A 42,515-nucleotide genomic window follows, 5' to 3' on the forward strand; every position below is an offset into this window, starting at 1 on the left:
AAACCACCCAGTAGTGGCCGGGGTCCAGGGCGTGGACCGTCTCGCCGACCACGGCGCGCTTGCTCCCCGTGGCCAGTATGACCACCGAAGGTTCGTAGAGCGCCGGGGCCAGGGGATAGTGGCGCAGAGCCCGGGCGTAGCGCACGCCGGGCAGCGCGGAATCGGAAAAGCCGTCGCACTTCGCCTGGGCCGCGAGCAGGGTGGCTAGGCGCTGCCGGGCGCATTCGGTCGGTTGCGTCATTCGTGCCGCTCCTTTCGGTTATCCTGCCGCAAAAGCGCGTCATGCGCAGCCGAAAATCCGGTATTTCGCAGGATCAGGCAAGTCGGCGACAGAAACGGGGCTTGGTGCCGGCCCCGGGACGCGCTAGGACTTTGCGGTGTGGCGCAGGCTGCTGCACCGCCATAACCTTACCAACAAGGAGTCGCGATCATGAGCATGGGCGTCAAGGAAGCCATTGCCGCGCGCCACAGCGTGCGCGCCTTCGCCAAGAAACCGTTGACCCAAGACGAGATTCACGAACTGCTGGAAGCGGCCCGCAACGCGCCGTCGAGCCTCAACACGCAGCCGTGGCGCTTCAAGGTGGTGACGGACGCGGCGGACATCGCCTGGTTCGGCACGAGCGAAGCCTCGCGCAGGCAGGGCTGGCTGGCCGGCGCGGCGGCCGTCTTCATCTGCTGCGCGGACCTCGCCCATTACGTGAAGGATTCCCAGTCCGCGGCTTTTTTTTACCGCGACGGCAAGATCATCACGGGCGAGACCATGGACGGCATCGACGCCTACGTGGCGCGCGAGGCGGCGGCGGCCGAGCAGGCCAGGTTCGGGGCCTGCGCCATGAACACGGCCCTGGCCGAGGCCTTCATGATGCTGCGCGCCGTGGAGATGGGCCTTGGCTCCTGCTGGGTGGGCATGTTCGACGAGGCCAACATCAAGGCCCGCTTCGCCATCCCCGAGGGCATGCGCATCGTCAACATCCTGGCCGTGGGTCGCCCCGACGAGCCGGAAGTTTATCCGCGCAAGCGCAAGGCCTTGGAAGAGATAGTGTTGTGACGGACGAGGCCGGGGCGGGCGGCGTGAGTCCCGTTCCCCCGGCCTCAGTCGATGCTTAAGATGACGTTGAAGGCCTTGAAGAAGAACCAGACCTGATCGTTGACCGTGATATTGAGATTTTCCACCGACTTGGCAGTGATGAGCGCGCACATGGGCGTGCCGCCGGAAAGTTCGCCCAGGATTTCCACGGCCACGCCGTCGCCGCGCACGCCGGTGATCCGGCCGGCGAAGTTGTTGCGGGCGCTCGTGAGGAGCTTGCGGCTGTCCTTGCCGATAAGGATCTCCGGGGGCTTCACCAGCGCCGTCACGGCCAGGCCTTCGGCCAACCCCATCCCTTCGTAGCTTTCGGTGGTGATGACGGACACCAGCTCGAGGCCGTGCTGGGCGGTCATGGACACTTCCGTCAAAAGCGGCCCCTTGCGGACGCTGGCGACCCTGGAGAAAAAGACGTTTCTGGCGCTGGACTGCATGGCGTATCCGTCGCTCCTGGGACTGAAGGTGGGTGGAGGCGGGCGTCGTCGTTCCGCCCGCGAGGGCGGCGAGGTCCTGGCGGACCGCCTGCGCCTTGCTATCAAGCGATTCCGGGCTTGTCATCCCGGACACGGCGCGTCTTCATGGAGCGTGGGCGCGAACGGCGCGTGCGAAGCTGGCCTTGGAGCCGCAGCGTGGCGGCCAGCCGCGACGGGCGCAGCGCGCCGTCCACGGCCAGGGCGCCGTTGTAGTCCAGAACCAGATGCCGGGCCTTGATGGGGGCTGGCCGGGAATGGTGAACAGCGCCATATTCCTTCCCTATCGAACTGCCGCCGGGATGCGGCGGGGTCAGCGGCCCGCCTCGAAGGCCTTGCGGGCGGCCGCGGCCGTGCCGGGAAAATCCGAAAACACGCCGTCCACGCCCAGGGCGAAGAACTGCGCGTATTCCTTGGCCGGATCGCCGGCGTAGTCCGGGGCCAGGAAGCGGGATTCGTTGCGGAAGGTGTAGGGATGGACGAGCAGGCCCACGGCGTGGGCGTCGGCCACCAGGGTCGTGGCCGGGGCAAGGCTCCCGTCCGGGTTCTGGGGTACGATGAGGCGCTTGTCGGGGCCGATGCCCCGGGCGAAGCCGGCGATGGCCGCAAGCGCGGCCGGGGTCGTCAGGTCGCCGTAGGTGCGCGGGTCGCCGGCCAGGACCAGGTCGTAGGGCCGTTTGTCCGGCGACTCGTAGAGCAGGATCAGGGGAGCCCGGGTCATGCCGTGAAGTTCCTGGAGGTTTCCCGGCTCGAAAGACTGGATGAAAACCGGGGCGTCGGGCGCGTCGTAGCCGTTTTCGCGCAGGACGGTCACCAGGCGGGGTTCCAGGGGCAGGCCGATGGAGCGGAAATAGGAAGGGTGCTTGGTCTCGGGATAGAGCCCGACGACCCGGCCCGTCTCCTTTTCCTTGGCCCTGGCCAGGGCGACGATCTCGTCGAAGGTGGGGACGGCGTAGAGCCCGTCGTGGCCGTGGTCCCGGAAGGGCAGTCGCTCCCTGGCCCGCAGGGTCTTGATCTCGGCAAGGCTGAAGTCCTCGGTGAAAAAACCCGTCACGGGAACGCCGTCGATGACCTTGGTCGTCTTGCGCTCGGGAAATTTGTCCGCCACGTCCGTGGTGTCGGAAATCTCGTTTTCGTGGCGTGCGACGAGGATGCCGTCTTGGGTCGCCACGAGGTCGGGCTCGATGAAGTCCGCGCCCATGTCGATGGCAAGCGCGTAGGAGGCGAGCGTGTGTTCGGGCAGGTGGCCGCTGGCGCCGCGATGGCCGATGACGATGGGGCGGGGCGTGGGAGTTTCGGCCATGGCGGGCGCTCCCTGGGCGAGGGCGGCGCAAAGCGCCGCCAAAAGGATGCGGGCGAGGTGGGGAAGCGATGCGCGCGCGGACATGTCGCCTCCTCGGCGCGCCGTGGCAACCCCGCGGGCGAACGGGCGCGCGAAAAGCGGGACGCCGCCCCGGTCGGAGGCGGCGTCCCGCGGATTCCCTATTCGGCCGGGCTCTCGGCCGGGGTCTCGACGATCTCGGCCGCTTCCGGAGTCTCTTCCGGGGTGATGTGGTCGCGCCAGTAGATCAGTCGCTGGCAGTTGGGGCAGCTGAGGATCTGGACGCCCTTTTGCAGCTCGATGAAGGACTGGGGCGGGATGGAGATGTGGCAGCCCGAGCAGACGCCGGCGTCCACGGGCACGATGACCGGATTTTTGAGCCGCGAGCGGATGAATTCGTAGCGCTGGAGGATGGGCTTGGGCACGGCGGTGCCGGCCACGGCGCGACGGGCGTCCAGCTCGGCCAGCCGGGCCTTGGCCTCGGCGATGCGCTCGTCCAGGCTCTGGCGGGCCACGGCCAGCTCGGCGTCGAGCTCCGTGCCCTGTTCGTCGATGGACTTGAGTTCCTGGTTCTGGCGAGTGAGCTCGTCGGCCACGGTGATCTTCTCTTCCTCGCGGCCGCGGTTCTGCTTCTCCAGGTTGTCCATCTCACGCATCATGGCGTGGTATTCCTTGGTGTTGCCGACCTGCATCATCTTGCTTTTGCTTTTTTTCAGCCGCATGGAGTCGGTCTCGATCTCCGTCTCCAGGCGCTTTTGCTGGTCGTTGAGATACTTGAGCTTGTCGCGAATGATCTCGGCGCTCTCTTCGATCTCCTGGCGGCGCTTTTCGAGCTCGGTGATGCGCTGGGGAGCCCGTTTGAGTTCGTCCTGGAGGACGACGATCTCGTCGTCCACCTTCTGCAAGACCACCAGTTGCTCGATTTGTTTCAAATACATGGGGTTCTCCGCGTTGTTATTCGGTTCCACGGGCGGCAGGTCCCTGCGGAACATACGCCGAAAACGGATCGTTTCCGGGGAAAAAGCGCACGGTCGGGCCGTCCTGTCCCAGAGACTCGGCCAGCGATGCGGCGAAACGGCGCATCATGACCTCCTCCAGGCTGAAGTGGCCCACGTCGAGGATGCACCGGCCCGGCGGCACGGCCTGGGCTTGATGGTACTTGAGGTCGCCGGTGAGGAACACGTCCGCGCCGGCGGCGAAGGCGCGCCCGGCCATGTCCGCGCCGGAGCCGGGGCAGTAGGCCAGGCTGGACACGGTCTCGGGCTCCTCGCCGGCCAGGGTGAAGAAGCCGCGCGGCAACAGCGCGGCCAGCCGGCCGAGGAACGCGCCGAAGGGCAGGGGGACGGGCAGACGGCCCACCAGGCCGTAGCCATAGGCGTCGGCGGGCGCGGCCAGCTCGGTCAGGGAAAAAAGAGACGCCTCGGGGCAGGCCGCGGCGGCCAGGACCCGGGATTTGCGGCGCGGCGCGAAGACCGCTTCCACGAGTCCCGACTCCGGCGGGGCCAGGGTCACGCCCGGCAGGGCGGCCAGGGCGTCGCGCAGGGTTTCGGGCGCGGCGGCCGCGAAGCGCGCCGCCAGATGGCGCTCCTCGCCGGCCGGCTCCAGCACGCGCCGCTCGGCAAGGCCGAGCGCCTCGGCCAGCCAGGCCGGCGGCCCGCCCACGGCCGTGTCCAGGGAGGTGTGGGCGGCGTAGAGCCAGGCGCCGCGAGACAGGACCATGGCCAGGATGCGGTGGTGGTCGTCCACCCGGTCGGGTAGGCGCGGAGACAGCGTCAGGGGATGGTGGACGAGCAGGAACTGCGCTCCCCAGGCCAGGGCTTCGGACACGAAGGCAGGGGTGGGGTCAAGGGCCACGGCCAGCTTGTCGCAGGCCTCCCGCGTACCGGCGATCTGCACGCCGCTGCGGTCCCAGGAGGCTGCCCGGCCGGGAACGGCCGTTTCCTCGATTGCGGCGACGAGTTCGGTTACGCGCATGACGCCGCGGGAAAAGCGCTTGAAGCGGCCGCCGGGCCTTGCCGCGTCGCGGTCCGGGCCGCGACGGCCGTGTCTTTTTGGGGGAGGGTCTGGGTGGCCATGTATCCTTCGTGGTGGGCCTACCAGGATTCGAACCTGGGACCTGCCGGTTATGAGCCGGTGGCTCTACCAACTGAGCTATAGGCCCATGCCGTGTTCGCGAACTTGTTTTTATAAGCCGCGCCGGCGAAGGCTGTCAAGGGGACGGCCGCCGCCGGCCGGCTGCCGCGTCAAGCGGCGCGCCGTGCGTTCGAAACCGACGGTCGAATGGGCCATCGCCCCGGCAAAAACGCCGGGGCGCGCTTCACGAACCCTTGACGTGGGCGATGGCCGCCCGGCCGGCCTTGGCCCCTTCGCCCACGGCCACGCTGATCTGCATGAAACGCCCCACGCAGTCCCCGGCCGCGAACACCCCGGGCACGTTGGTCTTCTGCTCGCTGTCCGCCTCGATGAAGGCTCCGCGCGTCGTCACGCCGAGGGTCTTGGCGAAGTCCAGGGCCGAGGCCTGACCCATGGCCACGAAAAGCCCGTCCGCCGCCACCCGCCCGCCGTCCTCCAGCACGGCCTCGGTCATGGCCGGCTCGCCGGCGAGGCTGGCGATCCTGGCGGTCGAGACCGGGATGCCGGCCGCTTCGAGCTTGGCGGCGAACCCGTCGCCCATGGCCGGTTCCTTGCCCTGGGTGTATACGGCGACGTCCTTGGTGAAGTTGGTCAGCTCCAAAGCCTGGTTGGCGGCGTAGTTCCCCTCGCCCACCACCAGCACCTTGCGGCCCCGGAAGAAGAAGCCGTCGCAGCTGACGCAGTAGGAGACGCCCTTGCCCTCGTAGTCGGCGATGTTGCTGATCCCCGGCCGCACCCGGGTCACGCCCGCGGCGATGACCACGGCCTTGGCCTCGTATTCGTCCTGGTCCGTGGCCACGTGGAAGGAGCCGTCGTCGTTTATGTGCACGGCCAGGGCCCGCTGGCAGAAGATGCGCGCGCCGAAGCGCTCGGCCTGGCGCAGGCCGCGGTCGATGAGCTCCCGGCCGGAGACGGTCTCCGGGAAACCGAAGTAGTTGTCGATGTCGTAGTCGCCGGCGATTTTGGGTTCGCAGCCGACGACCACGGTGTCCATGCCTGCCCGGGCCGTGTAGATGGCGGCCGAAAGTCCGGCCGGGCCCGCGCCGATGATCAGGCATTGCGTGTGCTGCATGTGCGTCCTCCAGAGTGAAAACGGGTCGTCGAACGGCCCGGCGAAAGTGTGTTCGAACCGGAACGGCCCTGGGTTGAAGCGCCGTCGCGGAAGCCGGCTGGACGGGCCACGGCGTTGTCATCATGCCGCGGCTGGGCTAGAAGAATAAGACAGTTTCCGCGACGCGGGAAGAGGAGTGCGCGACATGGAGCGTGGAGACGGGCGCGACGGACCCCTGGCCGCCAGTGAGGCGCTTTTCCGTATGGCCTTCGAAGGAGCCAACGAAGGGCTTTGCATCGTGGATGTCGACGGGCGCTTCACGCGGGTCAACGAGGCGCTGTGCCGCTTTTTCGGCCGAACCTCCGAGCGGCTGCTGACCATGGGCATAAACGACCTGGCCCATCCCGAGGACCGGGACGTGACCCCTCGCTACCTGGCCCTGGCCCTGGCCGGCCGGCGCGAGCATTTCCGGTTTGAAAAGCGTTTCCTCCACGCCTCGGGCAAGCCCCTCTGGGGCCGGGTGTCGGCCCGCCTGGTCCGGGACGGCCAGGGCCGGCCCGTCCATTTCATCGCCCATGTCCTGGACGTGACCGGCTCCCGGCGCGCCGCCGAGGAGCGCGCCCTGCACACCCGCACCCTCGAGGCCCTGCTGCGCCTGGGCCGCCGACGCGAGGCCTCCCTGCCCGAACTGGCGGACGAGGTGGTGGCCATGGCCGCCTCCCTGACCGGCAGCCGGGCCGGGTTGTGCGCGGTCTTCAATCCCAACCGCCGGGGCATGGACCTGCTCGCCGCCGATCCCGAAGCCCTGGCCGCCTTCGGCCTTCCCCCGGACGTCGCCTCCTTCCACATGTCTTCCGTCGGCATCGACAGCGACGACTGGCCCTCGCTTCTGGCCGTGGTCGGCAACATCGCCGGTTCCGGGGGCGGGGACGCCCCGGCGGCGACGCTGCGGCGGCATCTCGTCGCGCCGGTGTCCGACGGCGCTTCCACCAGGCTTGTCCTGGTCGTGGTGGACAAGGCCGAGCCCTATGTCGACGCGGACGTGGGCCGGCTTTGCCTGCTTGGCGATGGCGTCATCGCCCACATCAACAACCACCGCCGGGAACGCGACCTGGAGCGGGCCCGCAGCCAGGCCGAGACGGCCAACCGGGCCAAGAGCGGCTTTCTGGCCAACATGAGCCACGAGATCCGCACGCCCCTTTCCGGCATCATCGGGCTCACGCAGATGGCGCTCAGCATGTCACCCCGGCCGGAGCTGCGCGAGAACCTGGAGATGATCCTGGATTCCTCGCGGTCGCTGCTCGGCATCGTCAATGACATCCTGGACTTTTCCAAGATTGAGGCCGGCAAGATGGAGTTTTCGCCGGTGGATTTCGATCTGCGCGAGACGCTCGACCGCACCATGAAGCCGTTCCACTTCTCGGCGCGGCAAAAGGGGCTGAGGCTCGCCACGCGCCTCGACCCGAAACTGCCCGACACGCTGCACGGCGACCCGGACCGCATCATGCAGGTGGTACGCAACCTCGTCGGCAACGCCCTCAAATTCACCGACAAGGGCGAAGTGGCCGTGTCCATCCGCCTGGACCGGCCCGGCGACCCCATGCGCGTGGCCTGCGCCGTGCGCGACACCGGCATCGGCATTCCGGCCGAGCGCATGCCCGACCTCTTTCAGGTTTTTTCCCAGATCGAGCAGTCGCGGTCCAAGCTCTACGGCGGCACGGGCCTGGGACTGGCCATCAGCCGTCGGCTGGTGGAGATGATGGGTGGAACCATCGGCGTCGAGAGCAAGCCGGGCAAGGGCAGCGTCTTTTCCTTCACCGTCTCCCTGCGCCCGGCCCAGGAGGCCCGGCGGGAGCCGGCCGGCCAGGATGCGGCCGCCCCGGCCGGCGGCTTCGCGGGCCTCAAGGTGCTGCTGGCCGAGGACAACCAGGTCAACCGGCTCTTCCTGCGGCATTTTCTGGTGGAAGCCGGCTGCGAGGTGCGCATCGCCGGTTCCGGGGGCGAGGCGCTGGCGCATCTGGGCGAAAGCCCCGCCGACGTGGTGCTCATGGACATCCAGATGCCGGAGATGGACGGGACCGAGGCCACCCGGCGCATCCGGGCCGGCGAGGCCGGGGAGGCGGCCTGCAAGGTGCCCATCGTGGCCTTGACCGCCTACAGCATGAAGGGCGACCGCGAGCGGTTCCTGTCCGTGGGGCTCGACGACTACGTGTCCAAGCCGGTGGACGTGGAGGAACTCTTCGCGGCCATGCGCCGGGTGCTCTCCCGCGCGGCCGAGGGAAGCCCGGCCGTGGGCCACGTCCGACGGGAAGCCATGGACATGGGGTATTACGAACAGCGCGGCAAGCGCGAGTTCGCCCTGGAGATCAGCCGGCTGTTCCTCGAGGAGAGCCCGGCCGTGGCGGCCGCCCTGGCGACGGCCGTGGCCGGGGAGGACTGGCCGGCGGCGGCCGACCAGGCCCACAGCCTGCTCGGCATGGCCGTGCCGCTGCGCGCCCGCGGGCTGGCCGAGGACGCGCGACGGCTCCAGGGTGCCGCCCTGGCCGGCGACGCCGCGGCCGTGCGCGAGATCGCCGCGGCCGTGCTGAGCGACCTGGACGACGTGCAGCGGGCCATTCGCGACATGCTCGACGCGGCGGGGAAAGCGGCCAAGTGATTTGTTTGCGGCAGGAGCGGCCCTAGCCGGTCACGTCCAGGCAGAAAGCCGCACCGCCGTCGCCGCCGCCGATAAGCCGCCGGCCGTCGGCCGACCAGGCCAGGCAGACGACGCGCCGGTTTTCCAGCACGAGCAGGGGCGCGGCCGCCTTGCGCTCGGGCATCCCCAGAAAGACCACGCCGCCGTCGAAGCCCCCGGCCACCAGCGGCAGGGCCGGATGGGCGGCCACAGCCCCGAGCAGGCCGTGCTCGAACGCGCCGAAGACCAGGGCCTCGCGCGCGGCCGGATCGACCGCGGCGTTCACAGGCCAGCCCACGAAGGCCTGTTCGCCTCCTGTCCACAGCGTGTTCCCGTCCTGGGAGAACGACAGGCAGCGCACCTTGGCCGGATATCCCTCCAGCAGATAGCCGGCGGCCTGCTCCAGGTCGTAGACGCGCACGCTCTTGTCCTGGGTGGCGCAGGCCATCTTCCCCCCGTCGGGCGAAAAGGCCAGAGTCAGGTTGGCGCCGGGGCCGTCGAAAGCGTTGCCCGGCGCGCCGGGGCGCGGCGGGGCGTAGACCGTGACCCCGTCGTAGTGGGCGGCGGCCAGGGCGCGTCCGTCGGGGGGCATGGCCAAACCGCCGACCGTGGCCGGCAGTTCGGGCAGCACGGACGGAGTCAGGCTCTCCCCGTCGAAAAGAACCACGGCCTTGCCGCGCGAGACGGCCAGCACCGCGCCGTCGCGGCCGGCCGCAGCGTGCTCGATCCACTGCCCGGGGAAGCTCGCCAGTTCCAGACTCTCGCCGTCGGGGCGGGTGAGGACGGCCTTGCCGTCGTCGCCGCCGGTGAGAAAGCCTTGGGGCGCGGCGGCCAGGCACAGGGCCGCGCCGGCGTGGACAGGGGCGCGGGTTGTTCCGCCCGAGGCGACGTCGAAAAGGGCCAGCGTGCCGTCGCCCAGGGCGAAGGCGGCCGTGCCCCCGTCCGGACTCAGGGCGCAGGCGCTGACGTAGGCGTCGAGGGAGGCGGTGACAAGGCCCGGCAACTGGGGGTCCGGCGAAAAGCTCATGCGTTCCCTTCCTTGGCCGCGCAGGCGGCGAGTCCTTTTTCCAGAGCCTGCCGGTCGAGGCCCCGGCCGATGAACACGGCCCGGCTGGTGCGCGCCTCGTCAGGCTTAAACGGCGCGCCCCAGGCGGTTTCGAGGTACATGTGCACGCCCTGGAAAATGAAGCGCTGCGTGGTTCCGGCCACGGCCATGATGCCCTTGCAGCGGTAGATGTCCTGGCCGCGCTCGCGAAGGAGGCCAGAGAGGAACTCGCCGAGCTTTTCCGGGTCCAGCGGCGCGTCGATAGCCAGGCTCACGCTTGCAATGCCGTGGTCGTGCTCGTGGGCCTGGCCGGCAAGGGCGGGATGGCCGAAGAGCAGCCGGCCGATGTCGAAGGCCTTGCGGTCCAGCAGCTTGTCGATGGGCACATCGCAGCGCACGGCGCGCACGATCTCGGCCGTGTCGTTGAGGCGTCGTATCGTGGCCTCGATCCCGGCCAGTTCGTCGGCGTCCACGAGGTCGGTCTTGTTGAGGACGACCAGGTCGGCGTAGACCGCCTGTTCCAGGGCTTGCCGGTTTTCCGCCACGTGGCGGGGGAAGTGGACCGCGTCCACCACGGTGGTCACCGAATCCAGGGCAAAGGCCTCGCCGGTGTCCTCGTCCATGGCGAAGGTCTGGATGATGGCCGCCGGATCGGCCAGGCCGGTGGTCTCGAGCAGCACGCCGTCGAAGGCCCCAAGGCGCCTGGCCAGGCCGCCGAGCACGCGGATGAGGTCCCCGCGCACCGAGCAGCAAACGCAGCCGTTGTTCATCAGGTGGATCTCCTCGTCCGAGGAGACGATCAGTTCGTTGTCGATGCCGATTTCGCCGAACTCGTTGACGATGACGGCGAATCTGCGGCCGTGGTTCTCGGACAGGACGCGGTTGAGCAGGGTTGTCTTGCCGGCGCCGAGAAAGCCGGTGAGGACGGTGACGGGAATGGACGGCATGGGAAACCCCCGAAGTCGAAGTCGGCCCCGGGGGTACCATCAAACCGGGCAAAGGGCCAGGGGAGGCTATTGCCTGGGGGCGAAGGCCTCCTCGAAATCGATCCACTCCCGGCCGCGTTCCAGGGCGCGCTCCTCGGTGTTGCCGGCCGTGCCCAGATGGGACACGCGCCCTGACGGGTCGCGGATGTCGACGCTGAAGGAGGCGCAGTAGTCGCCCCCGGGGGTGAGTTCGATATGAAAGCCCTTGTAGCTGCTGGTCAGATGTTGCATGGCGTCCTCCTGCGTGTCGTACGCCCAGACTCTCTCTTCTCTTTTGAGAAGGATAATCATTGTCCTGCCATTCGCAACCTGGAAAGCGCCTGAGGCTCCGAGAGCCGTACTCCCAGCCGCATTGTCAAAATTGGAAAAAGAGCGCCGCCCCGTGGAGAGGTGGGGCGGCGCCTGATCCACGTCGGGAGAGGGGTGCCGGCGCGGACCAAATGCGGTCGAGCCGGGGACGCGATCGGCGGTCGGCCTCCGGCTGACGGGCGTGGCTAGTCTTCCACCTTGCCGATGGTAGTCACGCAGCAGATCTTGTCCCAGGCGTAGTAGGTGTTGCGCGTCTCTTCGCCGACCTTGACGGTGACGCGCACGAATTCGTCGCCGAGAAACAAGGTGGCCCCTTCGAAGACGTTCCCGTCGTTGACCTGTATTTTCACGCCCTTGCGCAGTTTGCGCGACAGGGTGCCATGCACCGGGGACGAGGCGTATTCAAAGACTTTTTCCAGGGTCTGCTTTTCCATGCTGGCTCCTCTTTCACAAAATGGGTAAAATTCGACACCGGTACCACTTAACGCTTCTGGGGCAAAAAGCAACGACAAAAATAATGCCTCGAAGAGATGGAATTATTGTAATGTTAAAAATTAATAATTACATGTAGTTGAATCAGTGCTTTTGCCGCATTGAAAACAAGGGCGAAACGTGATTTCGGGGCGGTGCGCATCGGCCGTCGCGGTGGCGAGGCAACGCCAATTGTGTAAGGAGGGTAGAGGCAGCGCAGGCAGACGGGCCGCAGTCAGACCTTGACCGGGGCGTCGTCGGCGCCCAAGGCGGCGGCCAGGGCCCGAAAGAAGGGCTCCCGGGCCTGCCGCTCGCGCCAGGGCGTGTGGCCGCAGCGCGGCAGCACGAGGCAGCGCAGTCCCGGCAGGCCGGACAGGGGCTCGCGCACGCCGGCCACGGGATGGGGATCGTGGTCGCCGTGCAAGACGATGACAGGGCAGCGCAGGGAGCGCGCCCGGCGCAGGAGTTCGCCGCTGCGGCGCAGGGCCGCGGCCTCGGGCCAGACGGCGGCGAAGATCGCGGCCTGGGCGTTTGTGGGCGGCATGGCGTCCGCGTTCTCGTCGCCCGGGGGCAGGGGATCGTAGGCGTCCGCCCGGGCGAAAAGTGCGCCGAGCCTGGCCAGGCCGGCGTCGTCCAGGGCTTCGGCGCGGGCGAGCAGCCCATGGGCTTCCAGGCGCTCCCCGGCAGGAAGGCGGTCCAGGCGGGTTTGCGTCATGCCTGCGGCGTAGCGTTCTTCGAAGGGGCCGCTCCCGACCAGGACCAGCCTGTTCACCAGATCGGGATGGCGCGCCGCAGTAAGCACGGCCAGCCAGGCTCCCCAGGAGTGGCCCACGCAGGCTACCGGCGGGGAGGCGGCCCGGCGCAGGCAGTCGGCCAGCTCCGCGATCTGGCCTTCCACCGAAAGGGCGGTCTGCAGCGGCTCCAGCACGCCGCCGCGCCTCGAGAGGACCCGGGCCACGGGGGCCATTTCGCCGGCGGCTCCGGGACCGCCGTGCACGACCGCGATCCGGTACGGGGCGGCGCCGTGTCGCCTGTGGCTATATCCCATTAAAATAATTATTAAAACATGGTAAAGTCAAAAAAGCATGCACATTTCCGAGGACGCGACTCCGGGTTTCCCGCGAGCCGGTCCGCCATGGCGATGGCCGGCCCCGATCCGGCGGCCGCAGCCGCCGGATCGGCCAGGGGCGGGGCTATTCGTCCTTGCCTTCCGGGCGCATGGACAGCACCGGGGCCTTGGCGGTCTTGATGACCTTCTCGGCCACGGAGCCGAACAGGATCTTGTCGATGCCCTTGCGGCCGTGGGTGCCGAGCACGATGAGGTCCGCCCCCACCTCCTCGGCCACGCTCACGATCTCCTCGGCCGCGTAGCCCGAGACCACCCGGCTTTCCACAGGCACGCCCGGGAAGTATTCCTTGATGAACGATTCCATGGTGTCCGTGGCGCCGCTGACGATGCCGGTCACGAAATCGTCGATGTAGCTGGCCTGGACGTGGAACTCCACATACTGGGTCAGGGACGGGGCCACGTACAGGGCCACGATCCGCGCGCCGCACAGCTCGGCCAGGGTTCTGGCGTAATCGGCCACCTTGGGGCTGACTTCGGAGAAATCCAGGGCGCACACGATGGTCTTGATCTGGACCATGACCTTAGCTCCTCGATGGGGTTGCGGGATGTCGACCCGGACACCCTAGCACGCGCCCGCGGGAAGCGGAAGATGCTTTTTCATGGCGGCCTGTTAGCGGCCGCGCAGCACGCGCTTTTGCCGGTAGCGCTCGATGGGGTCGGCCACCAGCCGGTTGAGCGCCAGGCAAAAGAGGATGGTGGCGGCCAGGGCGACCACGGGCAGGTGCTTTTTGCCCAGGAAGTACTCGGCCACCATGATGACGGTCCAGTGGGAGATGTAGATGGGGTAGGACAGCTCGCCCAGCGCCCGGTCGAAACGCATCTTCTTCGTGAGCAGGAAAAGAAACGGGATGCAGGCCATGGTGGCGGCGTAGAGGTAGAACTCCTTGCCCTTGGCCCCGGGCAGGCACTGGTAGCCGACGATGCCGGCCAGGTAGAGCGCGGCCACGGCCCACTGCGTGCGCCGGGGGACGCGGACGGCCCGCAGCCGGGCGTAGAGCCGGTAGGACAGGATGCCGCACAGGAAAAAGCCGCATTCGACCGGAAAGAAGCGCTGCTTCCAGGGGTCGAAGGGGAAGTCCTCGATGTAGACGAAGGACCGCAGCAGCAGGCTCGCGGCGACGCAGCCGACCAGAAAAGCGTTGGAGCGGCGCACGAGCCACGGCGCGAGCAGGTAGAAGACCAGCTCCAGGGAGATGGTCCAGGCCTGCGGAATGAGCAGGAAGAACCAGGCCGGCGTGGCCCGGTGCAGGGCGTCCCAGGCGAAGGACAGGGTTCCGGTCGCTGGGTCGAGGTGGGTGAAGAAAAGGACGTCCTGGCCGAGGATGGTCAGGTTGGCCCCGGCCAATAGCGCCGCCGTGCCCGGGGAGAGCGCCGGCAGCCAGGTCTGCCAGGGGCCGAGCAAAAGCGCCGTGTGCAGGCCGAACTTGAAGGCCAGGGACACGGCCAGGGAGAGGAAGAGCACCACCCAGTAGACCGGAAAGAGGCGCAGGAAGCGGTTGGTGTAGAAAAGCCGGCACCGTCCCGGTCCGGTGTACTTCTCGGACAGGATGAGGGCCATGTAGAAGCCCGAGATGATGAAGAAGACCTTGATCGCCATGTAGGCGTCGGTGAAGACGAGGCCGAAAAGGGGGCCGGTGTGGTTGATGACCACGGTCACGGCCAGAAGGAAGCGTACAAGACCCATAACGTCATGCCTCGGCCGGGGCCGGACCGCGTCGGGGCGGTCCGGCCCCGCCGCGTCAACCCTTGAGGGCCTTGGTGAGTTTTTCCTTGTCGTCGCTGAACAGCTTGTAGTTGATGGCGTCCTCCATGGCCTGGAAGCTCGCCTCGATGACGTTGTGGGAAACGCCCACCGTCACCCACCGCTTCGCGTTGTCGCCGGACTCCACCAGCACCCGGACGTGGGAGGCCGTGCCGCAGCCGCCCTTGCAGCATTGCTCGTCCTCGGCCGTGCCCGAGAGCACGCGCACCTTGAAGTCGAGCAGGCGCATCTCGGCCAGGCGCGGGTAGAAGCCGCGCAGGGCCTTACGGATGGCCTTGTCCAGGGCGTTTATGGGGCCGCGCCCGGTGGCGGCGGTGTGCTTGACCCGGCCGCCCACCTTGATCATGACCGTGGCCTCGGTCAGGGGCTCCATGCATTCGTAGGCGTTGTCGTCGAGCACCCGGTAACGGGTGACGGTGAAATAGCTGCGCGCCCGGCCGAGGACGCGGTTTAAAAGCAGCTCGTAGGAGGCCTCGGCCGCGGTGTACTCGTAGCCGTGGGCCTCGCGCTCCTTGATGGTGGTCAGAAGCTCCAGCACGAAGGGGTCGTTCTTGTCGAGCTCGAAGCCGAATTCCCGGGCCTTGTAGAGGATGTTGCTCTGGCCCGAGAGGTCCGACAGCAGCACCCGGCGCTCGTTGCCCACGGCCTCGGGCGCGATGTGCTCGTAGGTCAGCGGGTTTTTCACCACGGCCGAGACGTGCACCCCGCCCTTGTGGGCGAAGGCCCCGTCGCCCACGTAGGGCTGGTTGGAGGGCGGCTGCTGGTTGACCATCTCCGAGACGAAATGGGCCGTGGCCGTCAAAAGCGCCAGCTTGCCCTCGGGCAGGCAATCGATGCCCCGCTTGAGGGCGAGGGAGGGGATGATGGAGCACAGGTTGGCGTTGCCGCAGCGTTCGCCGTAGCCGTTTATCGTGCCCTGGACCTGCACGGCCCCGAGTTCCACGCCCTCCAGGGAGTTGGCCACGGCCACGCCCGAGTCGTTGTGGGCGTGGACGCCGAATTTCGCCCCGGGCAGGGCGGCCGTGGCCGCGGCCATGACGGCCCGGAAGTCCGAGGGCAGGGTGCCGCCGTTGGTGTCGCAAAGGACCAGCACGTCGGCCCCGGCCTCGTGGGCGCGCCTGAGCACCGCCAGGGCGTAGTCGGGATTGGCCTTGTAGCCGTCGAAGAAATGCTCGGCGTCGAAGAAGAGCTCCCGGAAGTGCGGGCGCAAAAACGCCAGGGAATCGCCCACCAGGTCGATGTTTCGCGGCAGGGTCGTGCCGAGCGCCTCGGTGACGTGGATGTCCCAGCTCTTGCCGAAAATGGTGGCCACGGGCGCGCCGGACTCCACCAGCGCCTTGAGGTTGGGATCGGCCTCGGCCGTGCCCCGGTGGTTGTGGGTGCTGCCGAAGGCGGCGATGCTGGCGGTCTTCAAATTGTAGTTGCGGATTTCCTCGAAGAACCGCTTGTCCGTGGGGTTCGATCCCGGCCAGCCGCCCTCGATGTAGGCCAGGCCCAGCTCGTCGAGCTTGAGCGCGATGCGCAGCTTGTCCTCGGTGGTGAGGCTGATGTCCTCGGCCTGTGTGCCGTCCCGCAGGGTGGTGTCGTAGCAAAGCACGCGTGGCATGGTGTGTCCTGAAGCGCCGCCGGCCGCCCCGACGGGGGGAAGGCCGGGGCCGGGTTGCCCGCGCCGGGGCCGAATGTTCCGGCACGGCGCGGGCCAAGGTTGTCCGGGAGCTTAAGTCCCGGTTAGGAGCAGGCTTTGGACGGCGCTTCGGACAGGCCGAAGGCGTCGTGGAGCGTGCGCACCGCCAGTTCGAGATACTTCTCCTCGATGAGGCAGGTAATCTTGATCTCGGAGGTGGCGATCATGAGGATGTTGATGTTCTCTTTTTTGAGCAGCGTGAACATGGTCGAGGCCACGCCCGAGTGGCTGCGCATGCCGACGCCGATGACCGAGACCTTGCACACGTGCACGTCGTGCTGGATGTCCTCGGCCCCGATGTCCGGCTGGAGTTTCTCCAGGATGGCCAGGGTCTGGGGCAGGTTGGCCCGGGAGATGGTGAAGGTCATGTCCGTGCGGCCGTCGCGACCGGTGTTCTGGATGATCATGTCCACCAGGATGCCGGCTTCGGCGATGGGCGAGAAGATGGCGGCGGCCACCCCGGGGCGGTCCATGACGTTCCTGACCGTGATGCGGCACTGGTCCTTGTCGTAGGCGATTCCCGAAACCAGGACGTCTTCCATATCCGTATCCTCCGAAGTGACCAGCGTGCCCGGATCGTCGCTGAAGGTCGAGCGGACCCTGACCGGGACGTTGAATTTCTTGGCGAACTCCACCGAACGGATCTGCAGGACCTTGGCTCCCTGGCTGGAGAGTTCGAGCATCTCGTCGTAGGTGATGCGGTCGAGCTTGCGCGCGGTGCGGCACAGGTTGGGGTCGGTGGTGTAGACGCCGTTGACGTCCGTGTAGATCTCGCAGACCTCGGCTTCGAGGGCGGCGGCCAGGGCCACGCCCGTGGTGTCGGAGCCGCCCCGGCCCAGGGTCGTCACGCGGCCGTGGCAGTCCACACCCTGGAAGCCGGCCACCACCAGCAGGTCGAAATCCGCCAGCATGGCCTTGATCCGCGGCGCGTCGATCTCCATGATCCGGGCCCGGGTGAAGTTGGAGTTGGTGGTGATGGGGATCTGGTGGCCGAGAAGCGACCGGGCGCGCAGGCCCGCGTCCTTGGCCAGCATGGTGAAAAGGGCGACCGAAACCTGTTCGCCCGTGGTGACCAGGACGTCGAGCTCGGCCGCATCGGGGTCGGCGGAAAATTCCCTGGCCTGGGCCAGGAGCCGGTTGGTCTCGCCGGACATGGCCGAAAGGGCCACCACCATCTTGTAGCCCAGGGCATGGGACTTCTTGACGCGGTCGAGGACCAGGCGCATGCGCTCGAGGCCCTTGACCGACGTGCCGCCGTATTTCTGCACCATTATTCGCATGGCTTCCTCCAGATAAGGGGGCGGGGTCGCCTGGCCCGGCCCGCCGTCACGATCCGCAATCCGGCATGGCGCGCGTCCGCTGGGCGAGGGCGGCCAGGGCCAGCCGGCCCCGTTCGCCCGCGGCCGTCAGCCGGCAGCGCCGGCCGGCCTCGGCCGGCAGCCAGTCGATCTCCAGGCGGTCGGCGGGCATGGCCAGGAGGGGGAGATATTCGGCCCACTCCACGATCACGAGGGCATCGTCGGCCGCCCCGGACTCCAGCTGCTCCTCGACGCAGGGATCGCCGCCCGGGATCCGGTACAGGTCCACGTGGCGGATCTCCGGCCGGGTGGGGTAGACGTTGACGATGTTGAAGCTGGGGCTGGCGACCTCGGCGTCGTCGCCGCCGGGAAGCGCCCCGGCCAGTCCCCGGACCAGCGTGGTTTTGCCCGAACCGAGGCCGCCGCGCAAGAGCAGCGCTACACGCGTTTGGGGCGCGATCGCGACCGCCGCCAGGGCGCGGCCCAGGGCCAGGGTGGACGCCTCGTCCGGAAGCGTCAGGAAAAGGGGTTGGCTCGGGTCCATCGGGCCGGGCTATTGCTTCTCCACGAGGGTGCCCAGGATGTCCCGCATGCCGATGATGCCGACCACCTTGCCGGCCTCGACCACGGGAACGGTGTGGAAGCCCTTGTCGGTCATGAGCGAGGCCACCTCGTCGATGCCGGTCTCCGGCGAAACCACCGTGGGGTGCCGGGTCATGGCGTGGGCGGCGGTCAGGGCCGACATCTTCTCCACCTCCCGGTCCAGGTCCTTCATGGAACCCAGGGGGATGAAGCCGTCCAGGAGGGAGAAGACCGAGGGCAGGGACAGCTTTTTTTGCTGGGCCACCAGATCGGCCTGGCACAGGATGCCGGTGAGCGCGCCGGAAGCGTCCACCACCGGAACGCCGTTGTAGCCCTGGTCGAAGAGCAGCTTGGCCGCGACGCTTATTTCCGTATCTTCGGTGATGGTGACGACGCCGGTGGTCATCACGTCCTTGGCTTTGAGCATGGTCACTCCGTGATCGCCCGGGGCAGCATGTCGGCGATTTCCGACGCCAGATTGCCCCGTCTGGGGTAGGCGGCGGCAAGTCGTTCGCCGCCGAGCCCATGCCAATACACCGCAAGGCAGGCGGCAAGCAAGGGGGTATGGGGGCCGGCCAAAAGCGCGGCGGCGAGGCCCGAAAGCACGTCGCCGGAGCCTCCCACAGCCAGGTTGGGGGCGATGATCGGCGAAACGGCCGCCGTGCCGTCCGGCGCGGCCACCACCGTGGCCGGGCCCTTGAGCACGGCCACGCAGCCGTATTTCGCGGCCAGCTCCCGGGCGCTGGCCAGCCTGTCGGCCTCGATCCCGGGAACGTCGCGGCCGAGCAGCCGGGACGCCTCGCCTGGATGGGGCGTGATCACCGTTTCGGGCGGCAGCTTGGCGGCCAAGGCCGGCCGTCCGGCCAGGAAATACAGGCCGTCGGCGTCTAGCACCAGCCGGCAGGGCAGGGGGAGCAGGGCATCCAAAAACGCCCCGGTCTCCTCGTGGCGGCCAAGGCCCGGTCCCAGGGCCACGACGTTGGCCCCCCGGCAGAACTCCCGCACGGCCTCGGCCTCGGCCGGTGTGAAATGGCCGCCCGCGCCCATGGGCATGGTCATGACGTCCGGAAAGCCGGCCTTGAGCGCCACTTCGGCCGCGCCGGGACAGGCCACGCTCACCAGCCCCGCGCCGCTTCGAAGCGCCCCCAGCGCGGCCAGAAGCGGCGCGCCGGTCAGCCCCCGGCTGCCGCCGACCACCACCACCCGGCCGGCGCTGCCCTTGTGCAGCACCGGCGACACCGGACCGAGCGCCTCCACGATGCCCGGGGCGATGCGAAACGCCCGGCAGGGATGGCGCTCCTTGACCACGGGCGGGATGCCGATCTCGCGCACCAGCAGCTTGCCCACGTACGGCGCGGCCTCGGCCGTGACGAGCCCGGTCTTGGCCGCCTCGAAGGCGACCGTCGCCCGCGCCCGCACGGCCACGGGCGACGGCCGGCCCGTCTCGCCGGAAAGGCCCGAGGGAATGTCCAGGGCGAAGACGTAGGCCCGGTCGGCCAGGGCGTCGACCGCCTCGACCACCCGGGCGAATTCCGGCCGCAGTTCCCCGGAAAAGCCCGTGCCGAGCAGGCCGTCAACAATGACGTCCGGGACGTCGCGCCAATCCACCTTGGCCAGCGGCAGCATGGGCAGGCCCAGTTTCGCCGCCAGCCTGGCGTTGTAGCCGGCCGCGCCCTTGTACCGCCCGCGCGGCCGCGCCAGCGCGATGCGTACCTTCGCGCCGCGACCGGCCAGATGCCGGGCCAGGGCCACGGCGTCGCCGCCGTTGTTGCCCGGACCGGCCAGCAGCAGCACCGATTTGTCGGAAACGTCGCCGATTTCGCCGAGCAGCGCATGCATGGCCTCGCGGCTGGCGTTCTCCATCAAGGCCAGGAACGACATGCCGCACTCGGCCACGCTGGCCGCGTCCCAGGCGGCTATTTCGGCCGGGGTAGGGAGTGGGTCGAAGTAGAGGGGATGGTGAGGATGGGGAGGGGAGAAAGACATGATAAGATGCCTCCGGCGGCCGGGGGGAATGATTCCCCCCGGACCCCCTCGACGGGGGGCGGATGAGGGTAAGCGGGTGGGGAGGTGTTCCTGTTGGCGGTTGTCCGTCGGTGAGGCCGGAATTTTCCCGGCGATGCCGTCGCTTCGCTCCAGGCTCGCCGTAAAAATTCCGGCCTCACGGGGCCGTCGCCCCTCCGGGGCGAAGTTTAAAGGAATTTTACTTTGAAAACCTCTTCAAGACAAATACTTAAAGAAAGTTATCCAAGTTCTTGAAATGCGGCGCTTCGCCGCTGGCCCCCGACCACATGCCCCGACGCTCCGCACGACGACTGTCAGCCCCGCCCGCTTGCCGTTTCCCCGTCGAGGGGGTCCGGGGGGCATCATGCCCCCTGGCCGCCGGAGGCATCTTCCCTCTCCCTGTTCCTCTCCCTTGCCCCCACGTCCTCCTTCCTCTCCCGCTTCCCCTTCCGCCACTTCCCGCATCCGCTCGCCGCTTCCAGCACCACCACCGCCGCGGCGGTGGCGCGCTCGTGGGTGACGCTGACGTGCCAGGACGTCGCGCCGAGGTTTTGGGCGCGTTCCAGGGCAGGTCCGTGGAGGGTGAGGGTGGGGCGGCCGAGGGGGTCGGGGAGGATTTCGAGGTGCTGGAAGGTGACGCCTTGGGCGAAGCCGGTGCCGAGCGCCTTGGAGGCGGCTTCCTTGGCGGCGAACAGCCCGGCCACGCGGCTTGCCGGGCGCGGCGGCAGGGAGGCGCGTTCGGCCGGGGTGAGGATGCGTTCGAGGAAGCGGTCGCCGAAGCGGTCCAGGGCCGAGGCGATGCGCGGCAGTTCCACGAGGTCGAGGCCGAGGCCGAGAATCACGGCCGGGGTCCTTATTCGGGGAAGGCGGCGATGATGCCGGCCATGGTGGAGACGGCTTCGGTGAGGCCGGTCATGATGGCCCGGGCGATGATGCTGTGGCCGATGGAGTATTCGCTGACGCCGCTGACGTGGGCGAAGGCGTATATGTTGTCGTAGTCCAGGCCGTGGCCGAGGTTGACGCCGAGTCCGGCCTGGCGGGCGGCGGGGATGGCGGCCAGCAGCCGCTTGAGTTCGGCCTGGCGGGCGAAGGGGGTGGCGGCGTCGGCGTAGGCCCCGGTGTGCAGTTCGACGAAGGCCGCCCCGGTGGTCACGGCGGCTTCGATCTGGGCCGGTTCGGGGGCGATGAAAAGCGAGGTGGGGATGCCGGCCGAACGCAGGGCGGCGACGAATTCGCCGAGTTCCTCTTCGCGGCCGGCCACGCCCAGTCCCCCTTCGGTGGTCAGTTCCTGGCGCTTTTCCGGCACGAGGCAGACCATGTGGGGCCTCAGCTCCAGGGCGATGGCGCGCATCTCGTCGGTGGCGGCCATTTCCAGGTGCAGGCGCGTCTTGACGGTCTGACGCAGGAGGCGGACGTCGCGGTCCTGGATGTGGCGGCGGTCCTCGCGCAGGTGGACGATGATCGCGCGCGCGCCGGCCAGTTCGGCCAGGGCGGCCGCGGCCACGGGGTCGGGGCTGGCCGCGAGACGGGCCTGGCGTACGGTGGCCACATGATCGACGTTGACCGCGAGCAGGGGCATGGCGAACTCCTTCGAGAATGTGTCTTTACGGTATTCCTTTTACAAATCGGAGGCAACGGGGACGGGGCGAAATGGGATTGTTGACAAACGTCGGACCAATCCGTAAGTGCGATTCCACCTCATCGATGACGGGGCCAAGCCGCCAGACGGCGTAGCGCGCCCCATCCCCGAGGAAGCCTTCCGCGGCCCGGGGAAAAACCCTAACAACGAGTACACGTTTATGAATCTTTGTATCGTAGGCACCGGTTACGTCGGTCTGGTGAGCGCCGCTTGCTTCGCCGAAATGGGCAACGACGTCTGCTGTGTGGACATCAACCCCACCATCGTCGAGAACCTGCGCCAGGGCAAGATCCACATCTACGAGCCGGGACTCGATGAACTGGTCAAGCGCAACGTGGCCGAGGGCCGGTTGCGTTTCACCACCAAGGTGTCCGAGGGCATGGAGAACGCGCTGTTCGTGTTCATCACCGTCGGCACGCCCCCGCGCGAGGACGGTTCCTGCGACCTGTCCTTCGTCTACCAGGTTGCCCGGGACATCGGCTCCAGCATGACCGACTACAAGATCGTGGTGGACAAATCCACCGTGCCTGTGGGCACCGCCGACGAAGTGCGCAAGCTCATCGGCGAGGAACTCAAAAAGCGCGGCGAGCTCATCGAGTTCGACGTGGTGTCCAACCCCGAGTTCCTCAAGGAAGGCGACGCCATCAACGACTTCTTCAAGCCCGACCGGGTGGTGGTGGGCACGGACAACGTGCGCACGGGCGAGCTTCTCAAGGCCCTGTACGCGCCCTACGCCCGCAACCGCGAGAAGGTCATCGTCATGAGCGTGCGCTCGGCCGAGATGACCAAGTACGCCGCCAACTGCATGCTGGCCACCAAGATCTCGTTCATCAACGAAGTGGCCAACATCTGCGAGCGCGTCGGGGCCGACGTGCGCGAAGTGCGCATGGGCATCGGTTCGGACAGCCGCATCGGCTACCAGTTCATCTACCCGGGCATGGGCTACGGCGGCTCGTGCTTCCCCAAGGACGTCAAGGCGCTCATCGACACCGCCCGCCAGTACAAGTTCGAGCCCGAACTGCTGGCTTCGGTGGACGAGGTCAACAAGCGCCAGAAGCACACCTTGACCAAGAAGATCGAGGCCTACTTCGAGCCCCAGGGCGGGCTCAAGGGCAAGACCCTGGCCCTGTGGGGACTGGCGTTCAAGGCCAACACCGACGACGTGCGCGAGGCCTCGGCCTTCGAGCTCATCAAGGACGTGACGGCCAAGGGCATGAAGGTCGTGGCCTTCGACCCCGTCGCCGGCCCCAACACCCGCGAGTTCTTCAAGGGCAACGAGCTGCTGACCGTGGTGGACGAGCAGTACGCCGCTCTGGAGAAGGCCGACTGCCTGGCCGTGGTCACGGAGTGGAACCAGTTCCGCAACCCGGATTTCGGCCGCATCAAGAAGATGCTCAAGGCTCCGCTGATCTTCGACGGCCGCAACCTGTACTCCCCGCAGCTGCTGGCCGACCTTGGCATGGTCTATTTCTGCATCGGCCGCCCGGCTCCCAAGATCTAGGCGGCTTTCCAGACACGATGCAAAGAGGGCGGGCGACCGCCCTCTTTTTTTGTTCTTTCGGGGAAAGGTGCGGGGCGGGGACGGGAAGGCGGCACGGGACCGCCGGCGCGGCCTGGCGAACACGGACATTGCGCCGAGCGCCGCCGTGTGCGCTGCCGGGCAGCTGGCGGCCAAGCTGGCGCCGGGCCGACGGCGGGGCCGGTTCCCGGTTCCTGGCGACGTCGCGACAAAGCACCCCAGGACTCGAGGGGAGGCAGGAAAAAAGCGGCTGGACCGCGGGCGACGGGAAGGGCGAAGGTTCGCCGGGCCGCTTAGCGGTCGGCGGCCAGGGTGCGACGGCAGGAACGCAGCATGAGCTCCTGCAGGATCACACGTTCGTATTCCACGGAATGGTCTTTCTCGGATTCGTCGTCTTCCACGAGCATGCGCTCGAGGTACTGGGTTTCCTCCCAGAAATCGAGCAACTCGTCGTCACCGAGGTTCTTGATCTGGTCTTCCAAGGGAAACTGGTCGGCTTCGGGAAAAAACTGGCCCATGGGGCGGGACTCCTTGCGCGGGCGCGCTGCGGCGTTTGTGCCCTGTAAACGGCCGGGCCTGTTTTGGCAATCTCTATTTTCCTCGGTCCGTGTCCGTTGCCGCGTCGAGCGCCGCCGGCGGTCTTCCCGAGACGAGGATCGTCCCCTCGGGCTCGCCCATGCGCACCAGGCCGTTGACGACCGCGCCGTCCTCGATGACCACCGCCGGGGCCACAAGGTTGCCGCGCAGGTTGGAGCGCTTGTGCAGGGTCACCCGCTTGCTCGCCTCCACATCGCCGACGATGGTGCCGCTGGCCACGAGTTCGGCCACGCGGATGGTGCCTTCGACATGGCCTTCCTCGCCGAGCACCAGCACGCCGTCGGAAATGATGTCGCCGATGACGCCGCCGTCGATGCGCACGACGCCCTGGAAGTTGAACTGGCCGTGGTACTGGGTGCCCGCGCCGAGAAAGGCGGTGATGGCGTCGTTGCGGGGTTTTTTCTTCGCGTTGCGTCCGAACATGGAGCGTCTTTCCTTGAAGGGGCCGCCATGCGGCCGTGCGTTACGGATTCTTCAGGCGTTCGATCTGGATGTTGAGTTCGATGAGCCGGGAGTTGATCTGCTGGATGCGCGCCAGGTTGTCGCCGTACTGCTCCATGAGGGCGCGTTTTTCTTCTTCCAGTTGATGGCGTTCCACTTCCTGGGCGCTCGCTCCGGGGCCCGGGGCGGGGCTTACGACTTGGGGCATGGCTGGTGGAACGGCCTTTTTCTGGCAGCCCGCGCCAAGGCTCAGGGCGACGGCGACCAGGCAGGCGCAGGCGATGGCGTGGCGTCTCATGGCGTCCTCTCGGGTTTCGATACCAAAGCTCGGGCCGGCTGTCCCGCGAAAAGGGGTTGCCTGTCCGCTGGCCGGCCGCGAGCTTCCCCTCGCGCGCGGCCGGCGGGGCCGGCTAGTCCCCTCCGGCCGCGGCCGCCGCGGCCAGGGCCTCCGGGGTCTGCGCACCGCCGACGATGCGCACCTCGCGCTGGGGGAAGGGAATCTCGATGCCTTCCTCGCGAAAGCGCCGGTTGATGTCGAAGCGGATGTTGGATTCGGTCTCCATGCCGTAGGCCACGTTGTCCACCCAGACCATGAGCAGGAAGTCCAGGGAACTGTCGCCGAAGGCCGAGAACTGCACCACGGGCTGGGGATTCTGCAGGGCGTGGGGCTGGGCCCTGGCCACCTCCAGCAGGATGTCGCGGACCTTGTCCGTGTCCGTGCCGTAGGCCACGCCCACGGTGATGTCGCGGCGCATGGTCGGGTCGCGGTGGGTCCAGTTGATGAGCTTGCCGGAGATGAGGTCGGAGTTGGGCACGAACAGGGTGGCGTTCTGGAAGGTGCGCACCACCGTGTTGCGGATGTTGACCTTGGTTACCTTGCCCCAGGTGGCGTCGATCTGGATGGTGTCGCCGGCCTGGATGGAGCGGCCGAAGAGCAGGATGAGGCCGGCGATGAAGTTGTTGACGATGTTTTGCAGGCCGAAGCCGATGCCGACGGACAGGCCGCCCGCGATCACGGCCAGGCTGGTGAAGGAGAAGCCGAGGAGGAAAAGCGAGACCAGGCTGTAGACGCCCCACAGCAGGTACAGCGAAGTGGTCTCCAGCACGTCGCAAACCCCGGTGTCGATGCCGGGGCTGCGCCGCGGCAGTTCGCGCAGGAAGGAGCGCACGAAAAAAAGCAGGGAGCGGGTGACGAAAAAGCCGGTGAGGATGAGCGCCAGCCGGCCCAGGGTGAGGCTTAAGCTCCCCACCGTGACCGTGAACGACACGGCCTGGACGAACATGTCCGTGCCGCCGAGTTCGGTGGAGAACCAGTAGAGCACCAGGAAGAAGAGCGACAGGGAGATCAGGGGGAAGCCGAGGCTCGTGACCAGGGCCCGGCTGACGGCGGACGCGCCCTTGCCCTCGGCCCGGGCCTGCCAGCGGGCCAGGCGGTCGGCAAGCCCCAGTCCCGTTTGGAGCGCGGCCAGGACCAGAAACCACCCGGCCAGGCACAAAAACGACAGGTGCTGCCAGCCGAGGCAGGCCGCCAGGCAAAGAACCACGACCAACGGCCGGGTCAGGCGGCTGCGGGCGAATTCCACCGGGCCGGTCACGACGTTTTCCCGGCCGCCCGAAGACTGGAAGAAGACGAGCAGGAACACCAGCCAGATGGCGGTCATGGCCGGCTCGGGCGGATCGGCGATCTGCAGCAGCAGGCCCAGGGAGAAAAGGAACCACAGCCCGCGCAGCGGATTGGGCGGCGTCTTGCCGGCCAGCGCCGCCTCGGGCAGGCGCAGCAGCCAGGAGAAGGCGGCCAGGGCGGCGGCGAGGAAGATCTCCGAAAGAGCGTTCAAAAGCTCCTGCATGAGCAGCGGCGCGTCGCCGGAGACCCAGTGCGCGATGAGGGCGAGCCCCGCCAGCAGCCAGACCCGGCGCATCTTGCGCAAAAGCGGCCCGTCGGAAAAGCGCCGGCGCAGGCGCAAGGTGACGACGATGTCGGCAACGACCAGCAGGAGCAGCCCGACGCCGATGCGGATGGTCGAGGACAGGGCGCGGGCGCTGTCCGTGCCCTTGAGCAGGGAGGCGGCCATGGAGCCGTTGGAGCGCAGCCACAAAAGCGCCTGGTCGGGCAGGCCGGACCAGGCCTTGACCGAAAAGATTTCCGGGGCGGGGGAGAAGTAGTACTGCTTCCACGCCTGGGGAATGCGCTTTTTGAGGGCCTCCTCGCTGGCCCCCAGGGACTCCTGGAAGTCCTTGGCCGGCCCGAGTTCCTTGTTTATGGCCGTGCGCACGGAATTGAGGCTCGCGGCCACGCCCTTGATGTAGCGCAGGTAGTAGTTGATGGCCTCGGCGATGGGCGCTTCGGGTTCGTCGTCCAGGCGCTTGGCGAAGTCTTCCTTGAGGGAGTCGAGGCGGGAGGCGATCTTTTCGAGTTCCTCGCGGCTGTCCGTGAACGGGGCCATGAGCGCATCCGCCGAGCGGCGAAGGCGGGCCATGTCGCTTAAGACCGCCCGCATCTCCCAGGGGTTGCCGCCGGAGAGGCTCAGGATCAGGTTCAGCTCGTCGAGCTTGCCCGACAGGGCCGAAAGGTCGGCCCGGAAGCGGCGCACGTTTTTGGGCAGAAGCCCTTCCATGGACTTGAAGCGCGCCGCCTGCTGGACCAGGGACTCCTGGTGGATGGACAAGAGCACCTGCCAGTCCTTGGGCTGTTCGGCTTCGGGCACGGCCGGGTCGGTCTTGGGCTTGTCGGCTTGCGGCTTGGCCGCCGGCTTGTCGGCCGGTTTGTCTGTCGCCTTGTCGGGTTTGGCCGGCGGGGCGGCCTCGGGCGCGGCTTGGGGCTTGTCCGCCTGGGGCGCGTCCGGGGACTGGGCGGGGCAGGGAACGGCCAGAACCAGCCAGAGACACAGCGTCGCGCCCAGGGCGCGCAAAAGGATGCGAAAGGGCATGGGAGAACCGTCGTTACGGGCGCGGGGACCGTCTGTCCATTGGGGTGTAGGGATGGCGCTTGCGACCGGTGTATATCTGGCGCGGCCTGTGGATGCGCTGGTCCGGGGAATGGGTTTCCTCGTTCCAGTGGGCGATCCAGCCGGGCATGTTGCCCATGGCCGTGATGACCGGATACATGTTGGGCGGGAAGTTGAGGGCCCGCAGCAGCAGGCTCGAATAGAAGTTGGTGTTGGGCAAAAGCTGGCGCGAGGCGAAGTAGTCGTCCGCGCCGGCGCGTTCCTCGATCTCCTGGGCGATGTCGTGGAAGGCGTCGCGCTTGGCGTAGCCGGTGGCGACGAGCTTCTGGTAGGTGGCCTTGATGATGCGGGCCCTTGGGTCCTCCACGTGGAAGACCCGCTGGCCGAAGCCCATGAGCCGGCCGGAGCGGGACTTGGCCGCCTCGATGATGCGCGAGACGGTGGTGCGCCCGGCCTCCACGTCCTCGAACATGCGGATGGCGGCCGAGCTGGCCCCGCCGTGGTGGCGGCCCCACAGGGCGCAGATGCCCGAGGAGACCGAGGCGAAGAGGTTGGCCTGGCTGGACCCCACCATGCGCACCGTGGCGCAGGAGGTGTCGAGCGCCTGGTCGGCGTGGCACATCATGAAGATGCTCAGCGCCCGCACGACCGGGTCCGGGGCCTCGTAGGTCCAGAAAGGCACCGAGAACATCATGTGCAGAAAGTTGCGGCAGTAATCCAGGTTCGGATTGGGGTAGTTGAGCGGCATCCCCTGGGACTTGCGGAAGCTGAAGGCGGCGATGGTGCGCACCTTGCTCATGATCTTGGCCGCGGCCAGGCGGAAGTCGTCCTGGGAGCTGATGTCGTAGAGCTCGGGGTAGTAGCTGCCCATGGCGTTGATCATGGCCGAGAGGATGGCCATGGGGTGGCCGTTGGGCGGAAAGCCGTCGAGGTGGCTCAAGAGATCCTCGTGGAGGAGCTCCTGGTCGCGCAGCATGACGCGAAACGCCTCGCGTTCGGCCTTGGTCGGCAGCTCGCCGAACATGACGAGCATGGCCGTTTCCACAAAGGTGGCTTTTTGCGTCAACTCTTCCAGGTCGTAGCCGCGGTAGAGCACCACGCCTTTTTCGCCGTCGATGTGGGTGATGGCGCTTTTGCACACGGCGGTGTTGGCGTAGCCCGGGTCCAGGGTGATCCAGCCGGTCTGGGCGCGCAGCTTGCGCACGTCGACGGCGTTCTCCACGTGGTCGCCGTGGATGACGGGCAACTCGACGCTCTGGCCGTCGTAGGTCAGCGTGGCGGTTTCGGGTGTGCTCATGCGACTTCCTTATTGGTATAAGCTTTCTTTCTACCCCGGCCGTCATCCTCTGTAAAGCCGGGAGGCCTCCCGGGGGTTGACCCCGGCGGGAAGCGGCGTAAGTTCACGCCCCGCCAGCGAAGGAGGTTTTCGGTGGATGCCTTTCTGTTCATTCCCTGCCTGGTGGCCCACGTCATGCCGCAGGTGGGCGAGGCCACGGCCAGGGTCCTGGCCCGGGCCGGCGTGACGCCCCGGCTGCCGGACGGCCAGACCTGCTGCGGCCAGTTCGCCTACAAACGCGGCCTGCCGGAGGCGGTGCGGCCGCTGGCCCGGCGTTTCGTGGAAATTTTCGAGGACGCCCCGGCTGTGGTCGGGCCGTCGGGTTCGTGCGTGGCCATGGTGCGACGCTATCCCGAGCTTTTCGACGCGGACGATCCCTTCCGCCGGCGCGCCGGCCGCGTGGCCGCCAAGACCTACGAACTGGGCGAGTATCTGGTCGACGTCCTCGGCTGCCCCGACCTCGGGGCGCGTCTGCCGCTTCGGGCCACGCTGCACGCCTCCTGCCAGACCACGCGGGTGCTCGGCGTGGGCGGGCACACCGAACGGCTGCTGGCCGGGGTGGCGGACCTGATCCTGACGCCGCTGCCCCATCCCGAGCGCTGCTGCGGCTTCGGCGGCGGGTTCAGCGTGGACTACCCGGAACTGAGCCAGGCCATCCTGGACAAGAAGATCGAGGACATCCTGGCGGCGGACGTCGCGGCCGTCATCGCGGCCGAGCCGAGCTGCCTGCTCAACATCGGCTCGGCCCTGGCCAGGCGCGGGGCGGCGGTGCGGACCCTGCACCTGGCCGAGGTCCTGGCCGGGGAGGCGGCATGAGCGCGGCAAAACACGATTTCGCCAAGGCGGCGGCCAAGGCCCTGGACGACCGGGAGAGCCGGGCCATCCTTGATAGGGCCATCTTCCACATCGACGTGCTGCGGCAGCGTTCGGTCAAGGCCATGCCGGATTTCGCCGAGCGCCGGGCCCGGGCCGTGGCCGTGCGCGAAAAGACGCTGGCACGGCTGCCCGAGCTGCTCGAGACCCTGGAGGCGCGGGTGACCGCCGCCGGCGGCCGGGTGCACTACGCCGAGGACGCGGCCCAGGCCGCCGCGACCGTCACGGACATCCTCACGGCCGCGGGCGCGAAGCTCGTGGTCAAGGGCAAGTCCATGGTGAGCGAGGAGATCGGGCTCAACGACGCGCTGGCCGCGGCCGGCATCGAAGCCGTGGAGACGGATCTCGGCGAATACATCATCCAGCTCGCCGGCCAGCGGCCTTCGCACATCCTGGCCCCGGCCCTGCACGTGTCCAAGGAGCAGGTCTCGGCCCTTTTTCAGGAGAAGCTCGGCCGCACCAGCGCCGACATTCCGGAGATGACCCGCATCGCCCGCGACAGCCTGCGCGAGAAGTTCCTGGCCGCCGACGCCGGCATCACCGGCTGCAACATCGCCGTGGCCAGGACCGGCACGGTCACGGTGCTGGAAAACGAGGGCAACATCCGCTTCTCCGCCTCCTGCCCGCCCGTGCACGTGGCGCTCATGACCCTGGAGAAGGTGGTGGAGACGCTTGCCGACGCGGCCGCCATCCTCGACATCCTGCCGCCTTCGGCCACGGGGCAGACCCTGCCCGTGCACCTGTCCTTTTTCACCGGCGCGCGCCGGGACGGGGAGCGCGACGGCCCGCGCGAGATGCACCTGGTCGTCGTGGACAACGGCCGCTCGGCCGTGTTGGCCGACCCCGTCCTGCGCGACATCCTGCGCTGCATCCGCTGCGGGGCCTGCCTCAACGTCTGCCCGGTCTACCAGGCCGTGGGCGGCCACGCCTACGGCTCGGTCTACCCCGGCCCCATGGGCTCGGTGCTCTCGTCCGTGCTGGCGGGCGGCGAGGGTGATCCGCGCCAGCCCTTCGCCTGCACCCACTGCGCCGCCTGCGCCGGGGCCTGCCCGGCCGGCATCGACCATCCGGCCCTGCTCCAGGAGCTGCGCCGCCGCCTGGCCGCGACCGAGCCCGATCCGGCGGCCAGGGCCTTCGCCGCCCTGGCCCGCCATCCCTGGCTCTTCGACGGCCTGGCCGCCGTCGCCCGGACCGTGGACCCGCGCCTGACCAAGACGGCCGCATTGGCCCCGGATTCGCCGGTGGGGCGTTTTCTGCGCGGCCGGCGCTTCCCGGGCCTGGCCCGGCCGTTCGCCCGGCGTTTTCGCAAGATGGGCCAGGGAGGAAAATCATGAACGCGTGCGCCAAGATGGCGATTCTCGGGCGGCTCCGCGCCGCCGTGGAAGGCGTCGGACCGGCCGGATTTCCCCGGCCCGCGCCCGCGCAAGGCCTTCGCCGGGCCGGAGCCGGGGCGGCGGATTTCGCGGTCTTCGCCGGGGCGCTGACCGCCCTGGGGCCGACCTTCGAGCTGGCCCGCACCCCGGACGAGGCCCGGGCGGCCGTCGCCGGGGCCGTGGCCCGCCACGAGGTGCGCACCGCCGTGGCCTGGGACCATCCCGACCTGGCCGCCGTGGGGGCCGTTGCCGTCATCGAGGGGGCCGGGGCTTCGGTGCTTTCCCCGGACGATCTGCCCGGGCGGGCCTGTCCTTCCCTGGCCGCCGTGGACATGGGCATAACCGGCGTGGCCTACGCCCTGGGGGCCACAGGCAGCCTGATCCTGACCGCCGGTCCTTCCATGCCGCGAAGCGCCGCCCTGGTGCCGCGCCTGCACCTGGCGCTGGTCGCCCGGTCGCGGCTGCTGCCCGACCTGCCGGCGCTGTGCGACCGGCTGGCCGGCGGGCCCATGCCGAGCGCCGTCAACTGTGTGACGGGCGTCTCCAGCACGGGCGACATCGAATTCGTCTACGTGCGCGGCGTGCACGGCCCGCTCGCCGTGCACGTCATCGGCCTCGACTGGCTCTAGTCTGAATTTTCCACGCTCATTTTAAGTCTTCGCGACATCGTCTCTTCCCTCGGCGGGGAGGTCCAGGAGGGGCTCAGCCCCTCCTGGCCGCCGGAGGCGTTCCCCCGTCCTTCATTGCTGCTCGCCCCAGGCGGCCAGGGCGGCGTTGTCGGGGTGGGCTTCGCGCAGCCGGCGCAGTTCCTCGTTTACGCGGCGTTGCTGGCCCAGGCGCGAGAGTTCCTCCAGGAGCACGATGTCCGGCGACACGTCGCCGGGCGCGACCGCCGCGCGCATGGCGGCGACCTGCTGCTCCACGGCGGCCAGTTCCGCGCGCTCCTCGTCGCTTAGGGTCTTGTCCTCGGGCACGGCCACCTCGCGGGTCTTCACCTGGGCCGTGGCCTGCTCGCCGGCTTCGGTCAGGATGGACGAGGCCGCGCCGCCGGCGGGGCGGGCGCGCAGGGGCAGCTTTTCCACGGCGGGCGGCGCTTCGCTGTCCGCGCTCTGGCCGCCGGCGGCGGTGATGACCACCGTGGCCGGACCGGTCCAGGTCTCTCGCACGCCCTTTTGCAGGAAGGCGAGCTGGGCCTCGGCCCCCCGGGCCAGATCGATGCGCTCGCCTTCGCGCAGCCGGGTGAAGACCTCGAGGGGCTTCCTGCCGCCTTCGGCCGGGGAGAGGGTGGCCTGGCCGGAAAGGGCCGAGACGAGGCAGACCAGGCGCGGAGCCTCGGCCAGGGCCGGGGCGCTGCCGGCGAGGGCGGCCAGGGTCAGGCTCAGAAAAAGGAAAACGGACCGAAACATGACGGCTCCTTTGTTACGTATCGGATAGCCCCAGGATCTCCAGGGCAGGTACGGGTTCGCTCTTGCCCTTGACCTGGGCGTTCTCGCTCTTGCCCGTGCGTACGCCCGGACCGGCCAGTTCCACAACCGTGCGGCTGGCCACCACCGACGCGCCCATGACCTTGGTGAAGCCCTCCAGGCGCGAGGCCGTGTTGACCGTGTCGCCGATGACCGTGAAGTCCAGGCGCTGGCGCGAGCCGATGTTGCCGACGACGGCCGGTCCGGCGTGCAGGCCCACGCCGATACGGAAGTCCCAGTCGTCGAGCTGCGGAAATCTTTGGCGCATCCAACCCTCGAATTCCTTTGAGGCATCAATCATGCCAAGGGCCGTGGCCAGGGCTTGCCGGGCATGGTGGGGGTCGGCCAGGGGCGCGCCGAATACGGCCATGACCGCGTCGCCGATGAATTTGTCGATCATGCCGCCGTGGGCCAGGATGATGTCGCAGACCTTGGAAAAATAGGCGTTTAAGAGCTCGACCACTTCCTGAGCCGAAAGCTTTTCACTTAATGTCGTGAAATTGCGGATATCGGAAAAAAGGATGGTGACCGTGGCCAGGGAGCCGCCCGGGGCCGGCGGCTGGCCGCTTTCCAGGATGCCGGCGATGGCCGCCTCGGACACGTACTTGCCGAAGGCGTGGCGGATGTGGGCCTTTTCCCGCTCGCCGCGCGTGAGGCGCACGGCGTTGGCCCCGGACCAGATGAGGCCCAGGCCCAGGTCGCAGCCGGCCAGGGGCAGGACCCGGCCGCCGAGGAAAAGCAGGTAGCCGAGACCGAAGGAGCCCAGCAGGCAGGCCAGGGCGGCCAGGGCCGAGGGCCCGGGATGGAGCCGGGCGCAGGCCAGGGCGCACAGGCCGAGAAGCGGCAGCCAGGCCAGGGCCGCCACGCCGTTTCCGGCCACGGCGAGCGTGCGGCCGGAAAGCAGGGCTTCCACGATGTTGGCGTGGATCTCCGGGCCGGGCATGAATTCCCGTGGCGCGCCGAAAAGGGGCAGGGAGTAGGGCGAGGCCAAGCGGTCGTGGGCCCCGTGGATGTCGATGCCGAGGATCACCACCTTGCCGGCCAGGGCCCGCACCTCGGGGTCGTTGGCCGCGTCCGGGGCGAGGAGCCTGGCGAAGCTCAAGTGGCGAAAGGTCTCGGGCGGCCCGAAAAACGGGATGGGCCGGGGAACGAGGGCGTTTTTGGCGTCGATGTCCTTGATTCCCGGGGCGTTGGGGTCGGCCTTCCTGGCCAGGGCCGTGGCGAAGGACAGGCGCGGCTCACCCTCGGCGAAAAGGGCCGGGGCGAAGCGGCGCACCACGCCGTCGCGGTCCAGCGGCACGTTGGTGAGCCCGAGGTCCGCCTCGTGTCCGGGCAGGGCGATGAGGTAGTCCGTGGCCGGCAGGCTGAAGGCCGCCTCGCCGGATTCCGTGGACACGCTGGCGGCCAGGACGACCCTGCCCTTGGCCAGTTCCAGCATGAACTGGCGGTCGAAGTCCCGGCTGGCCTCGGCCCCGATCATGTCCATCCAGGTGACCGGGGAAAGGGCCGGCTGGATGTCCATGCCCACGGCGGCCACGCCCACCTGGCGCAGCACGGCCAGCACCCTGGCGTACAGCGGGCCCCAGAAGACCAGCGGCCGGTCGGGCTCGGCGGCGAGCGCCTCGTCGTCGAGCAACGCCACGGCCACGCGTTGCGGCTCGGCGCGCCTGCCGGCCAGCACGTGCCACAGGTCGGACGTCCAGGCGTCGATGCGCCGGGCGGGGGAGAGCGTCTCGAAAAAAAGGCCGGCGGCCAGGGCGGCCAGGATCAGACAGGTGTAGAAGACGGGTTTGAAGCGCATGGCGGTCTTGCCCGGGACAGGGCGGCTTGCGGGGTCGGCTCCGGGACGGGCCGGCGGAAGGCGTTTGCGGGCCAACGGGGCATGACGTCCCCGAAATCGCGCCCAGCGTCAAGCTCTTTCGCCATGCCCCGGCCGCGACGGCCTCCCCCACGGCGGGGATGCGGCCGGGGCGCGAATGCGTTATGCTCATCCGGCCCGGCCGAGGGCGTCCCCTCGGCCGGGCCGCGAAACCTCGCCAAGGAGCACGCGATGCGCATCGCCGCCGATATGACCGAACTCGTCGGGGCCACGCCCATGGTCTGGCTGACCCGGCTGGCCGAGGGCTGCCTGGCCCGTGTGGCCGCCAAGCTCGAATCGTTCAACCCCTGCTCGTCGGTCAAGGACCGCATCGGCGTGGCCATGATCCGGGCCGCCGAGCGCGAGGGCAAGATCGGCCCGGGCGCGATCGTGGTCGAGCCCACCTCGGGCAACACCGGCGTGGGGCTGGCGTTCATGTGCGCCGTGCGCGGCTACCGGCTCGTCCTCACCATGCCCGAATCCATGAGCGTGGAGCGCCGGGCCCTTCTGCGGGGCTTCGGGGCGGAGCTGGTCCTCACCCCGGCCGCCCAGGGCATGCGCGGGGCGGTGGAGAAGGCCAAGGCGCTTCTGGCCGAGCTGCCCGGGGCGTTCATGCCCATGCAGTTCTCCAACCCGGCCAACCCCGAGGCCCACGCCCGGACCACGGGCCTGGAGATCTGGGAGGACACCGACGGCCTGGTGGATGTGTTCGTGGCCGGCGTCGGCACGGGCGGGACGCTCACGGGCGTGGCCCGGGCCATCAAGGCCAAAAAAACGGGACTTCGGGCCGTGGCCGTGGAGCCGGCCTCCTCGCCGGTGCTTTCCGGCGGCAAGCCGGGGCTGCACGCCATCCAGGGCATCGGGGCCGGATTCGTGCCCGAGGTGCTGGACATGAGCCTGGTGGACGAGGTCTTTCCGGTCAAAAACGAGGATGCGCTCGGCACGGCCCGTCGGCTCATGCGCGAGGAGGGCATCCTGTGCGGCATCTCCTCCGGGGCCAACGCCTTCGCCGCCATCGAGATCGCCAAGCGGCCGGAGAACGCCGGCAAGCTCGTGGTGTTCGTGGTGTGCGACACGGGCGAGCGCTACCTGTCCACGCCGCTTTTCTCCGAGGAGTCGTGATGACCGCGCAGCACAGCAAGCTTCCCCGGCCCAGGAAACGCACGGCCGTGGAGTGGGTGGCCGAGATGCTCTGCGAGGAGGCTTCGTACCAGAAGGTCTACCACCGCCCCCTGCACGACGAGCCCATGCCCTCGATCCCGGTCCTGGCCGAGATCATGCAGCGCCTGCGGGCGGTGATCTTCCCGGGCTATTTCGGCCACTCGGACATCACCCCGGAGAACATGCGCTTCCACATCGGGGCCAACCTCGACGCCATCTCGCGCCTGCTCACGGACCAGGTGCGCCGCGGCTACTGCTTTTTCTGCGAGCTCGACCGGGCCGGCAACTGCCAGGACTGCGAGGAGCGGGCCAAGTCCCTGGCCGGCGACTTCCTCGTGCGCCTGCCCGACATCCGCGAAACCCTGGCCGAGGACGCCCAGGCCGCCTTCGAGGGCGACCCGGCCTCGCGCAGCCCCGGCGAGACCATCTTCTGCTACCCGAGCCTCACGGCGCTCACCCACTACCGGGTGGCCCACGAGCTTCACCTCCTCGGCGTGGATCTCATCCCGCGCATCATCACCGAGATGGCCCACTCGGCCACGGGCATCGACATCCACCCCGGCGCGACCATCGGCCGGCGGTTCTTCATCGACCACGGCACGGGCACGGTCATCGGCGAGACCTGCATCATCGGCGACGGCGTGCGCCTGTACCAGGGCGTGACGCTGGGGGCGAAAAGCTTCCCCAAGGACGCCGAGGGCAAGCTCGTCAAAGGCATTCCCCGCCATCCCGTGGTGGAGGACGACGTGGTCATCTATTCCGGAGCCACGGTGCTCGGGCGCATCACCATCGGCAAGGGCTCGGTGGTGGGCGGCAACGTCTGGGTCACTTCCGATGTGCCGCCCTATTCGCGGCTGGTGCAGCAAAACCCGGGCGGCGTGCTCATCACGGACGGCGGCGGCATCTAAGCCCTCCCTCGTCCGCTACGGCGACCCGCTCCCCCCGCGACTTCGGGCCGGTACGGGGGCGGTTTCCCTTCGCCCTCCCTTGACGCATTGTCTGGCGCATCACTATAGTACGCCGCAGTACGCCCCTAGCCCGATTGAAAACGATCGCGCCGGCGCAGCAATGCCGTGAAGGTGTCTCATGACCGCTCCAACAGCCATGTCTACTCTTTCGCCCGATACCTTGTTGCGAATAATAAATTTGCAAACGGATATCGTCAAGCTCGGCCATGACCTCGGCAGCGTGCTGTCGTTCGTCGCCGAACAGCTGCAGGACCTCACGGGAGCGGCGGGGGCGATCGTGGAATTGCTCGAGGCCGACGAGATGGTCTACCGGGCGGCTTCCGGCATGGCCCGGGCCCAGCTTGGCCTGCGTCTGGGGCGTCGCGGCAGCCTTTCGGGACTCTGCATCGAAACCTCCTCGATTCTAGAGTGCCGGGACTGCGAAACGGACGACCGGGTCGATCGCGAGGCCTGCCGCAAGGTGGGACTGCGCTCCATGGTCGTGGCGCCGCTGTTCCACAATGACATCGTGGTTGGGGTGCTGAAGATCGCCTCGCCGCGGGTCGGTTTCTTCAGCGACGGCCATGTCGCCATCCTGCGTCTGCTCTCGGAGCTGATCGCGGCCTCGATGTTCCACTGCGCGCGCTACGAGGCCGACGCCCTCTACCACCGGGCCACCCACGACCTGCTGACCGGGCTGGCCAACCGGGCGCTGTTCTACGACCGGCTGCGCCAGGCTCTGGCCCTGGCCAGGCGGCAGTCCCGGCCCGTGGGCATCCTCAACCTGGACATGGACGGGCTCAAGGCCATCAACGACACTTTCGGCCACCGGGCGGGAGACGCGGTGATCCGCGAATTCGCCCAGCGCATCCATCGGGCGGCCCGGGAGTCCGACACCGTGGCCCGGCTCGGCGGCGACGAGTTCGGCGTGGTCCTGTCGCAACTCGAAGGCCGCGACGGCGCGGCCCGGGTGGCGGACCGGATGGCGCTCGAAATCAGCCTGCCTTTCGCCTTCGAGGACGTCGCGCTGCCCATCGAGGCCAGCATCGGCCTGGCGCTTTTCCCCGAGGACGCCACGGAGCTCGACGCCCTGGTGGAACAGGCGGACCGGTCCATGTACGCGGTCAAACGCTCCCGCAAGGGCGAGGTGTCCTGAGCCTCGCCGTCCGCGTCCGCGAAAACGAAGCCGCCCCGCTGGTCCGTGACAGCGGAGCGGCTTTTTTTATGGGAGTCCATCCAAGCGGTTGGCAAACCGTCGTACGAATCGTGCCGTGCTCCCGAATCCTCGGTGGGAGGAAAGGGGGACGCTAGGGCAGCAGGTGGTCCTCGCAGGCTTCCCCGTTCTCCAGGGCGTCGAGGATCTCGTCGACCTTCTCTTCGCTGTCGATGGCCCGGTACCACCAGTTTTCCGGCATCACCACGATGATCGGGCCTTCCTCGCACTGCTTCATGCAGCCGGTGCTCACGACCCGGGCGTCGATGTCCCGGTCGAGGATGCCTTCCTCGATGTAGCCGAGCAGGTTGTGCGAGCCCTTCTTGTGGCAGATGCCCTTGGCCTCGCCCTTGACGCGAAAGCTCGCGCAGACGTTGATCAGGTATTTGGGCTTTTCGATGGCCATGCGTCACGTCTCCCTTTTCGTTTTCGCGTGTCGTGGATTACAGCTGGAGTTCGAAGCGGGTTTCGGGGGCGTCGCGGTCCAGGCGGTCCATGATGGCCCCGAGGAACTTGTCCATCAGGCGCATGGCGCCGGAGTAGCCGACGGACGGGAAGTACTGGTGGCCGACGCGGTCGAGGATCGGGAAGCCGTGGCGGATCAGCGGGATGTCCTCGTCGCGAGCGATGTACTTCAGGTAGGTGTTGCCGATGAGCAGATCGACCGGGTCGTTTTTTATCCACTGGTGCAGCAGGTACATGTCGGCCTGTTCGCCGTTTTTGTACTTGCACTCGTAGGGCACGTCCTTGACCAGTTCGGCCATGCGCTCGTCGAAGTACTTTCCGGCCGTGCCGGTCACGGTATAGGCCGGGATCATGCCGAGCGTGACGCAGAATTCGACCAGGGCCAGCAGCTGGTCGGGGTCGCCGGCCAGGGCCACCTTCTTGCCGTAGAAGTACTGGCTGTAGTCGGAAATGACGTCCACGACCTGGCCGCGCTCGAAGTTGACGGACTCGGGCACGGCGACGCCGGCCAGCTTGCGCAGGGCGTCCACGTAGCGGTCCGTGGCCAGAAGGCCGATGGGCAGGCCGAGGATGGTCCCCGGCACCTTGAACTCGGCGTCCAGGTAGTTGACGGCGTCGGTGGTGGCCCAGCGGCCCAGGCCGATGCTGGCCTTGCTGTCGCCCATGGTGGCGATTTCCGCGGGGGCGGCCCCGGCGTTGGGGTACATGTCGTAGTGGCCGGTCAGCGGCCCGTTGAGCACGCCGTTGGTGTCGGGCGCCATGACGATGTCGATGCCCATCATATTCGCCAGGCGGCGCATCTCGGCCATGTCCGAGGGCTCGCAGAAGCCCGGGATGATGTTCACCTTCCCGGTGGGGACGCCGGTCTTTTTGACGAATCCCTTGAGGATGCCCTTGACCATGTTCGAGTAGCCGGTGACGTGGGTGCCGACGTAGCTCGGGGTGCTGGCGTAGACGATGTGCTTGCCGGCCGGCACCTTGCCGTCGTCCTTGGCCTTCTGGGAGATCTGCAGCAGGTCGTCGCCGATGGTCTCGGACAGGCAGGTGGTGTGGATGGCGATGACGTCGGGATCGTAGACCGTGAAGATGTTGTCGATGGCCGAGATCAGGTTGGCCTGGCCGCCGAAGACCGAAGAGCCTTCGGTGAACGACGAGGTGCCGGCGATCACGGGTTCCTTGTAGTGACGGGTCAGGGCCGAGCGGTGGTAGGCGCAGCAGCCCTGGGAGCCGTGGCTGTGGGGAAAGCAGCCCTTGACGCCGAGGGCGGCGTACATCGCGCCCACGGGCTGGCAGGTCTTGGCCGGGTTGACGGTGAGCGCCTTGCGTTCCTTGATCTCGCCGGTGGTGTGTCTAAGCAGTGCCATGATGCGTTCCTTTCTCGTGAAAAGCGGTCTTACTGGGCCACGTAGCTGGCTTCGAGCTCGGGACCGTCGGTCTGCCAGGGGGCCTTCATCAGCCGCCAGACCTTGGTGTTCACCATGCGGTCGATGTCGTGGTACCAGTTGATGGCGCCGTTGAAGCCGGCGTAGGGGCCGCCCATGTCGTAGTTGTGCAGCTGCTTGAGAGGCACGCCCATCTTCTGGATGATGTACTTTTCCTTGATGCCGGCGCAGAAGATGTCGGGCTTGAGCATCTCGATAAGCTTTTCGGTCTCGTAGTGGTTGATGTCGTCGATGACCATGGAGTCTTTCTTCATCATGCCCATCATGCCTTCGTAACCCTTGAAGTCCAGGCCCTTGGCGTTGAGCGCCTCGAGCTGTTCGGGGGTCTTGCGGGGCTTGAAGCGCTCGGGATCGGGCTCGATGTCGAGTTCCTCGATGTTGCGCGAGTCGGCGTCGACCTTGATGGTGGGCAGCACGTGGCGGCCTTCGTAGTCGTCGCGGTGGGCGAATTCGTAGCCGGCGCCGAGGATTTCCATGCCCAGTTCGCCGAAGAGTTCCTGGTAGTGGTGGGCGCGCGAGCCGCCGACGAAGAGCATGGCCGTCTTGCCTTCGGTGCGGGGCCGGATCTCGTCCACCACTTTCTTGACGATCTCGAGCTCCTCGGCGATGACCTTCTCGACCCGGTCCATGAGCTCCTGGTCCTCGAAATAGGCGGCCATGCGGCGCAGCGACTTGGCCGAGGCCTCGGCGCCGATGAAGTTCACCTTGATCCAGGGGATGCCGAACTTGGTCTCCATCATCTCGGCCACGTAGTTGAGCGAGCGGTGGCACATGACGGTGTTGAGGTCGGCGTAGTGGGCCACGCGGAAGTCTTCGACCGTGGAGTTTCCGGAGAAGGTGGCCACCAGGGTGAAGCCGCACTTTTCCAGGATGCGCTCGATCTCGAAGGCGTCGCCGCCGATGTTGTACTCGCCGAGCATGTTGACCTTGAACTTGCCCTCGACCGGGGTGTCGTTGGTGCCGATGACATGCTTCATGATCTGGTTGTTGGCGATGTGGTGGCCGGCGGACTGGGACACGCCCTTGTAGCCTTCGCAGGAGTTGGCGAAGACGGTGATGCCGAGCTTTTCCTGCATCTGCCGGGCCACGGCGTGGATGTCGTCGCCGATCAGGCCCACCGGGCAGGTGGAGAAGACCGAAATGGCCTTGGGGTGGAAGTTGTCGTAGGCTTCCTGGATGGCCGCGGCCAGCTTCTTCATGCCGCCGAACACGATGTCGTGCTCGGTCATGTCCGTGGAGAAGGAGTAGGGGATGAAGTTCTCCCCGTCGGGACCGGCGTCGGTCTGGTTGCGGCGGGTGAGCCAGGAGTAGAAGCCGCAGCCGATGGGGCCGTGGGTCAGGTTGACGATGTCCCGGGAGGGTCCCAGAACCACGCCCTTGCAGCCGGCGTAGGTGCAGCCGCGCTGGGTGATGATGCCCGGAATGGTGCGGACGTTGGCCTGGATTTCAGGAATCTCGCCGCCCTCTCCGCCCGGGGTCATGGCCTTGGCCCGCTTGCGCGCGACCTTGGTGGGCATCTTGGCGATCAATTCCTTCTTGATCTCTTCGACATTGGTGGGCTTGGTGCTCATCTCAGTGCTTCCTCATTATCTCAGTAACGGTCCGGGGACGTCCGCAACGCACGCCTAGACGATGGCCGCGTCGCCGTCTTCGCCGGTCCTGACGCGGATGGAATCGGAGACGGGCATCACGAAGATCTTGCCGTCGCCGGCCTGGCCGGTCTTGTTGACGGATATGAGGACGTCCACGGCCGGCTGCACCTTGTCGTCGGGCACCACCAGGGAGATGATGCGCTTGGGATACAGACGCCCCTTGGTGCCGAGCAGGGCGATGGCTTCCTCGTTTCCGGCGGCGGCTCCGTCGAGCACGGCCTGGTTGACCAGGCCCCTGCCGCGACCGTAGCCCTCGCGGGCCACGAAGGCCGGGATGCCGGCGTCGGCCAGGGCCTTCTTGGTCTGGTTCATCTTGTTCATGCGGATAACCGCCATGATTTCCTTCATGACGCCCTCCCTAGGATTCCTTCACACCGGACGAAATGGTGTACATTTCCTCCACGGGGCTGATGAAGATCTTGCCGTCCCCGAAGGCGCCCTTGGACCCGGTGCGGGCGCTTTCCATAATCGTCTTGACCACGAATTCCTTGTCCTTGTCGTCCACGACGCAGATCAGCATGACCTTGGGAATCTCGTCGTACTGGATCTCGCCGATCTTGATGCCGCGCTGCTTGCCGCGACCGGCCACGTTGAACTTGGTCACCGCCGGGAAGCCGGCGTCCATCAGGGCGGCCAGGACGTCATCGCATTTCTCGGGACGAACGATGGCTCTCACCATGGTCTGCATATCGGAACTCCTTGTGTCGCGTGCGTTGTTGCGGTGGAAGGTTGCGGGATCGGGCCTAGTTGGAGATGCCGAATTCGATGAGCAGCTTTTCCAGGGTGTTGATCTCGATCGGCTTGGGGATCACGAACATGTCGTTCTGGTCGATCTTCTTGGCCAAGGCGCGGTACTCGTCGGCCTGCGCGTGCTCGGGGGAGTAGTCGATGACGGTCTTGCGGTTGATCTCGGCGCGCTGGACCTGGTTTTCGCGGGGCATGAAGTGGATCATCTGGGTGCCGAGCTGACGGCACAGCTCTTCGATCATTTCCTTTTCCTGGTCGACCTTGCGGCTGTTGCAGATGATGCCGCCCAGGCGCACGCCGCCGGTGTCGGCGTATTTGACGATGCCCTTGCAGATGTTGTTGGCGGCGTACATGGCCATCATCTCGCCGGAGCAGACGATGTAGATCTCTTCGGCCTTGCCGTCGCGGATGGGCATGGCGAAACCGCCGCAGACGACGTCGCCGAGGACGTCGTAGAAGACGTAGTCGAGGTGCTCTTCTTCCTCGTAGGCGCCGAGCTGTTCGAGCAGGTTGATGGAGGTGATGATGCCGCGGCCGGCGCAGCCGACGCCGGGCTCGGGCCGCCGGACTCGGTGCACATCGTGCCGCCGTAGCCTTCCTTGAGGATGTCGTCGAGATCGACGTCTTCGCCTTCCTCGCGCAAGGTGTCGAGAACGGTCATCTGGGCCAGACCGTGCAGGAGCAGGCGGGTGGAGTCGGCCTTGGGATCGCAGCCCACGACCATGACCTTCTTGCCCATTTCCGCGAGGCCCGCGACCGTGTTCTGGGTGGTGGTGGACTTGCCGATGCCGCCCTTGCCGTAGATAGCGATCTTGCGCATTTTGTAATGCCTCCTGCTGCA

At 67.8% G+C, this 42,515-nt stretch carries 41 protein-coding genes, 1 tRNA gene and 1 pseudogene; 9 read left to right on the forward strand and 34 right to left on the reverse strand.

Features of this window, described 5'->3' with window-relative positions; all coding sequences use genetic code 11:
* A partial coding sequence (locus Q1K70_RS16475; RefSeq protein ID WP_300161744.1) for an AraC family transcriptional regulator N-terminal domain-containing protein occupies positions 1-241 on the reverse strand: 241 nt, incomplete at its 3' end.
* Positions 242-430: 189 nt separating this feature from the next.
* Between Q1K70_RS16475 and Q1K70_RS16480 the strand changes: the two genes are divergently transcribed.
* Entirely contained in the window at positions 431-1,048 is a 618-nt protein-coding gene (locus Q1K70_RS16480) for a nitroreductase family protein (RefSeq protein WP_300161747.1), read from the forward strand.
* Between the two features lie 44 nt (positions 1,049-1,092).
* Here the strand turns inward: Q1K70_RS16480 and Q1K70_RS16485 are convergent, their stop codons facing one another.
* From Q1K70_RS16485 to Q1K70_RS16510, 6 genes are all read right to left on the reverse strand, one after another.
* Positions 1,093-1,518, reverse strand: coding sequence for a TOBE domain-containing protein (locus Q1K70_RS16485; protein WP_300161749.1), 426 nt, complete (start codon positions 1,516-1,518; stop codon positions 1,093-1,095).
* Positions 1,519-1,867: 349 nt separating this feature from the next.
* Entirely contained in the window at positions 1,868-2,941 is a 1,074-nt protein-coding gene (locus tag Q1K70_RS16490) for a glycerophosphodiester phosphodiesterase (protein WP_300161750.1), read from the reverse strand.
* 95 nt (positions 2,942-3,036) lie between these two features.
* A complete protein-coding gene (locus Q1K70_RS16495; RefSeq protein ID WP_300161752.1) occupies positions 3,037-3,813 on the reverse strand; it encodes a C4-type zinc ribbon domain-containing protein in 777 nt (258 codons plus the stop codon).
* 16 nt (positions 3,814-3,829) lie between these two features.
* The gene (locus Q1K70_RS16500; protein ID WP_300161754.1) at positions 3,830-4,849 is read right to left on the reverse strand and encodes a Nif3-like dinuclear metal center hexameric protein; all 1,020 of its coding nucleotides are present in this window, start codon (positions 4,847-4,849) and stop codon (positions 3,830-3,832) included.
* Between the two features lie 111 nt (positions 4,850-4,960).
* A tRNA-Ile gene (locus tag Q1K70_RS16505) sits at positions 4,961-5,036 on the reverse strand.
* Between the two features lie 156 nt (positions 5,037-5,192).
* The gene (locus Q1K70_RS16510) at positions 5,193-6,080 is read right to left on the reverse strand and encodes an NAD(P)/FAD-dependent oxidoreductase (RefSeq protein ID WP_300161757.1); all 888 of its coding nucleotides are present in this window, start codon (positions 6,078-6,080) and stop codon (positions 5,193-5,195) included.
* Positions 6,081-6,264: 184 nt separating this feature from the next.
* Between Q1K70_RS16510 and Q1K70_RS16515 the strand changes: the two genes are divergently transcribed.
* Positions 6,265-8,715 carry a PAS domain-containing hybrid sensor histidine kinase/response regulator gene (locus Q1K70_RS16515; RefSeq protein WP_300161760.1) on the forward strand — a complete coding sequence of 817 codons (2,451 nt, stop codon included), beginning with the start codon at positions 6,265-6,267 and terminating at the stop codon, positions 8,713-8,715.
* A 22-nt stretch (positions 8,716-8,737) separates the two neighbouring features.
* Here Q1K70_RS16515 and Q1K70_RS16520 read toward each other — a convergent pair whose 3' ends face one another.
* The 14 genes from Q1K70_RS16520 to Q1K70_RS16585 form a co-directional block, all read right to left on the reverse strand.
* Positions 8,738-9,760 carry a WD40 repeat domain-containing protein gene (locus Q1K70_RS16520; protein WP_300161763.1) on the reverse strand — a complete coding sequence of 341 codons (1,023 nt, stop codon included), beginning with the start codon at positions 9,758-9,760 and terminating at the stop codon, positions 8,738-8,740.
* A complete protein-coding gene (locus Q1K70_RS16525) occupies positions 9,757-10,725 on the reverse strand; it encodes a GTP-binding protein (RefSeq protein WP_300161766.1) in 969 nt (322 codons plus the stop codon). The genes Q1K70_RS16520 and Q1K70_RS16525 overlap by 4 nt, the downstream gene beginning before the upstream one ends.
* Positions 10,726-10,791: 66 nt before the next feature.
* Positions 10,792-10,995: a hypothetical protein gene (locus tag Q1K70_RS16530; protein ID WP_300161769.1), complete on the reverse strand. Its 204-nt coding sequence runs from the start codon at positions 10,993-10,995 to the stop codon at positions 10,792-10,794.
* Between the two features lie 263 nt (positions 10,996-11,258).
* Positions 11,259-11,507 carry a hypothetical protein gene (locus Q1K70_RS16535; RefSeq protein ID WP_300161772.1) on the reverse strand — a complete coding sequence of 83 codons (249 nt, stop codon included), beginning with the start codon at positions 11,505-11,507 and terminating at the stop codon, positions 11,259-11,261.
* Between the two features lie 272 nt (positions 11,508-11,779).
* Positions 11,780-12,541, reverse strand: coding sequence for an alpha/beta hydrolase (locus Q1K70_RS16540; RefSeq protein ID WP_300161775.1), 762 nt, complete (start codon positions 12,539-12,541; stop codon positions 11,780-11,782).
* 196 nt (positions 12,542-12,737) lie between these two features.
* Positions 12,738-13,190 carry a universal stress protein gene (locus Q1K70_RS16545; protein WP_300161777.1) on the reverse strand — a complete coding sequence of 151 codons (453 nt, stop codon included), beginning with the start codon at positions 13,188-13,190 and terminating at the stop codon, positions 12,738-12,740.
* Between the two features lie 93 nt (positions 13,191-13,283).
* The gene (locus tag Q1K70_RS16550; protein ID WP_300161780.1) at positions 13,284-14,357 is read right to left on the reverse strand and encodes an acyltransferase; all 1,074 of its coding nucleotides are present in this window, start codon (positions 14,355-14,357) and stop codon (positions 13,284-13,286) included.
* A gap of 55 nt (positions 14,358-14,412) precedes the next feature.
* A complete protein-coding gene (gene cimA / locus Q1K70_RS16555; protein ID WP_300161782.1) occupies positions 14,413-16,041 on the reverse strand; it encodes a citramalate synthase in 1,629 nt (542 codons plus the stop codon).
* A 122-nt stretch (positions 16,042-16,163) separates the two neighbouring features.
* Complete coding sequence (locus tag Q1K70_RS16560; protein ID WP_300161785.1) at positions 16,164-17,399, reverse strand: aspartate kinase; 1,236 nt, start codon at positions 17,397-17,399, stop codon at positions 16,164-16,166.
* A 46-nt stretch (positions 17,400-17,445) separates the two neighbouring features.
* Positions 17,446-17,961, reverse strand: a complete 516-nt coding sequence (tsaE, locus tag Q1K70_RS16565) for a tRNA (adenosine(37)-N6)-threonylcarbamoyltransferase complex ATPase subunit type 1 TsaE (RefSeq protein ID WP_300161788.1) — start codon at positions 17,959-17,961, stop codon at positions 17,446-17,448.
* 9 nt (positions 17,962-17,970) lie between these two features.
* Positions 17,971-18,426: a CBS domain-containing protein gene (locus tag Q1K70_RS16570; protein WP_300161791.1), complete on the reverse strand. Its 456-nt coding sequence runs from the start codon at positions 18,424-18,426 to the stop codon at positions 17,971-17,973.
* Positions 18,427-18,428: 2 nt separating this feature from the next.
* Entirely contained in the window at positions 18,429-19,985 is a 1,557-nt protein-coding gene (locus Q1K70_RS16575; RefSeq protein ID WP_300161794.1) for an NAD(P)H-hydrate dehydratase, read from the reverse strand.
* A gap of 380 nt (positions 19,986-20,365) precedes the next feature.
* Positions 20,366-20,845: a holo-[acyl-carrier-protein] synthase gene (locus Q1K70_RS16580; protein ID WP_300161797.1), complete on the reverse strand. Its 480-nt coding sequence runs from the start codon at positions 20,843-20,845 to the stop codon at positions 20,366-20,368.
* Positions 20,846-20,856: 11 nt separating this feature from the next.
* A complete protein-coding gene (locus tag Q1K70_RS16585) occupies positions 20,857-21,582 on the reverse strand; it encodes a pyridoxine 5'-phosphate synthase (protein ID WP_300161800.1) in 726 nt (241 codons plus the stop codon).
* Positions 21,583-21,802: 220 nt separating this feature from the next.
* Between Q1K70_RS16585 and Q1K70_RS16590 the strand changes: the two genes are divergently transcribed.
* Entirely contained in the window at positions 21,803-23,143 is a 1,341-nt protein-coding gene (locus Q1K70_RS16590) for a UDP-glucose/GDP-mannose dehydrogenase family protein (protein WP_300161803.1), read from the forward strand.
* Positions 23,144-23,454: 311 nt separating this feature from the next.
* Here the strand turns inward: Q1K70_RS16590 and Q1K70_RS16595 are convergent, their stop codons facing one another.
* From Q1K70_RS16595 to Q1K70_RS16615, 5 genes are all read right to left on the reverse strand, one after another.
* Positions 23,455-23,679 (reverse strand): hypothetical protein, encoded by a 225-nt coding sequence (locus Q1K70_RS16595; protein ID WP_300161806.1) that lies wholly within the window; start codon positions 23,677-23,679, stop codon positions 23,455-23,457.
* Positions 23,680-23,752: 73 nt separating this feature from the next.
* Positions 23,753-24,181, reverse strand: coding sequence for a polymer-forming cytoskeletal protein (locus tag Q1K70_RS16600; protein WP_300161809.1), 429 nt, complete (start codon positions 24,179-24,181; stop codon positions 23,753-23,755).
* A 40-nt stretch (positions 24,182-24,221) separates the two neighbouring features.
* A complete protein-coding gene (locus tag Q1K70_RS16605; RefSeq protein WP_300161811.1) occupies positions 24,222-24,497 on the reverse strand; it encodes a hypothetical protein in 276 nt (91 codons plus the stop codon).
* 112 nt (positions 24,498-24,609) lie between these two features.
* A complete protein-coding gene (locus Q1K70_RS16610; protein WP_300161814.1) occupies positions 24,610-27,126 on the reverse strand; it encodes a mechanosensitive ion channel domain-containing protein in 2,517 nt (838 codons plus the stop codon).
* Positions 27,127-27,139: 13 nt separating this feature from the next.
* Positions 27,140-28,441, reverse strand: coding sequence for a citrate/2-methylcitrate synthase (locus tag Q1K70_RS16615; protein ID WP_300161816.1), 1,302 nt, complete (start codon positions 28,439-28,441; stop codon positions 27,140-27,142).
* A gap of 132 nt (positions 28,442-28,573) precedes the next feature.
* Between Q1K70_RS16615 and Q1K70_RS16620 the strand changes: the two genes are divergently transcribed.
* The 3 genes from Q1K70_RS16620 to Q1K70_RS16630 are packed head-to-tail and all read left to right on the forward strand — an operon-like array spanning position 28,574 to position 31,355.
* Positions 28,574-29,296 carry a (Fe-S)-binding protein gene (locus tag Q1K70_RS16620; RefSeq protein WP_300161819.1) on the forward strand — a complete coding sequence of 241 codons (723 nt, stop codon included), beginning with the start codon at positions 28,574-28,576 and terminating at the stop codon, positions 29,294-29,296.
* Positions 29,293-30,687 carry a lactate utilization protein B gene (locus Q1K70_RS16625; RefSeq protein WP_300161822.1) on the forward strand — a complete coding sequence of 465 codons (1,395 nt, stop codon included), beginning with the start codon at positions 29,293-29,295 and terminating at the stop codon, positions 30,685-30,687. Before Q1K70_RS16620 ends, Q1K70_RS16625 begins: the two co-directional genes overlap by 4 nt.
* The gene (locus Q1K70_RS16630; protein WP_300161825.1) at positions 30,684-31,355 is read left to right on the forward strand and encodes an LUD domain-containing protein; all 672 of its coding nucleotides are present in this window, start codon (positions 30,684-30,686) and stop codon (positions 31,353-31,355) included. Before Q1K70_RS16625 ends, Q1K70_RS16630 begins: the two co-directional genes overlap by 4 nt.
* Before the next feature lie 111 nt (positions 31,356-31,466).
* Here the strand turns inward: Q1K70_RS16630 and Q1K70_RS16635 are convergent, their stop codons facing one another.
* Both Q1K70_RS16635 and Q1K70_RS16640 read right to left on the reverse strand, forming a co-directional pair.
* On the reverse strand, positions 31,467-32,132 hold the full coding sequence (locus Q1K70_RS16635) for a hypothetical protein (protein WP_300161827.1): 666 nt from the start codon (positions 32,130-32,132) through the stop codon (positions 31,467-31,469).
* A 13-nt stretch (positions 32,133-32,145) separates the two neighbouring features.
* A complete protein-coding gene (locus Q1K70_RS16640) occupies positions 32,146-33,990 on the reverse strand; it encodes an adenylate/guanylate cyclase domain-containing protein (protein WP_300161830.1) in 1,845 nt (614 codons plus the stop codon).
* A 249-nt stretch (positions 33,991-34,239) separates the two neighbouring features.
* On the opposite strand from Q1K70_RS16640, the gene cysK reads away from it, so the two are divergent.
* The 3 genes from cysK to Q1K70_RS16655 all read left to right on the forward strand — a co-directional run bounded on the left by cysK (position 34,240) and on the right by Q1K70_RS16655 (position 37,311).
* On the forward strand, positions 34,240-35,169 hold the full coding sequence (gene cysK, locus Q1K70_RS16645) for a cysteine synthase A (protein ID WP_300161833.1): 930 nt from the start codon (positions 34,240-34,242) through the stop codon (positions 35,167-35,169).
* Positions 35,169-36,116 (forward strand): serine O-acetyltransferase EpsC, encoded by a 948-nt coding sequence (gene epsC / locus Q1K70_RS16650; protein ID WP_300161836.1) that lies wholly within the window; start codon positions 35,169-35,171, stop codon positions 36,114-36,116. Before cysK ends, epsC begins: the two co-directional genes overlap by 1 nt.
* Positions 36,117-36,354: 238 nt before the next feature.
* Positions 36,355-37,311, forward strand: a complete 957-nt coding sequence (locus Q1K70_RS16655; RefSeq protein ID WP_300161839.1) for a sensor domain-containing diguanylate cyclase — start codon at positions 36,355-36,357, stop codon at positions 37,309-37,311.
* A 151-nt stretch (positions 37,312-37,462) separates the two neighbouring features.
* Here the strand turns inward: Q1K70_RS16655 and Q1K70_RS16660 are convergent, their stop codons facing one another.
* The 6 genes and pseudogenes from Q1K70_RS16660 to nifH form a co-directional block, all read right to left on the reverse strand.
* On the reverse strand, positions 37,463-37,774 hold the full coding sequence (locus Q1K70_RS16660) for a (2Fe-2S) ferredoxin domain-containing protein (RefSeq protein ID WP_300161842.1): 312 nt from the start codon (positions 37,772-37,774) through the stop codon (positions 37,463-37,465).
* A gap of 37 nt (positions 37,775-37,811) precedes the next feature.
* Positions 37,812-39,197: a nitrogenase molybdenum-iron protein subunit beta gene (nifK, locus tag Q1K70_RS16665; protein ID WP_300161844.1), complete on the reverse strand. Its 1,386-nt coding sequence runs from the start codon at positions 39,195-39,197 to the stop codon at positions 37,812-37,814.
* Between the two features lie 29 nt (positions 39,198-39,226).
* Positions 39,227-40,846, reverse strand: a complete 1,620-nt coding sequence (gene nifD, locus Q1K70_RS16670) for a nitrogenase molybdenum-iron protein alpha chain (protein WP_300161847.1) — start codon at positions 40,844-40,846, stop codon at positions 39,227-39,229.
* A 54-nt stretch (positions 40,847-40,900) separates the two neighbouring features.
* Complete coding sequence (locus tag Q1K70_RS16675) at positions 40,901-41,275, reverse strand: P-II family nitrogen regulator (protein ID WP_300161850.1); 375 nt, start codon at positions 41,273-41,275, stop codon at positions 40,901-40,903.
* Between the two features lie 10 nt (positions 41,276-41,285).
* Positions 41,286-41,615, reverse strand: a complete 330-nt coding sequence (locus tag Q1K70_RS16680) for a P-II family nitrogen regulator (protein ID WP_300161853.1) — start codon at positions 41,613-41,615, stop codon at positions 41,286-41,288.
* 55 nt (positions 41,616-41,670) lie between these two features.
* Positions 41,671-42,494: pseudogene (gene nifH, locus Q1K70_RS16685) on the reverse strand (nitrogenase iron protein).
* Positions 42,495-42,515 lie beyond the last annotated feature (21 nt).

Source organism: Solidesulfovibrio sp. (assembly GCF_029978005.1).
In the GTDB taxonomy this organism is placed as follows: domain Bacteria; phylum Desulfobacterota; class Desulfovibrionia; order Desulfovibrionales; family Desulfovibrionaceae; genus Solidesulfovibrio.

What these genes read in the sequence shown, in the direction of transcription:
- Q1K70_RS16525 (WP_300161766.1), bottom strand. Translation starts at nt 10,725, where the DNA reads ATGCCGTCCATTCCCGTCACCGTCCTCACCGGCTTTCTCGGCGCCGGC.
- epsC (WP_300161836.1), top strand. Translation starts at nt 35,169, where the DNA reads ATGACCGCGCAGCACAGCAAGCTTCCCCGGCCCAGGAAACGCACGGCC.
- Q1K70_RS16660 (WP_300161842.1), bottom strand. Translation starts at nt 37,774, where the DNA reads ATGGCCATCGAAAAGCCCAAATACCTGATCAACGTCTGCGCGAGCTTT.
- Q1K70_RS16570 (WP_300161791.1), bottom strand. Translation starts at nt 18,426, where the DNA reads ATGCTCAAAGCCAAGGACGTGATGACCACCGGCGTCGTCACCATCACC.
- cimA (WP_300161782.1), bottom strand. Translation starts at nt 16,041, where the DNA reads ATGCCACGCGTGCTTTGCTACGACACCACCCTGCGGGACGGCACACAG.
- Q1K70_RS16520 (WP_300161763.1), bottom strand. Translation starts at nt 9,760, where the DNA reads ATGAGCTTTTCGCCGGACCCCCAGTTGCCGGGCCTTGTCACCGCCTCC.
- nifK (WP_300161844.1), bottom strand. Translation starts at nt 39,197, where the DNA reads ATGGCACTGCTTAGACACACCACCGGCGAGATCAAGGAACGCAAGGCG.
- Q1K70_RS16515 (WP_300161760.1), top strand. Translation starts at nt 6,265, where the DNA reads ATGGAGCGTGGAGACGGGCGCGACGGACCCCTGGCCGCCAGTGAGGCG.
- Q1K70_RS16495 (WP_300161752.1), bottom strand. Translation starts at nt 3,813, where the DNA reads ATGTATTTGAAACAAATCGAGCAACTGGTGGTCTTGCAGAAGGTGGAC.
- Q1K70_RS16480 (WP_300161747.1), top strand. Translation starts at nt 431, where the DNA reads ATGAGCATGGGCGTCAAGGAAGCCATTGCCGCGCGCCACAGCGTGCGC.
- Q1K70_RS16595 (WP_300161806.1), bottom strand. Translation starts at nt 23,679, where the DNA reads ATGGGCCAGTTTTTTCCCGAAGCCGACCAGTTTCCCTTGGAAGACCAG.
- Q1K70_RS16680 (WP_300161853.1), bottom strand. Translation starts at nt 41,615, where the DNA reads ATGCAGACCATGGTGAGAGCCATCGTTCGTCCCGAGAAATGCGATGAC.
- Q1K70_RS16510 (WP_300161757.1), bottom strand. Translation starts at nt 6,080, where the DNA reads ATGCAGCACACGCAATGCCTGATCATCGGCGCGGGCCCGGCCGGACTT.
- Q1K70_RS16530 (WP_300161769.1), bottom strand. Translation starts at nt 10,995, where the DNA reads ATGCAACATCTGACCAGCAGCTACAAGGGCTTTCATATCGAACTCACC.
- Q1K70_RS16600 (WP_300161809.1), bottom strand. Translation starts at nt 24,181, where the DNA reads ATGTTCGGACGCAACGCGAAGAAAAAACCCCGCAACGACGCCATCACC.
- Q1K70_RS16625 (WP_300161822.1), top strand. Translation starts at nt 29,293, where the DNA reads ATGAGCGCGGCAAAACACGATTTCGCCAAGGCGGCGGCCAAGGCCCTG.
- Q1K70_RS16560 (WP_300161785.1), bottom strand. Translation starts at nt 17,399, where the DNA reads ATGCGAATAATGGTGCAGAAATACGGCGGCACGTCGGTCAAGGGCCTC.
- nifD (WP_300161847.1), bottom strand. Translation starts at nt 40,846, where the DNA reads ATGAGCACCAAGCCCACCAATGTCGAAGAGATCAAGAAGGAATTGATC.
- Q1K70_RS16635 (WP_300161827.1), bottom strand. Translation starts at nt 32,132, where the DNA reads ATGTTTCGGTCCGTTTTCCTTTTTCTGAGCCTGACCCTGGCCGCCCTC.
- Q1K70_RS16550 (WP_300161780.1), bottom strand. Translation starts at nt 14,357, where the DNA reads ATGGGTCTTGTACGCTTCCTTCTGGCCGTGACCGTGGTCATCAACCAC.
- cysK (WP_300161833.1), top strand. Translation starts at nt 34,240, where the DNA reads ATGCGCATCGCCGCCGATATGACCGAACTCGTCGGGGCCACGCCCATG.
- Q1K70_RS16575 (WP_300161794.1), bottom strand. Translation starts at nt 19,985, where the DNA reads ATGTCTTTCTCCCCTCCCCATCCTCACCATCCCCTCTACTTCGACCCA.
- Q1K70_RS16490 (WP_300161750.1), bottom strand. Translation starts at nt 2,941, where the DNA reads ATGTCCGCGCGCGCATCGCTTCCCCACCTCGCCCGCATCCTTTTGGCG.
- Q1K70_RS16615 (WP_300161816.1), bottom strand. Translation starts at nt 28,441, where the DNA reads ATGAGCACACCCGAAACCGCCACGCTGACCTACGACGGCCAGAGCGTC.
- Q1K70_RS16610 (WP_300161814.1), bottom strand. Translation starts at nt 27,126, where the DNA reads ATGCCCTTTCGCATCCTTTTGCGCGCCCTGGGCGCGACGCTGTGTCTC.
- tsaE (WP_300161788.1), bottom strand. Translation starts at nt 17,961, where the DNA reads ATGGACCCGAGCCAACCCCTTTTCCTGACGCTTCCGGACGAGGCGTCC.
- Q1K70_RS16630 (WP_300161825.1), top strand. Translation starts at nt 30,684, where the DNA reads ATGAACGCGTGCGCCAAGATGGCGATTCTCGGGCGGCTCCGCGCCGCC.
- Q1K70_RS16675 (WP_300161850.1), bottom strand. Translation starts at nt 41,275, where the DNA reads ATGAAGGAAATCATGGCGGTTATCCGCATGAACAAGATGAACCAGACC.
- Q1K70_RS16500 (WP_300161754.1), bottom strand. Translation starts at nt 4,849, where the DNA reads ATGCGCGTAACCGAACTCGTCGCCGCAATCGAGGAAACGGCCGTTCCC.
- Q1K70_RS16590 (WP_300161803.1), top strand. Translation starts at nt 21,803, where the DNA reads ATGAATCTTTGTATCGTAGGCACCGGTTACGTCGGTCTGGTGAGCGCC.
- Q1K70_RS16485 (WP_300161749.1), bottom strand. Translation starts at nt 1,518, where the DNA reads ATGCAGTCCAGCGCCAGAAACGTCTTTTTCTCCAGGGTCGCCAGCGTC.
- Q1K70_RS16605 (WP_300161811.1), bottom strand. Translation starts at nt 24,497, where the DNA reads ATGAGACGCCACGCCATCGCCTGCGCCTGCCTGGTCGCCGTCGCCCTG.
- Q1K70_RS16535 (WP_300161772.1), bottom strand. Translation starts at nt 11,507, where the DNA reads ATGGAAAAGCAGACCCTGGAAAAAGTCTTTGAATACGCCTCGTCCCCG.
- Q1K70_RS16640 (WP_300161830.1), bottom strand. Translation starts at nt 33,990, where the DNA reads ATGCGCTTCAAACCCGTCTTCTACACCTGTCTGATCCTGGCCGCCCTG.
- Q1K70_RS16545 (WP_300161777.1), bottom strand. Translation starts at nt 13,190, where the DNA reads ATGGTCCAGATCAAGACCATCGTGTGCGCCCTGGATTTCTCCGAAGTC.
- Q1K70_RS16585 (WP_300161800.1), bottom strand. Translation starts at nt 21,582, where the DNA reads ATGCCCCTGCTCGCGGTCAACGTCGATCATGTGGCCACCGTACGCCAG.